This window comes from Clostridium manihotivorum, from assembly GCF_004015185.1.
Classification (GTDB): Bacteria; Bacillota; Clostridia; order Clostridiales; family Clostridiaceae; genus Clostridium_AR; species Clostridium_AR manihotivorum.
The window spans coordinates 1,095,349-1,153,019 of record NZ_CP025746.1 but is presented as its reverse complement, the minus strand read 5'-3'; the positions used below and the strand labels follow the sequence as shown (position 1 = coordinate 1,153,019).

Below are 57,671 nucleotides of genomic sequence, written 5' to 3'. Positions count from 1 at the left end.
TTGACAGTGCACACTTTCTTGCTAATTATGATGGAAAGTGTGGAAATATCCACGGTCACAGATGGAGAGTAGAAATTGAAGTTCAAGCAGATAAGCTAGTTAATGGTGGTCAACTAGAGGGAATGGTAATAGATTTTGGTGATTTGAAAAAAGATGTTAAAGCCATGGTTGATTATTATGATCATGCGTTGATTATAGAGAAGAACACTATGAGAGAGACAACCTTATCTGCACTTAAGGATGAAGGCTTTAAAATAATTGAAATGAACTTTAGGACTACTGCAGAAAACTTCTCAGCTTTTTTCTATAAAACTATGAAAGAAAAAGGATATAAGGTAAGAAGTGCTACGGTTTATGAGACTCCTACTAATAGTGCTAGATATGAGGAAAGTGAGGAAGCTTTAAATGAACTTTAAGGTAGTTGAAAAATTCATCAGCATAAACGGTGAAGGGAAACGTTCCGGTGAACTTGCTATTTTTATTAGATTTGCTGGCTGCAACTTAAACTGCAGCTACTGCGATACCACCTGGGCAAATGAAAAAAATGCTCCATATAAGCTTATGTCTTCTGAGGATATATATGATTATATAAAATCAACGGAGGTTAAGAATATAACCTTAACTGGTGGTGAACCCCTTCTTCAAGAAGGTATAGTTGAGCTTTTAGAACTTTTAGCAAGTGATGCTAGCTTAAGAGTTGAGATTGAGACTAACGGAAGTGTACTTCTAGAAAACTTTTCTAAGCTTAGCAATCCTCCTAGCTTTACTATGGATTACAAGCTTCCTTCAAGTAATATGGAAAGACACATGAAGCTAGAAAACTTCAAATATCTTTCGGCTAAGGATACTGTAAAGTTCGTTTCTGGCAGCATGGAAGACTTGGAAAAAGCTAAAGAAATAATAACTAGCTACAATCTTACAGAAAAAACTACTGTATATATAAGTCCTGTGTTTGGGCAAATATCCTTAGACAGTATTGTAGAGTTCTTGAAAGAAAATAAAATGAATGACGTTAAGCTTCAAATACAACTTCATAAAATTATATGGGATCCAGCTGAGAGAGGTGTATGATATGGCTATTGATACTAAAGCAATTGAAGAACATATACGAGGTATTTTGATAGCCTTAGGCGATGATCCTGAAAGAGAAGGCTTAATAAACACACCAAAACGTGTGGCAAAGATGTATGAAGAAGTCTTTAAAGGAATGTGCTACAGCAATGAAGACATAGCAAATATGTTCAATGTAACCTTTGAAGATGACTTGAATATAACCAGCAATCTAAATGACATGGTTTTTATTAAGGATATTGAGATCTTTAGCCATTGCGAACATCACCTAGCACTAATGTACAATATGAAGGTTGCGGTAGCTTATGTTCCTAATAAAAAAGTTGTAGGCTTAAGTAAGATAGCAAGAATAGCAGACATGGTGGGAAGAAGGCTCCAGCTTCAAGAAAGAATAGGCAGTGATATTGCTGAGATACTTCAAAAGATAACCGAATCTGAGGATGTGGCAGTTATAATCCAAGGTGAACATGGTTGTATGACCACTAGAGGCATAGAAAAGCCTGGTACCAAAACCATAACCACTACCCTAAGAGGTAGATTTAATACAGATCAGATGTTAAATAACAAGTTGATGATGCTTTATAGTAAGTAATATAGCTAAAGCTCTTCAAATTAGTTATAACTCTATAATGAAATAAATCGATGTACAAGTTAGTACACGATATATAATATTAAGGATGGTGTATTTATGAATAAAGAAAAAGCTGTTGTAGTATTTAGTGGTGGACAAGACAGCACCACATGTTTATTCTGGGCAAAGAAGAAATATAAAGAAGTTATAGCTGTATCCTTTGACTACAATCAAAAACACAAGCTTGAGCTAGAATGTGCTAAGGATATCTGCAAAAAGCACGGTGTAGAACATCATATCCTAGATCTAAACTTATTAAATCAACTAGCTCCAAACTCCTTAACAAGACAAGATATAACCGTTGATAAAAATGCTCCTACAGAAGGTCTTCCAAACTCCTTTGTAGACGGAAGAAATCTTTTGTTTTTAACCTTTGTTGCTGTATTTGCCAAGCAAAGAGATATAAATACAATAATAACCGGGGTATCTCAAAGCGATTTCAGCGGATATCCGGACTGCAGAGATGTATTTATAAAATCTCTAAATGTCACTTTAAATCTTGCTATGGATTATCAATTTGAGATACTTACACCTTTGATGTGGATCAATAAGGCTGAAACCTGGAAGCTAGCTCACGACTTAGGCGTTTTAGAAATAGTAAAAAATGAAACCTTAACTTGCTATAACGGAATCAAAGGAAATGGCTGCGGTGACTGCCCTGCTTGTAAGTTAAGAAAAAATGGATATTTAGAATTTAAGAAGGAATATCTATAGCCTTTCAAAAGCATTTATCCTCTCAATACTAAGACCAAGAATAAAATTTTAGTGGTAGCTATTAATATAATTAGCTACCACCATAATACCCTTTAAGCTTATCTATTTCATGTTTTTATGCTATTGGATTATCAAACTTCCATGTTACATCAAGAACAGATAAATCATCAATATATTTTAATAACTCTATTTGCAATTCTTCCAAGCTTGAAATATCTTTCTTTCTAATAGAGTTTATTAAATCTGTTTCATGAACATCCCAATTATTTTCAATATATTCTTTATTTACCTCATATTTTCTTATAAAATATAAAATATTTTCATTACTATTTAATATTTTACTAACAGCAATTGCTCCATGATTTTCTAATATTTTATAAGCACCTATAACTATAAAACATCTTAATTCATCAGCAGAAGCATGAATTTCCGTTCCTAGCGAATTTCCTACCTTTAAGTTATTTCTTTGTTTAATACTTAGTTCTTTCAATATTATTCCCACCTTTAAGCTAATTTTTAAAAAAGACACTTAAATTAGCTACACTATGCATAATAAATCTTTATTAGTACTAATATTCAGAACTCCTTTTAATGTTATAAAGATAATTAGCAAATGCATGAACATGTAAAACTATTGCAATTGTCATCAATGGGGTTCCAAATATTTCTGTAACCATAATTCCTATCCTACCAACATAGATCTGACCGTTATCTAGAAGTTTAGCAGTTAAAATTACTACTGCTGAAATAGCTACCACCAAGAATAAATCTTTCTTAACGTATTTTGAGTGTTTTCCTGACGATACACTTCTAATATAAGTCTTATCCTTTCTTATGATTCTAATATAAACCAGAATTATTTCTAATATCACGTAGTTTAATATAAGAATAATTTTTACATAAGTTAGACTTGCATTTAAAATTTCAATTAGATTTAAATAAACCGAAAAGGATAAAATATTACTAAGTATTGTTATCCAAACGTATTTAGCAGTTTTAACAAATTTTTTCTTTAGGCCAATCGATACATTTATTATTGCAATTATAAAAGAAGAAAAAAGAAGAGCCGCCGCTAAATAATAATATGATTTATCATTAATTATTATAAGAAAGTTTAATAATGATATTACTGCTAAATGAATTATAGTTAACTGTATTACACTCCTCTTCAAATCATGACTTTCACTTATTGAACCTTTTTCATTTTTATTCATTTATTTGCCCTCCTTATCAAGTTGATAATCTCTCTCTTTTACTCTAATCTATCTATTCCATACTTATCAAATACCTTCTTTGCTACAGTTGTATTTTGTACGTAAATTATATCTCCAGGAATGCCTATTTATCCGCTGTCATCACTCATATTCACGGGATTATTCTTACAATATGCAAACATATTATGGATAACAGTTCACCAGTTTGTCCAGCTACTCCATCCGAATTAATAAACCTGCCCCATTCAGGATTATAATATCTTGATTGTAGATAATATAGCCCAGTCTCGGTATCATACCTATACCAATATAAAACAAGATTATGTTTTTTAATCTCTCAGTTTTAATTTGAAAATTAAAAATTTAGTGATAGCAATAAAAAACTGCTACCACTAAATTTTATCAATTACTCACTTCATATATGCTTTTTATATTGTCGATTTAATTTCTCTTATTTTATCAATACTTAAGCCCGTACCTTGTGCAACAGTTTCTTCACTAATTCCTAATCTTAAAAAGTTTAGTGCAGCTTCCTCTTTTCCTTCAACTTTTCCTTCTTCTCTTGCTCCTTCGACCATACTTTTTTCATCTAGTATTTGCTTCATTCGAAGTTCAGCACGTCTTACTGTTTCTGGATCTCTGCTTAGCATATCTAGTACTGTTATTGCTTTTCTTATTGCTGGCTCTCCCATCTTACTTACCTCCTTTTCTGGTTTAGTTAAAAATGCAAGCCACATATTTAAACTGTTATTAAGCTCTGTTTTTTCGTCTAAAAACTTTGGTAGTTCTACAAAATGTATCTCTAATATATCTGTGAGTTTTGTTTTTTCTTCATCTTCCCATAAATGATATGTTGTATGATACTTTTTGCTATCTATATAATTAAAATTCAATATATTTATTGTTATAGTCTTGTTTAAATTCTTATAATTTTCTCCCTTTTTTATCTGATTTGAATACAATCTAGACCAGTAGAAAAGCGTTCTATTTATCATATTGTATCTATTTATAAGTTGTATCTCTATATTAATATGAATACCTTTTTCTGTTACTACCCTTACATCTAAAATTCCTATCTTATCATCTATTGCTTCAATGTCAGATAATTTAGTATCAACATATTCAACATGCTTTATTTTCTCTTTTTCAGTTCTCTCAAGTAAAGCATTTAAAAAACTTATTAGTATGTCTTCATTTTCTGGACTTCCAAATATTTTTTGAAATACTACATCGTTCTTAGGATCTAGAATCATTTTATCATCATAAGTAAATTCCATTCTATCACTTCCTTTGTTAATAATATTTTACCAAATTTGATAGTCTTATTCTATAATCTGATAATATTATCTGCATTATATTTTCTAGACTTATTATTAATAATATCTTTAATAGTTTCAAAGAGAATATTAAAATATCATAGTAAAGCAATAAATATCTGTTTCTTTGATTCCTTTAAAGCTGTATAATATTATCATTTCATTTTCTTCCATCTATAACAAGCTAACTACCCTCATATTTTCTTCTTTGCTGCTATTTATATAGAGTTTAGCTGTAGTTTCAACACTACTATGTCCTGCTAGTTTACTTAAAGTCGTTAGGGACCCTCCTTTACTTACAAGTCTTCTACAAAAAGTATGTCTGAAAGTATGTGGTTTCAATTTGATTCCAAGTTGCAATTTCTTCGTGTATTTCTCTATCAGTGTATTGATGGCATCTCTTTTCACTGCTCACCTTTGCCCCAAAATCAGATATTCTAAATCGCTAAATTGACTATCATTACGCTCAACTAAATATTCCTTAATTGCTTCAGCTACTTCATTCTTTAGTAGTACTTGTCTAATCTCTCCACCTTTACCATGTATCTTTAGATGACTAGTTAGAAAATCAATGTTGTTAATACTTATACTACAAAGTTCACTTAATCTTATTCCTGCGTACATTAGTAGTAGAATTATCATCTTATCCCTTCTGGTTACATTCTCTTGATTTTGAATGTAAAATAACATCCTCTCCACTTGCTTTTCATAACCAAAAGCAACCTTCATCCTGTCCTTCCTTAGATCTACTACAATTTCATTAGTATAATTATGCTTCATCAGAAAACTATTGAATGATTGTATGCTGTTAACTTTCTTGTTGATGGTAGCTGTCTCATACTGGCTTTCAATGAGATAGTTTCTGAAGCTTGTGACATAGAATCTTTTCAGTTCTCCTTGAAATTTCACTCCCATGTTTTGAATATAGGATACAAAGCCACCAATGTCTCCAACATAGCTTTCTATTGTCTTTGGACTCTTTCCATCCTCCTTCAGGTATCTTTTGAATTTCTCCACAAAATCTGTTGCCATCCCTCTACTCCTTTCACATGTTTTTAGGCAAAAGAAAAGAGCTAACGCTCCAAACGTTAGCCCTCAATGTTTCTATGATTATAATATATACTTAATTTTTGTTTTGTTTCGGTTGAAGATGTTCTTTTCTCGCTACAGAATTTAAATTATGCAGTTTCTTTACTATTATACTTTTCATGAAAGCAGCGAAAATGAATCTAACATTTCTCTTCTAAAGACTTTTGCAGTAACTTTATACTTTTATGCAGCAAGAGGATATGCTTATAATTATAATATTTACTCATAGTAACCTTGTTTAAAAACAATAACAGATTCGACTGGCTCCTCAGGTTCATCTATCGCATATGGTGCAAATATACCTATTCCATATTTATATGATGTAAACCCTGCATCATTAATATCTATTGAATTATCTAGTTTCCTAAAAAACTCTTCAACTAAGTTGTAAGATACTCCTAATATTTCAAATTCGTTAAATGATACCTCAGCAGGCTCAAATAGTTCTACTGCCTCACAAATATTATTTGTGTCATAATAAACATGGCAATACATAAAATCGTCTGTTGTATTTTCACTAAACTGGTTTTTTCTAAACTCCCTAAACTTGTTATCAAATATTTCTCTTACAGATTCTCTAGACATTCCTAAACTTATCATACCTATACTGTCATATGGTTTAATAATATAATTCATATTCTTTCCTCCATTCAATTAATCTTTGAACAACTGTATTGTGTAATCTTTCATTTGTCTTATTCCCTCATTGTATTTACTACCAAACTTTGATGTAACATCGTCTATATCCATTTGCTGTGCTTCCATAAACTTACCTTTGTCAATCAAAGACTTTTGCTGGGCCCTATATAGTTGAGCCTCTTTTGAATTCCCCCAACTTGCAGTCATTCTATGATCTGCCTTTTCCATATTTAATGCCGGTCCCTTATTCTTACTTAAATTGCTTACTGACTTCGCAGGCATGTGGTGATTTTCTCCACCATTTTTTGGCACACTTCCATATGAACCACCTTTTTTTACATTAGGATTTCTAATAGATTTAATTGCTCTTTCAGAAGCTGATTCTTGAGCATATCTCATCTCTTGAGCTTCTAATGCTAACTGTTCGTCCATTTCAGAACTTATTATATTTCTAAGAAGCAATCCTTCTTCCTCTTCTATAATACCAAGTTCTAGGTATGCACCACCACCGCCTCCACAGCCTGCTTCATCTCTATAACCATCAGAATCAATTCTAGACACTGGATTATTCCTACAGTATGCAAAAATATTATGAGATAGTAACGTTCCTAATTCTCCACCATATGAATCAGCATTAATAAACCTACCCCATTCAGGATTGTAGTAACGACTTTGTAAGTAATATAATCCAGTCTCGGTATCATACCTTTACCCAAACTCCAAAGTCTTGGTATCTATCCAATTTTCTCAAACCTGAAACTCATTGACATTACTGGCTTAGCTAGACTAGCTACAGTACACCATTGTTGAAACTAATGAACTTAGAACCGTCCGTTTCAAAAGCTGTTGCCAAATCAGCTTAGTTTCTACAATGATTTAGAAAGCTTGTAGAAACACATGGTTTCATTGGTTTTCATTTTCTTATCCTTTAGGACATATGTAGGGCATAGCTTGGGCTATTTCAGGACATATACTTTGTTGATTTCACTTGATTTGGGCAGATAGGACATATCTTTTCCCAAAATACAATCTATTCATTAGTGATAGTATACCATATTTTGAGAGATACTTGTGTGAAACTATGACCACTACGCCCAAACCCTTGTGAATACTAGTTTTTGTCACATCACACCTCGTCCAAAATGTGTCCACAGTCTATCCAAGCAAAAAGAGCATCCATCAACTTCATCAAGTGATAGATGCTCTCCTGTATTTGGTTTTATGCTGATTCTCACTACAGAATTCTAATTATGCAATCTCTTCAACTTTACATTATTGTCTAATAACTTAACTTACAATCCTTAATACAACATCTACATTTTTATGCAGTATGATTAATAATATTTTTGTAGTAAGCTTACTATTTTTTCTTTGAGTTACCAATATTATTACTTTTATACAATGCATTTGCAAATACAACTATTAATAAGGTTACAAATAATATTGCCATTAAGCTAACAAATATTGGTTTAACATGCACAGATAACTGCGGATAGTTATTTTGTATTATAACTGCCATTACGATTGTACATAAAAGCAAAATTACTAATATAGTCATTACAATAAGATAAACTCGTTCTTTATTACTTCCCTTATATCTTAAAACACTAAAAATTGATAGCAACATACATGATATTAAAATAACTATAACTACTGGAAATGGTATTTTTTCTATGGGAAAATACCTAATTGCAGCAATTATTACAAATAATATCATGACTATTGGAATACTTTTTTTATTCAAAATAATTTTTTCTCCTCATTTCATTAAATATTCTCTTTTATATCTATATTATTCTTTTTTCCAAATATAATTTTTTGCAATTTCTGCACCAAAACCTAACCCTAACCCAATTCCAACAGCCCATCCAACAGGAGTAAACAAACCAAACCCTATTACTGCCACCGACACTCCAACATCGATAAAACTTCTTCCAAAAGCTTCTGAGTATTTGTATCCACTGTGAAAATTATCCCATACACTCATGCTAGTAAATGCCACACCTACTACACCTACTTTTTCTATTTTTCCAATACCTCTAAGAATAGATGCACCTTTTAGCGGTACTTTAAATTCTGTCCCAGCACGCCTTAGTGCTCGATTTGTAACTACAGGTACACTATCAGGAATATGACTTAATTCTAAACTGATCCCACCTTCAGCACCTGTTGCTGCAACACTCTTACCTATACTAATAATTTGACTTCTATCAGGTATTAACCTTTTCACTGTTGATGAAATACTAAATATATTATTTACAGAAGAACTAATGCTATCACCTGAAACTCCTATCTCTCCACCATCATTACAAATATAATTAGGTCTATAACCACTATCATCACTCATATTGACAGGATTATTCTTACAATATGCAAACATATTATGGGATAACAGTTCACCAGTTTGTCCAGCTACTCCATCCGAATTAATAAACCTACCCCATTCAGGATTGTAGTAGCGCGAATTCAGATAGTACAGTCCAGTCTCGGTATCATACCTTTACCCAAACTCCAAAGTCTTGGTATCTATCCAATTTTCTCAAACCTGAAACTCATTGACATTACTGGCTTAGCTAGACTAGCTACAGTACACCATTGTTGAAACTAATGAACTTAGAACCGTCCGTTTCAAAAGCTGTTGCCAAATCAGCTTAGTTTCTACAATGATTTAGAAAGCTTGTAGAAACACATGGTTTCATTGGTTTTCATTTTCTTATCCTTTAGGACATATGTAGGGCATAGCTTGGGCTATTTCAGGACATATACTTTGTTGATTTCACTTGATTTGGGCAGATAGGACATATCTTTTCCCAAAATACAATCTATTCATTAGTGATAGTATACCATATTTTGAGAGATACTTGTGTGAAACTATGACCACTACGCCCAAACCCTTGTGAATACTAGTTTTTGTCACATCACACCTCGTCCAAAATGTGTCCACAGTCTATCCAAGCAAAAAGAGCATCCATCAACTTCATCAAGTGATAGATGCTCTCCTGTATTTGGTTTTATGCTGATTCTCACTACAGAATTCTAATTATGTAGCTAAAGAATTCTCCAAAGACTTAACAACCGTATTCTTTCCGTGACTTGGTATTTATCTTCAAATTTATGCATTGAATTTACCAGTATTTTGTAGCCAGCTCTTCCTATAATTTTGCTAATCAGTTACAGTACTTTCATTGTTAGCTATTGCCCATTCCGAAAAAATTCTTAATATTTCTTCTAATTTATCTGCACTACCTCCACCTTTAAATACTCCATCTACAACATTACAATGTATCCAGTTAGTATCATTAATATATTTTTGTATTAACTCAAATTTTGAAAACTCTAAATAAGTATCTGTCAAATCAATGTTTACTGACCATCCTGGATTATCTAAAGTATAAATTTTTATTCCATAACAATGTTCCCAGTCTCCATCACAATTACTTAGATACCAATTTTGTATCCAATCTAACATATTCATTTTATCAGACTCCTTCATCACTATAATCATTATCCATCATGGTTTTCTAGGTATTTCCCAAGGTATTGGTGACCTAACACCACCTGGCACTGTTTTATCATGAACATGCGGCATTAACTCTTCTCCTGTAACTGGGTTCTTATGGGGACTCCCCGTTCCATCATATCGTTTTGCACTGTCAAATCCAGTTGGATTTTTAGGATTCGGTCTCCATGTTTCATAGTTTGTTATTTCACCCGTATCTGGATTTCGTTTAAATGTAGTATGGTCCCCCTGAGCACTCGGGTCAGGTTTAAGTTTATTTTTACTTCTCCCCTTACTGGAAGTCTTTGTCTTATTTTGTGGTGAACTTGATGTTTTATTATTCTCAGTAGTTGAGCTATCTGCATATGATGTACTATGCCCTTTATAATATTGATACGCTGAATATATCAGCAGTCCTGTTGCGCCAATTAGTGCACCACCTACAACTACAGGTGCTGATAAAACTGTTGCTACTACTTCCACCGCTGCTACCACAGCTTCTACAAAAAAACTAAGTACAAAAGGAAAGTTACCACTAGAATCAGCCATGTTCACAGGGTTATTCAAACAATACGCAAACATATTCGCAGATAGAAGCTCACCAGGAGTGCCAACTATACCATCAGCATTAATAAACCTACCCCATTCGGGATTATAATACCTACTCTGTAGATAATACAACCCAGTCTCGGTATCATACCTATACCCTCTATATCTATAAGGATTTTTAACTCCTACAGTATCTTTTAGACTTCCTGTTATTGATATAAGTTTTCCCCAAGTATCGTAAGTATAACTTACCACTTGATTTCCTGAGGTGTCTATTAAGCCTATTATATCACTTTGGGCATTTCTTATATAGAAGTATTCTGTGCCGTTTAGTATCATGCTAACTAGTTTTCCATTAGCATCGTAATTATATCTTATGCTTGTACCTTCTTCATCTTGCTGAGATATTACTTTATCTCCATCTAGATAGTACTTTGTAGTTACTCCATTTACACGCTTTTCTGTTCTTATTCCTGCATCATTATATTTAAAGCCTACGTCACGACCATCGCTTAAAATCATATACGCTAGTTGTCTTCCAGACTTCCAACCAAAGGTATTGCCATTATAAGACAATGGATTTCCTATTTGGTCATAAGTTATGCTCTTTCCATTGTAAGAAGTTAGTTTATCCTTCCAATTACCATCTCCATAGCTGTAACTAACATTATTCGTTGCAGTTCCTAAATTCCCTGTTGTGTATGGATACTTTACTTTGCTTACAATATTTCCACCAGCATCATAGCTATACACCATAGAATAATTTAATGTTTGGTTGTCTTCTCTTGTAACTTCATTAAGCTCGTTATAAGTATAAGATATAGTTTGTCCATTTTGCGATATACTTTTTATATTTCCATTGGCATCATAGTTGTAACCTATGTTGTTTCCATTATTACTAATGGTACCTATTTTATTGGAATCCTTGGAATCTGATCCTGGCTTAACTATATATATTCTTAAAGCCTCAAGTCTTAGGCTCTGACCTGTAGTCCCTGCCATAGCTCCGTCCTGTACTGGTTCTGTCCATCCTTTATCTTGTAATTGAGCTTGATACCAAACATGATAACCTGCTGGGGCATTTACTAAATTTATTTTTATTGCCTCAATTTGATAGTTTGAAGCTATAGCACCTGCATTTGTTCCACCATAAACAGGATCCTGCCAGCCTATGTTAGATACATGGGTCTGATATTGAATTTTCATTTTATTCAGAGGATTATTTGTATCTGTAGGAACGTTAGTTAAATTCATATTGATTTCTTGATACTTCAAGGATTGTCCTACAGTTCCAGACAATTCACCATCTAATTTTGTTTTTTGCCAGCCCACAGTGTCTACATAACCATTATAGTTTACCCCAATACCTGAAGCCATAGCCCCTGGAGCATAACTATAATTAACATTGTACTGAGTAGATCCTGTCTTTATAACATTGTTTGTCAACCTTCCCAAAGAATCATAATTATTATCATACTCGTCGGCTCCATAGGTAGTACTCTTTAGTTTATTATCAGCATCATAACTATAGTTTACGGTGTATGATTTGCCAGATGAATTGTAGTTTATAGAGCTAATATTATTATTATTGTCGTAATTATAACTTATCATATTTCCAATTGAATCAGAAACTTTTACTAACCTATTAGAATTATCATATACATATCTATAACTAACGTGGTTTTCTAAATCGTTTTTATAAGCTAAATTACCAGAAGCATCATATTGATAAGTATAACTCGGCAACTCTACAAATATCTTTATAGCTTCTATCCTTCTATTCTGTCCTACTGTTCCAGCTATATCTCCATTTGATGCAGGCTCCATCCATCCAATACCATCAGCATATACTTGATATCTTACATTATAACCTTCTGGAGCTCCTTCAAGTTGAATTCTTAACGCCTCTATACTTAGTGATTGTCCAACAGTCCCTGCTATACCTCCATCATATACCCAGTTCTGCCACCCTACATTCTGAACATGAGCCATATACTTTATTTTCATACCAGATGGTGCATTGGTTAGCTGAACTTTTAAAGACTCCATTCTTAAGCCTTGACCTGTTGTCCCAGCTAAACTGTTGTCACTTGACCAAGGATTCTGCCATCCTATATTTTGAAGTTGTGCATCATACGTAACTCCAACAGTAGTATTACCACCTACATTCCTTGATAAAATTCTATCAGAATTGTCATAATAATTACTTGCCGATTGTCCATTTCCATAAGTGGATTTTGTTAATAAACTAGTTCTTGGTTCATAGGTATTAGTAATTAAATTTTGGTTTCCTACAGATACACCGGTATTGTTTCCCAAAGAATCATAAGCAAAATTATAGTTAAAGCCATTATGGGTAATCTGACTTATTCTATCATTCTGATAACCATAGCTATTAGTTATCTGCTGTCCGCTTACAGTCTTACTAGTACTTGTTAGATTATCAACACTATCATAAGTATTACTTGTCTTACTTCCTTTCGGGTCAGTTATACTATTTAATAACCCTTTGCTTTCATCAAAATCATAACTTACTGTATTACCCATACTGTCTGTTAAAGACTTTATATAGTTACCACTGGAAGTATAATCAGCTTTTGTTTGAATATAGTCAGCTCCATCGCCTACTCTTGCACTAACTGCATTTCCATTGCTATCATAATTAAAGCTATAATTTACGTTAGCAGCTGATGTTCCTCTTGTAAGATTATGCTTACTGTCATACTCGTACTTAAATGAGTTACCTTTTGGATCTACAGCTTTTAAAACGTCATTATTGCCATTATACTCAAACTTAGAGTTTTGTGTTGCCAGATCAGCAGTGGATACTAAATTACCCTTTGAATCATATTGGTAACTCTTCGAAAACTCTTCTTTGTATAATTGGACTCCATCAAAATATGCAGTATTTGCATTATCTCCATATATATAATATATATCTATTTTTGAATAATCTGAATTAGTTACGCATCTTCCAGATATATATTGCCAATCATTAGAGTCTTTGTTGAAATCAAAATTCACACTTTGACTTCCACTTGAACCGCTAAAGACAGCCTGCAACTGAAAAGTACCGCTTGGAACCGAATACGCTTTTGCCCATGCGCCAACTGTGTAAATATCTCCTGCTTTTCCTTTTATATTAATTGATTGACCTAATTTCTTTTGTACTCCATAAGAACCACTTACTTGATATACAGAATTATCTAGGTTTGCTGGGTGATCAGAATCACTAGTAGAAACCAATCCATCAGACCCTCCTGTGCTAATAGTATTCCATCTATTAGGCGTTCCTGAGGATCCTGTTAAATCACCATTATCTACTAAGTTATATCTGTTTGCTACACCACCTTCTTCTAATTGCATACTATCAAAATACGCTGTACCAGTTTCTTGTAGCATACTAACTCTAGTTAGTACATTATAATCCGCTGCATCCATAGGAAGATTAAAAGTCGTTTGTAACTTCTGCCAGTCATTACTTCCATTTAAATAGTTAGAATCTATACGCTGATAGTTACCAGATTTATCTTTATAATAAAAACTTATTACCGCACCTTCTCCGTTAGTATTAGATACATTTACAGTCTTTACATAAGCTGAAAAAGTATAAGTTTTTCCTGGCTTCAATATATTCCACTGATCAAAATACTGTCTACTTACATTATCTGTCTTATTTATCGCTAAGCTTTGATTGCCCATATAACTAACTGCTGATGTAAAACTGCTTGATCCACTACCACCATCTGTACCAACTCCCCATGAATCTGAGTTTTCAGCATCATGATTTGTAAGTAAGTTAATTACAGTCTTTTCAAGCTTTGATTCTGATGTTACCTTTGAAGCATTTGTGCTGTCAGTATATTTATAATACTGAGCACTGCCATCTGCATCCTTCATACACAGGGTCTTTCCTACATTATCAAATTGATATATACTTCTTCTTCCTTTAACATCAGTAAATGTAGTGCTATTATTCCCGTAGGACACGCTTAATTCATCACCTAAGGCTCCATTTGTATTTGATTCTAAAAGATGACTTACTCTATGCGGAGCAATCCCATAATATTGATAAGAGATTCTGTATCCATCATAATTTGTTGCACTTACTAAATTATGATTACCATCATAAGAGTAATTGGATGATTTATTATCTGGATAAGTAATTGTAGTTAAATTGCCATTTCCATCATAATTATAAGTTATAGTCCTACCTGCTGTATCTTGAATTGATGTTAGTATTCCAGAAGAATTATAATTTAAAGAAGTAACTCTCCCTGATCCGTCTGTGACTTTTGTAATATTCCTAACGCCACTACTTGAGGTTCCTCCGTAGGTAAATGTAATAATGTTACCATTAGCATCTTTTATATAATTTAAGTCATTAGTTGAGGAACTAAAGTTTATCTTATTATTTTTCTTATCGCTAATTGATAAAGATCCATCCCCCTCTTTTGTTAGTGAGAGTCCTAAATTTAATTCATCATTTATTGGCATTGAGCCTGAATTTTGAAAATAATGTTTAGTACCATCTTCATCTGTATACTTATAGTATTGAGTATTATTTATGGTCTGACTCTCTAATCTTTGATTTATATTAAGTCTCCATCCAGATCCAAAACCTATATTAGAAGTAGTAATATCATTACTATTAAAAACATGATTTATTGATACAGGCATTCTGCTTCCGCTCATATCAATGTCATTGTGAGTAAATACTAGATTACCATTATAATCGTTAATATAGGACGTACCGGCTCTCCCTACATTTTGAGAGTGATATGTCCAGTAGTTCTCGATTCCACTATTATTTATATAGTTGAAAGAAATCATTGGTCTTGCGGAGGTAAAAGCATCATTCATATCAGAAGACCAGAAGGCAGTGTGCTTTGAAGAATTATCTTGTTCCAACATAATTCCATAATTATTGCCAGTTGTGAACCACTGCTTTACAATACTAGTAACGTCCCAGTTTACCCATTGATTCTGATTACTTGTAATCATATTTAAGGCCTCAATATGAGAATCATAGCTTGGTTGAGTACCCCAAGTCAAGTTACTTGCATCAAAGTCTTGAGTTACATTGTGGACATTTACTTGATTTGAAGATACGCTGCTTACATCTGAGCATTGAAGTAAGTTCAATTGGGCATTTGTTATCATATCTCCAGTTGAGAGTGTAGGTAAATCAAACTTAATGTAAGTTCTACAAGTTCCTACATTACCTGGTGTTAGACCAACCCTCACATATTGATTTTTGCATTTGTTTTCAGTATCAAGTGATCCTACAAAAGTATCGTGAATCTTGCTACGTTCTAATGAAGTTTGCATTGATGGATCTATGGTTACTGGATATACTCTATCACTACTACTTAACCAGGTTTTATCAGGAGTTAAGGTTAATAAATATCCATTCTTAGATTGATTAATAGCTACCTCAATTTTATCACTGGAGTTGTTTACCTTATCATACATATAAGGTGCTTCTATTTGAAATACTTTTTTTGACTTGTCCTTAGAATCAAAGAATATTATTGATTTATCTTGTTGTAAAATTGGCGTAACATTTTTTGTATTTATGTTAAAGGAAAAGCTAGTATTGTCATTATATTTATTAATAATTAAGTTCTCTTTAATATCACTACCATTTAAAATATACTGCAAATCCGTATTGTCATACACATTTTGAAAATTTACCTGTGAAGTAATATTCTTTAAATCCTTAATTTTTTCATTAGTCTTCAAATCTTCCTTTATCTGTTGTTTTTCATCTGAGGTTACTTTTGTCAACTCTTTATCGTTATTAACCTCATTTTCTACACTTTTATCTATATCATCATTTATTTTATTTTCATCTGCAGTAACCACCGATGCTTTTGATGATTGAACATTTGATAAGCTCCAGTTTATTTCGTACTTATCTTTTTTTCATTTGTACAAGCTTCTTTGAAGATGAATTCTTTGAAATTTTAACCTTTATGTTATTTTGTTTATTTTCCAATACATTATTTCCATCATCATCTTTATCTTTCGATTCCTCTAAAGTATTGTCAATATCTTTCCACTGACCACCGTCTTGATAGTGAATTGCTGAGTTGTATTGATCTACTTCAAAGCTTCCATCTTCCTTTTGAAATTTTTTGCTGTTTTCTGTTCTTTCATTTGTCAATTCTTTTGTTATCTTCTTTGACTTCTGATTTTTTACAACAGATGCATTAGTATTCTTTTCAACATTACCACTATTACTCTTGTTATCTTTAGCATAAACAGGTATCTGCATTGAAGAAACTGAAAAACAAATAACCAATAGTAGTGAAATAAGTTTTTTTGTATTTGACATATAAGTCCTCCTTACAACATATTTTAACAAATTCATTTTATCATGTTGTATATATCCTTTTATGTAAAATCATAGTACAACTTTTTATTTTTTTCGTTATGTTTTTTATCATAAAATTTAAAAATATTATATATTATCCGTAAAAATGTAACAAATTAAAATATATCCATTCCAGATATTAAACATACTTTGTTAAAGTATTGACAAAATAGACAGACTGGTCTATTATTTAATTAAGCAATAACTCATCTTAGAAATAAGCATAGATTCTAAGAATATATTGAGTATGAAATTAATAAATAATAAAGGGAGATCCTACAGTGGCTAAAAATACAAAAGGTGAACAATCAAAAAATAATATAATAGAATGTGCTGCAAATCTATTCATACAAAATGGATATAATGCCACAGGAATAAATGATATCTTGGCTTGCACTGGTCTTCCTAAGGGCTCCTTCTATTTTCACTTCAAAAGCAAGAAGGACTTGGCTCTAAGTGTATGCTCTTACTTTGAAAGAAAAATTGGTTTAATGGTGCTTAACTCCGCTAAGGATCGAAAATGGGCTGAATTTATAAATGATCTAATAGATAAAATGATAGAATCAGCTGAAAATAATACGCACTATGGTTGCCCTTTTGCAGTGCTAGGGCTAGAAATTGCCTTTTCAGAGCCTGATCTTGCAGAATATTATTCAAAGTCCATGAAAAGATTAATTGATATCTTTAGCGATGTTTTAAAATTTTCTGAGGCTGCTGAATCAGAAATAGATCCAATAGCTAATAAAGCCTTTGCAATATATGAAGGTTATTTAGTATATTACCGAATTAGTAAAGAAGTAGATGTATTAAGAAGAATGAAAAAAGATCTTGTATCAGTATATAAGAACTAAGGTTTTACCCTTCAGTTCTATTATATTTCGAATTAGTAGACAGACCAGTCTATTACATATATTAAATTTAGGAGGTATTTTGATATGAAAGAAGTAGTAATAGTAAGTGCAGTAAGAACAGCTATAGGAGCATACGGGAAAACTCTTAAGGACGTTCCTGCTGTAGAATTAGGTGCAATAGTGATTAAGGAAGCTGTAAAAAGAGCTGGAATAAATGCTAACTCTATAGATGAAGTAGTATTCGGTAACGTACTACAAGCTGGACTAGGACAAAACCCAGCAAGACAAGCTGCTGTAAAAGCAGGTTTACCTGTAGAAATCCCAGCCCTTACTCTTAATAAGGTGTGTGGTTCTGGTTTAAGAAGCGTAAGTTTAGCGGCTCAAATAATAAAAGCAGGCGATGCTGATATAATAGTTGCTGGTGGTATGGAAAATATGTCTGCTGCTCCATTTTTATTAAACAATGCAAGATGGGGTTATAGAATGGGCAATAACGAGTTAGTTGATGAAATGATAAAAGACGGATTAACAGATGCTTTCAACAACTATCACATGGGAATAACCGCTGAAAATGTTGCTGAACAATGGAATGCATCTAGAGAAGATCAAGATAAGTTCTCTCTAGAATCTCAGCATAAAGCTGAACAAGCTATAAAGAGTGGCCAATTTAAAGAAGAAATTGTTCCTGTTACTATAAAAACTAAAAAAGGCGAAATAGTTTTTGATACTGATGAATTTCCTAGATTCGGCAACACCATAGAAGCCTTATCAAAACTAAAACCTATATTTAAAGAAAATGGAACCGTAACCGCAGGTAATGCTTCTGGTCTTAATGATGGTGCTGCAGCACTTATAGTAATGAGTGCTGATAAAGCGAAAGAACTTGGCATAAAGCCTCTTGCTAAAATTACTTCCTATGGCTCTGCTGGCCTTGATCCTTCTATAATGGGCTACGGTGCTTTTTATGCTACAAAAGCAGCCTTAGATAAAGCAAATTTAACTCCAGAAGATTTAGACTTAATTGAAGCAAATGAAGCTTATGCATCACAAAGTCTGGCTATAGCAAGAGACCTGAAGCTTGACATGAGCAAGGTAAATGTCAATGGTGGAGCCATAGCTCTAGGACACCCTATTGGAGCTTCTGGTGCAAGAATCCTAGTTACTCTTTTACATGCTATGAAAAACAGAGATGCAAAAAGAGGTCTTTCAACCTTGTGTATAGGTGGCGGTCAAGGAACTGCAATGATAGTTGAACGAGATTAACTAATAATATATTTATTAATAACTTTCAATAAACTCATTAATAAATAATATAACAAGCTTAATAAAGCAAAACACTTCAAGTAACTAATTGTAGTGTTTTGCTTTATTTTAAGTATTTTCATTTATTGTATAAATATAACTATATCACTTTGTAATAAGGCTTAAATTTGCAGAAATCCTTCTCTTAGAAAGCAAAGGATTTCTGCAAATCTAATTCAGAGAAAAGTAGAATTCCTTTAACTACTCTTACCGCCTCACCATAACTACTCCAAAATAGTAATCCCCCATCTTTTCAACTCAATAAATACCTTTTCTAATTCCTTTCCTTTCTCAGTGAGCTTATACTCAACTTTTGGCGGAATCTCTGGGTACACAATCCTATCTACTAATCCAACCTTTTCTAGCTCTCTTAATCTAACAGATAAGGTTTTGGGACTTATCCCTTCAAGAGATCTCAGTAAATCACCAAATCTTATTGTTCCATCTATCAATAAATCTCTTATAATTAAAAATGTCCACTTGCTGCCTATTACATCGATAGCAGCTTCTATAGGACATTTCGCTCCTGGCTCTCCTCTTTCAAGAACTACCTCTGACATTTTTTCACCCTCCTACATGTGCATTTATCGCATTACTTACCTTTTTGAAATTATATGATAAAAATATCACTACTTCCTTAATTATAGTATATGATATACACTTACATTAAACAATATATTTTAAATATAAGGAGAGAAAATTTATGAATACTTTCAGCAACTATACCTTAAAAAATACAGTTTTAAAAAACAGATTGGTTATGCCACCTATGTGCATGTATTCTTCAGATGAAACTGGCAAAGCCAATCAGTTTCACTACACTCATTACGTCACAAGAGCTATAGGAGGTGTAGGTTTCATAATCATGGAATCTACTGGTGTTACAAAAAACGGACGTACCACAGACAATGACCTGGGAATTTGGGATGATACTCATATTGATGGATTAAAGGCTATAGTAGATGGCGTTAAAGAAAACGGCACAAAAATCGCTCTTCAGCTCAATCATGCTGGTAGAAAATACACTGGGGTTTCTGGGGATATATTAGCTCCAAGCGAGATTGCCTTTGATGAAAAGAGCTCCTTACCTAAAGAACTAACCAAGGAACAAATCAAGGATATAATCTTTTCATTCAAATCCGCAGCCCTAAGAGCTGATAAAGCCGGCTTTGATGCAATTGAGATTCACGCTGCACATGGCTATCTAATTCACCAGTTTTTATCCCCACTATCCAATAAGAGAAAGGATGAATATGGTGGTACTGTTGAGAATAGAGCAAGATTTTTAAATGAAGTCTTAGAGGCTGTAAAAGAGGTATGGCCTAAAGAAAAGCCTATTCTACTAAGAGTTTCTGCTTATGATTATAAGGACGGAGGTATTACCCTAGAAGATATGATAGAAACTATAAACCTAGTAAAGGAGCAGATAGATATGGTACATGTAAGTACTGGAGGCCTAATCCCTGCATCTATTGATGTATATCCAGGGTATCAAATCAATTTTTCTGATGAAATAAGAAATACATGTAATATCCCTACAATTGCTGTAGGTTTGATAACAGACATTAATATGGCTGAAGAAATTATTTCAAATAAAAGAGCAGATTTAGTTGCAATTGGAAGGGAACTTTTAAGAAATCCTTACTTTCCGCTAAGTGAAGCTAAAAGAAAAAATATCTCTATCTCCTATCCAGAACAATATAAAGGCGCATTTAATTAATAGCATACACTAGTCTAGGAAAATATCTTTATAAACACCATATTCTTTATGACAAAATTCGCTGAAGCAGACTTCTTCAGTGAATTTTTTTGTACATCTAACCGTTCTAAACTTTTTTCACCATGGATTATGGACAGTAAATTGCAACTTACTATAGCCTATATGCAAGATAGATGTAAGTTAATTGTTATAGATAAACGGTTATGCTATTATTTTTACGAAGGGAGGATGTTTATGAGAATATCAGTAATTGAGGATCCTTTGATAGAAGATATTGAAATAAAGATATTTTGTAAGGAAAAGAATAGCTATGTTGATAAATTAGTAAATTGTCTTAGTGAAAATGAAGTAATCCTAGTAGGTACAATAGATAATGAGAAATTTAAACTTTCTTCAAAAGAAATTTATTATTTTGAATCAGTGGACAACAGAACTTATATTTATACTGAAAATAAAGTTTATAAAAGTGACCTGAAGTTATACGAGTTAGAAGACAAACTATTTAGTACAAAATTTACAAGAATAAATAAAGCCTGCATATTAAATCTAGACAAACTCCAAAAAGTCCAGGGGCAGTTAAACGGACGCCTTCTCGCCACTCTATATAATGGTGAAAAACTCATAATAAACCGAAGCTATGTACAGGAAATAAAACAAAAACTACGTGAATAGGTTATTAGTTGATTGGAGGTAACTATGAAAAGAATAAATCAATATATCTTAGGTGGCTGCATAGCCTTCACTGTATTAAATATAATAACTATTTTTATACATCTTTTACAACACAGACAAACTATTCAAACTAATTCAGAAGTGAGCACTTTATCCTTTATAATTTTAATTCAAATAATCCTTTTCCTTATGGAAAATCTCAATATAAAGTCTCAATTTGTACACATTTTAATTGAGGTAATCTTAAGCTTTGTGGTGACTTTAGGTATAGGTATTCCATTTAATATTATTTCTATCCATTCTATAAGCGACTTATTAGAGGCACTTTTCATTGTATCTATAACCTATGGTACAACTATTTTGACCTTATATAAAACCACTAAACTTGATGCAGATATGATAAACCTGCAGATAAGAAATAGAAATTAGGAGATGAATTATATATGTATCTTTTTGGACACTCTTATTTTGAAACCACTACTATGTGCTATGTCTTTCAGATTATCTTCACTTTATTCTTAGCATCAGAGATATTGTTTTTTCTTTTTACTTCCTATGAAAGCTTAAAAAATTCTGGTAAAAAGAAAAGCTCTGATAAAGGTTCCTTTTTCTTAATAACCTTAGGAATTACATCTATAGTATTTATAAACATGTTTTGTAGAAAGAATCTTTTCTTAATCCTAGCAAGTTCATTTTTCTGGTTAGGCACTCTGTTCACCATTGCTGGTATCTTATTAAGAGCCTACTCTATATGGACTCTACGAAAATTCTTCACTTTTAATGTACAGGTTAATTCAAACCAAAAAATAGTTCAAACTGGCCCCTATAAATTAATAAGACACCCTGCATATAGTGGAAGTATATTAACACTTATAGGAATCTCCTTCTGCTTTAGAAGTTTCATTGGTATTCTTATAAGTCTAATCATTGTTTCATTAATTTATGGATATAGAATCAGTATCGAGGAAAATGCATTAATTGAAAGCTTTAAAACTTCTTATATTGAATATATAAAAAACACAAAGAAAATAGTCCCTTTTATTTGGTAAGCAAATAAGCTTTTTTGATTTTCACCCTAACTAGCTGTTCTAAAGCCTCTATATTGATAGGTTTAAATAATAATTTTTTGATTTTTTTGTATAACTGGTCTTAACAATAAAAATAATAGCCATAACTATTTATAAATTATCCACAGCATTGTAAATTTAATCCACTAAGTTTTCAACACTCATTTTTATTTTTTATTTCTTGCTAAAACTATAATACCTATAAACATCTATATTAGACCTATCTTGAATAAAGGCTATGTTTAATAATATTTTTGAAATTAAGCGGTCATGAAGGAGATGCTCTATATGAGCGAGAAATTAGAATTAGAATTAAAGTATAAAAATAATAAGCACTTAATTTCAAAAATCCACTAAAGCGACTTACTTCAGTGGATTTTTTAGTATCTGTATTTCCCATATACATAGACGAGAATATTTCAATACACCTAATTATATCTTTACTAATTTTTCTGCATCAATTTAACCATAACTGCTTTTTGGGCATGTAGTCTGTTTTCTGCCTCTTCAAAAATTTCCTTTGCATGAAGCTCAAGTATATCTTCAGTTATTTCTTCACCTCTATGAGCTGGAAGGCAATGAAGTACCATAGCATCCTTTTTGGCAATAGCCATAAGGTCACTATTTACCTGATATCCCTTGAAGGCTTCTTTTCTCTTAATGGTTTCTTCTTCTTGTCCCATACTAGTCCATACATCAGTAATAACCACATCTGCATCTTTTACTACTTCTTCTGGATTCTTGGCAAAGGTTACTGTTCCTTTTGAAGCTTCTTCTACAGCCTTTACTGCCGTTATAACATGTTCAGGAGGTTCATAGCCATTTGGAGTTGCTATACCTATGCTCATTCCAACCTTTAAGCAGCCTACCATTAGAGAATTAGCCATATTATTTCCATCACCAATAAAAGCTACCTTTAAACCATCAAACTTTCTCTTGAACTCTTTTATGGTAAGTAAATCAGCCAACACCTGACATGGATGCTCTTCATCTGTAAGTCCATTTATTACAGGTACTTTTGAGTATTCAGCTAAATCTTGAACATCTTTTTGGGAGAAAGTTCTTATCATTATTCCATCTACATATCTAGATAAAACTCTAGCAGTATCCTTTATTGGCTCACCTCTTCCAAGCTGAAGATCATGAGAACTCAAAAATAAGGCTGAGCCTCCTAGCTGATACATTCCAACTTCAAAAGATACACGAGTTCTTGTAGATGATTTCTCAAATATCATTCCTAAAGTCTTTCCTCTTAATAGATGATCATGAGCTATTCCATGTTTATTTTCGTACTTTAGTTGTTCTCCAAGCTCTAGTATTTCCATTATTTCTTCTTTTGTATAATCATTTAACTTTAGTAAATGCCTATTTTCCATAATATTTTCCCCCAAAATAATCAGTATTTATATATAGATATTTTTATTAGAAGCATTCCTTTAGCACTTCTAAGCCAGCCTTAATCTCTTCTTCTGTTATAGTCAATGGTGGAAGAAGTCTTAAAACTTTTGCTCCTGCAGTAAGCGTAAGTACTCCCTTTGAAAGAGCCTTTTCTTGTACTTCCTTGCTTTCTACCTCAAGTTCAATACCAAGCATAAGCCCTTTTCCTCTAACTTCTTTCACATTAGGGTGATTAAAGCCTTCTATTATGTTCTTTATAAGTTCACCTTTCTTAGCTACTTCCTCTAGGAAGCCTTCACTAGTCACTTCCTCAAGCACTATGCTGGCACCCTTTAAGGCTACTGGATTCCCTCCAAAGGTTGAACCATGGTCACCTTTCTTAAATACAGCTGCTACTTTTTCACCTGCTAGTACAGCACCTATAGGCAAGCCTCCGCCTAAGCCTTTTGCTAAGGTAACTATGTCAGGTAATACATCAAAATATTCAAAGCCAAAGAACTTTCCTGTTCTTCCTACACCAGCTTGAACCTCATCAAATATAACTAACACATCTTTTTCTTTGCATAACTGAACTACTTCCTTTACATAACTTTCATCTAAAGGATATACTCCACCTTCTCCTTGAATTGCTTCCATCATCACAGCACATACTGTTCCATCAAGCTTTTCCTTTAAGGCTTCTATGTTATTTTTCTCCACATATTCAAAGCCTTCTGGAAATGGAAAGAAGTAATTATGGAACTTGTCTTGGCCTGTAGCTTTTAAAGCTGCAAGAGTTCTACCATGGAAGGATTGCTTTAGAGAAACTATTTTTCCTCTTCCTTCTCCATACTTATCAAAGCTATACTTTCTCGCTAATTTTATAGCTCCCTCATTTGCTTCTGCACCAGAGTTAGCAAAGAAAACCTTCTTCATTTTGCTCGCATCTATAAGCTTTTCTCCAGCTTCAATAGCTACAGGATTATAAAATATATTTGAAGTATGCAACAGTAGATCGATTTGCTCCTTAAGTCCATTCTTCAACTTCTCATTGCCATAGCCTAAAGAGGAAACCCCTATACCGCTAGTAAAATCTAGATATTTATTTCCTTCTGAATCTATAAGGTAATTACCTTCACCTTTAACTAAAGCTATAGGTAACTGTCCATAAGTATCCATGAAGAATTCACTCCACTTTTCTTTAAAGTCCATTGTAATTGCACCTCCTATTTAAATTTAAACTTCGTATTTATTAAATATTTAACTGCCACCTAATCAAAAGCAGCAACCTATAATGTCTGCTAAAGCCTTGAAAAATCAATAAATTCTTAAGAATTTAACAATTAAACAATTTAAAAATATTACAATATAAAAATTAAAATTGTTATATTTCTACCCTTCAATATCTTATGAAACTTTTAGCTGATACCTCTACATAAGATGCACAAAAAATCTGTAAGTATATAATCTTGCATTAAGTAATGCTAATAAATCATAGTTCCTATTCCTTCATCAGAGAATAGTTCTATAAGTACTGAGTGAGGAATTCTTCCATCTAATATATGCACTCTCTTAACACCGTTCCTTATAGACTCTACGCAGCTTTCAATCTTAGGTATCATTCCTCCGCTTATCACTTTCTCTTCCATAAGCTCTGGGATCTCTCCCACTCTTATTTCTGAAATAAGCGTCTCTTCAGAATTTGGATCTCTTAATAGGCCAGGAACATCTGTAAGCAATATAAGCTTTTCTGCCTTTAAGGCTGAAGCTATCTTAGCCGCTGCTATGTCACCATTTATGTTATAAATCTTTTCGTCTTCCCCTATACCAATAGTTGCTATGACCGATATATACCCTTGCTTTAAGCTATTATCAATAACTTCTGTATTTACCTTTTTCACTTGACCTACAAAACCTAAATCCTCTTCACCCTTAACTTTTTCAGTCAAAAGCATATTGCCATCTATACCACATAGTCCAATAGCTTTGCCACCTAGGGAATTGATAAGAAATACAAGCTCCTTATTAACCTTCCCAGCTAAAACCATTTGTACTACATCCATTGTTTCTTCATCGGTATATCTTAATCCATTTATAAACTTAGGCTTTTTCCCCATCTTTTCTAAGAATATATTTATCTCTGGCCCGCCACCATGTACCAAAACTACGTTTATACCAACACAACTCATAAGTATTAGATCATTTATTACCGCTTCTTTTAAAGTTCTGTTTTTCATGGCACTTCCGCCATACTTTATAACTATTGTCTTACCATAATAATCCTTTATATATGGAAGAGCTTCTATAAGGGTATTAGCCTTTTTAAAATCTATATTTGCCAAAGTTGTCACCTCTTTAAATAACTATTAAGTTCTATAGTCTCCGTTGATTCTCACATATTCATAACTTAGGTCACAACCCCAAGCAACAGCTTCTTCCTCACCCATTTTTAAATCAATTATTATGGATATTTCACTTTCACCTAGTACTAACTTTGCCTTTTCTTCACTGAACGGTACAGGCCTACCATTTTTACATACTTCTAAGTATCCTTTTATACTGTCAAAGGATACATCAACCTTATCTACCTCTAAAGGTTCATCTGAGTATCCTAGAGCACATAGAATTCTTCCCCAGTTTGCATCAGCTCCAAACACTGCTGTCTTAACCAGACTTGATTGAATAACTGTCTTTGCAAGAGAAGCTGCATGCTCCTCGTTTAAAGCACCTTTTACATAGCATTCAATCATCTTTGTAGCACCCTCACCGTCTTTAGCTATAAGTTTAGCAAGCTCAGTACATACGAAAGTTAGTGCATTTACAAACTTATAATAATCTTCATCTTTATCTGTTATCTTTGTGTTTCCAGCCATTCCATTTGCCAGAACTGATACCATATCATTTGTACTAGTATCTCCATCTACACTTATTCTGTTAAAGCTTTTATTGGTAGCGTAAGAAAGAGCTTCCTTTAACAATCTTCCGTCTATGCTTACATCTGTAGTTACAAAACCAAGCATAGTTGCCATATTAGGATGTATCATTCCTGATCCCTTAGCCATAGCCCCTATAGTTACTTTTTTATCTCCAACTTTTATAGAGACAGCTACTTCTTTTTTTATAGTATCTGTTGTCATAATAGCTTCTCTTGCATCTATATTTCCATTTTTGTTTATGCTGTTAACAAGTTCATCCATACCACTCTCAATGGCTTCTATATTCAGAGGAACACCTATAACACCTGTAGATGCAACAACAACATCTTCTTTACTTATTCCAAGTCTTTCCGATACTAACTCAGCCATTTTGTTGGCTTTAATAATTCCGTCCTCGCCTGTGCAGGTGTTAGCATTTCCACTATTCACTATGATAGCTTGAGCCTTATAATCTAAAAGATTTTTCTCAGTAACTAGTATAGGACAGCCTTTTACTTTATTCTGAGTATATACAGCTGCTGCATCGCATATCTTTTCTGAATATATCAGTGCTAAGTCCTTCTTTTCCTTTTTCTTTTTAAGTCCACAATGTATACCTGAAGCTACAAAGCCCTTTGGCGCTGTAACTCCACCTACTAAAATATCCATTATTAATCCTCCTTCTATAGATGCACATCTTCATTTAAAATTGTATTTTCAACTTCTCCAATCTTAATCCATCAGAGTTTTGAAGATAGACTTGAGATTCAAATGTACATCTTTATCTGAAATACAGTTTCCTTAAGAATAAAAAATTAGATGCTAAAAAGCTGGTGCCAAGAATTCTAGTCCCTTATTCTCAGGGTACCCCATCATTATGTTCATATTTTGTATAGCTTGCCCTGCGGCCCCTTTAATCATGTTATCTATCACTGAGCATAGTATTAGTTTATTTGCCCTTTCATCAAAGTGAACTGATATCTGACAGTTGTTTGACAGGGTTACTGACTTTATTGATGCTATCTGTCCTTTAGGCAATATATTCACAAATTGCTCATTGTTATAAGCTTCAACTAAGGTTTCATAAACTTTATCGTAATTAGTCGCCTCACTTAATTCACAATATATAGTTGAAAGAATTCCTCTATTTACCGGTATGAGATGTGGTGTAAATACAACTCTTATCTCTTCTCCAAAGGCTTTGCTTAAGCTTTGCTCTATTTCAGGAATATGTCTGTGAACTCCTCCGACCTTGTAGGGAGATATATTTTCATTACTTTCTGCATAATGAGAAGTCAAAGAAAGTCCTCTTCCAGCTCCTGTTACCCCTGATTTTGAATCTATTATTATCATATCCTTCTTAATCAGTTTGTTTTTTAACAGAGGAATTAAAGCCAAAGCAATTGATGTAGGAAAACATCCTGGATTAGCTATTATTGGAGATGCTTTAATAAGCTCTCTATTTACTTCACAAAGTCCATAAACAGACTTTTCATGAAGACTACCATTTAAGAATTTTTTCCCATACCATTTTTCATATTCACTTTCATCTTCAAGTCTAAAATCCGCTCCTAAGTCCACTACTTTTTTCCCTTGTGCTAAGGCAGTGTCAGCGATTTCTTCGCTTAGGCCATGAGGTAGAGCTAAAAAGAGCAGTTCACTTTTAGCTATGACCTCATCAACACTCTCACATATTAGGGATGTATACCCAAGTAAATTTGGATACACATCAGTAATTTTCATTTTTTCAAAGGAAGAAGAACTAATAGCTGCGACCTCAACTTCACTGTGAGTAAGCAGAAGTCTTAAAAGCTCTATTCCAACATATCCTGTAGCTCCTATTATTCCAACCTTTAACTTGTTCACCTAACATCCCCCTTATAGCTTTTGCTCTTTTTTAATGAAATATTTTAAATTGTCTAATTGTATGCTTACAGAGGATTTACTTGGTCCTCCTATAACGTTCCTTCTTTCAACACAGGATTTAAGATCTAAAACCTCATAGATATCCTTGTCAAACAATTCTGAGAACCCTTTAAATTCCTCTAAGCTTAGATCTTCCAATTTTGTTTTCTTTTCAATGCAATAAAAAACCAGCTGTCCAATCACCTTATGAGCATCTCTAAAAGCCATGCCTTTGTTTACTAAATAGTCTGCTCCATCGGTAGCATTGGTAAATCCTTCACCAGCTGCATCTCTCATTCTTTCTTTATTAACCTTCACCGTTGAAAGCATGTCACTGAATACATCTATACATAATTTAACTGTGTCTAAACTATCGAAAATAGCTTCTTTATCTTCTTGCATATCCTTGTTATACGCTAATGGAAGCCCCTTCATCATAGTTAAAAGAGTTATAAGCCCACCATAAACTCTTCCAGTCTTTCCTCTTACAAGTTCTGCCACATCAGGATTCTTCTTTTGAGGCATTATGCTTGAACCAGTTGAAAAGCCATCATCCAACTCTATGAATCCAAATTCTCCACTGCACCAAAGGATTATTTCCTCGGAAAACCTAGATAAATGCATCATTATTATTGCTAAAGCGCTATTAAGTTCTATTACGTAATCCCTATCAGATACCCCGTCTAAACTATTCATAGTAATGTCATCAAACCCCAATTGCTCCATTACCATATATCTATCCAAAGGATAAGTGGTTGCCGCTAATGCACCACTTCCCAAAGGAGAAAAGTTCATTCTCTTATAACAATCCTCCAGCCTTAGGTAGTCTCTCTTAAACATCTCACCATATGCCAAAAGATGATGTGCAAAGGTTATAGGCTGAGCTTTTTGAAGATGAGTATATCCTGGCATTATTGTTCCCATATTCTCTGAAGCTATGTTATATATGGAGGTTTCCAGCTTGATTAGTAAGCTTTCTACTTTTTTAATTTCCTTCTTAACATACATTCTCAAATCTAAGGCTACTTGATCATTTCTGCTTCTCCCTGTATGAAGCTTCTTTCCTACTTCACCTATGTTCTTTATCAGCATTGTCTCCACATTCATGTGTATGTCTTCAGCATCCACTGAAAATTCAACTTTACCTTCTTTTATATCAGCTAATATAGCACTAAGTCCTTCAACAATCTTTTCCATATCATCAAAAGAAATAACATTACAGCTAGCGAGCATTTTTGCATGAGCTATACTTCCAGTGATATCTTCTTCATATAATCTATAGTCAAACGATATGGAAGAATGAAATGCATTAACTAAACTATTTGTTTCCTTTTGAAATCTTCCACCCCAAAGTTTCATAAATTACCTCCTATTTTTTTGAAAGCATTGACTTAACTGTTATTGGTAATCCGAATAAGTTTATGAAGCCTTCTGCATCCTTTTGGTTATATACTTGATCAGCTCCAAAGGTTGCGATTTCTTCACTATACAATGAATAAGGTGATGTTATTCCTGCATTCATTATGTTACCCTTATAAAGCTTTAGCTTTACATCTCCTGTAACTGTTTCTTGTGTCTTATCTACAAAAGCACTTAAGGCTTCTCTTAATGGAGTAAACCAAAGACCAAAGTAAACTAACTCACCAAACTTTGTAGCTACTAATTCTTTGTAGTGAGAAGTCTCTCTATCTAAGCATAGAGTTTCTAACTCTTTATGTGCATAATATAAGATAGTTCCTCCTGGAGTTTCATATACACCTCTAGACTTCATTCCTACTAATCTATTTTCCACAAGGTCAACAATTCCAATACCATTTTTTCCACCGATTTCATTAAGCTTCTTTATTATCTCAACAGGGCCGTATTCAACTCCATCTATCTTCTTAGGTATTCCTTGTTCAAAGGATATAGTTACATAAGTAGGTACATCTGGAGCTTTTTCTGGAGATACAGAAAGTTCAAGAATCTTATCATAATCTGGTTCATTTTCTGGATTTTCTAAGTCTAACCCTTCATGACTTAAGTGCCATAGATTTTTATCCTTACTATAGTTTGTTTCTCTTGTTAGGGTTATAGGTATATTTTTCTCTATTGCATAATCTATCTCTTCATCCCTGGACTTTATGTTCCACTCTCTCCAAGGTGCAATTATCTTCATACTTGGTGCAAAAGCCTTAATTCCAAGTTCAAATCTAACTTGATCGTTTCCTTTTCCTGTGCATCCGTGAGCTATTGCATCAGCTCCAACATTTTTTGCTATCTCCACTAGTCTTTTAGCTATTATAGGTCTTGCAAATGATGTTCCTAAAAGATATTTCCCTTCGTATATGGCATTTGCCTTAAGACAAGGGAATATAAAATTATTGACTAACTCTTCTTTTAAATCTGCAACATAAAATTCGGAAGCACCTGTATTAATAGCTCTATCTCTTAAGCCTTCCAATTCATCGCCTTGACCAACATCTCCTACTACAGCAACTACTTCACAGCCATAGTTTTCCTTAAGCCAAGATATTATTATAGATGTATCAAGTCCACCTGAATATGCTAAAACTACCTTATTTAATTTCGCCATTAAAAACACCCTCCAACATTTTCATTTTCAACATGTTATAATTATACATACAAACCTTATAATTATGCAATACTTTTGAATAAAAATTCTATTTATTTTTTACGCTTATACATTTTATAAAGGCTAGGAATCACTGAGCCACATTATGTAAAGCAATTCATAGTCAAATAAAATCTTCAATGTTATATTCATTAAGTAATAGCTTAGATTAAAATGCATAAATATAAAATCTTTTTTACTCTTTAATTTATATTGTGCTTTTTATATGCATAATATATACTTAATAAAAAAGTTGCTAAAGCACATAATAAAAAGCTACCACAAGAATTAAATTCTTGTGGTAGCTTAAACTATCTCTGGATAAATATCTTTACCCGTTCTACTCTCTTTTCGCTCATCTCTTCTATTTTTAAGATTACATTATCATACTCAACTACTGAGTTTTCTATGTCTTTAGGAATTGTTCCTAAAAGTTCCAGTACAAAACCACCAATAGTATCTGTATCTTCTGAACTCATGTTAAGGTGCAGTATTTCATTCACTCTATAGATAGATAAAAGTCCGTCTACACTATAGGTATTATCATCTATCTTCCTTATTTCTTGCTCATCTTCGTCATATTCATCTGATATATTGCCCATAACCTCTTCCACCAAATCTTCTAAGGTTACTATTCCTGAAAAGCCACCATACTCATCTATTAAAATAGCCATATGGCTTTTTGTTTCCTTTATGTCTTTAAACAATTCATCAATATGCTTTGTTTCTGGTACAAAATAAGGCTCTCTTATTAAACTTTTGATTTCTATATCATCTATGTCCTTAGTTATAAACTGACTAAATATGTCCTTGGTATAAAGAATACCTATTATATTATCTATCTCATCTTCATATACTGGAATTCTTGAATACTTTTCGCTTACAATCTCCTCGATTGCATCTGCTATTTTTACGTTGGCATCTAGCATAAACACTTCTGTTCTCGGAATCATAACTTCCTTAGCTAACTTATCATCAAACTTAAAGATTCCGTTTATCATTTCTCGTTCAGTTTCATTTATAACTCCATGCTCTTTTCCAACTTCTATCAAGGACTTTATTTCTTCTTCAGAGACTCTTTCCTCCATGTTGTTCATATCTATACCAAAAAGTCTTATTAGCAAATTAGTGGAAAAGGATAAAAATCTTACAAAAGGTACCGTTACCTTAGATATCATAACTATAGGCTTTACAGTAAACATAGCAACTGACTCTGATTTCTTTAGCGCTAATCTTTTTGGGAATAACTCCCCAAGCACTAAGGTAAAATAAGATATCACTACTGTTATCAAAACTAATGCTATCTGATCACTATAAGGTATATTATATTTATGCAAAAACTTGCCAAAGCTATTTGATAAGCTTGTTGCTGCAGATGCACTGGCAAAAAATCCTGCAAGAGTTATACCGACTTGGATCGTAGCAAGAAACTTACTTGGTTCCTGAGTAAGATTTCTAAGTAATATAGCTTTTTTATTTCCCTTATCAGCTAAAAGTCCTATTTTATTCTTATTTAACGATACTATGGACATTTCTGCAGCTACAAGAAATGCATTTATAGCAATTAAAACTACTACTAATAAAATGCTTATAATTAAATTTTCCTCCATAGCATCCTCCCTTAAAGTATATATATAGATGTACTACCTCATATTAAAGTTTATATTTTCCATTGAAGTGGCATATCTTTATTAATTACTTTCATAATTATACTAGTATTTACTAAAACAAAGATTTATATAAATTATAGTTATACAATTAGTTAAAAATGTACATAACTATTATCTCATAATTTTTTACTATTATCCATTATATCCACAGTAATCATATTAATAAAAATTGATCAACATATTATGGATATTTATCCACAGCTTTATAAAAATATGATATTCTTATTAAAAAGACCATCGCTCTCATTCTACTTTGCGAATATTTTAAACTTAATGATTGTCATAAAGAATAAAAAAGTCACTGAAACGACCTTCTTCAGTGAGCTTTTTTTGCGCATCTGCCTTTCCGAATGTATATGAGGAAAATCTGGCAGGCGAATATGGTTTATTTTTTTACTGTTTACCCTAAATAGCTGTTATAATCCCTTGATATTACTAGGCTTAGCTATCCAAAAATTTTATACTTTCCTTAACAGTAAAAAAATTAGGGTATATAACCCTAATTAACTTTTCCATTCATTATATCATCAAAAGTTATGCCATTAAGCTGTTCGCTTACTATGTTTTGAATCTTATTTAATGCGTTATGTAATTGACACTTTCCGGCTCTATTAGCATTACAAACCTCAGGCTCTCCGATGCACTTTGCCACATAGGTAGGACCATCTATAGCTTCTATAACATCATTCAAGCGAATTTCTTCTGGAAGCCTCGCTAAAGAATACCCTCCATTAACCCCTCTATAAGAATTAACTATCTTGGCATGAGTTAATTTTCTTAGTATCTTAAGTAGAAATCTTATAGGAACCTTTTCATGTTCTGATATTGATCTAGCTTCTATTTTTGTACCATAATCTAGCTTACAAAAGTATAAAACTACTCTTAATGCGTAATCTACTTCTTGCGTTATCTTCATAATACTACCCCTTATAAGGTTTTAATTCATGACTAAATATAGCATTAATAGGTCTAAAAGTCAACGTTTCAGTTAATTATCAAAGCTTGTGAAATTTTTAATAAAAAAATAAAAATATATATTTACAATACATTTTTTTCATGCTATTATGTGTGTATGCAATTCGATTTGATACAATTTAATTTTACTAAATAGGAGATGTTATAAATGAGTATTTATGATTTTAAGGTTAACAATATCGACGGAAAAGAAATAGAACTATCTCAATATAAAGGTAAGGTTTTAATAGTTGTTAATACTGCAACTAAGTGCGGCTTCGCTCCTCAACTTGAAGATTTACAAAAATTATATATAAAATATAAAGATAAAGGCTTAGAAATATTAGGATTCCCTTCAAATCAATTTGAGAATCAAGAACCTGGTTCTAATGATGACATAAAAAATGTTTGTTCTATAAATTATGGGGTTACATTTAATATGTTTGAAAAATCAGAGGTAAGAGGAAAAGAGACTTCTCCACTATTTAAATATCTTACTTCAGAAAAACCTTTTAGAGGCTTCAATCTAAATGATCCAGAGCAAAAGTTCTTCAATGCATTTTTAGAAGAAAAATATCCTCACTACCTATTAGATGACTCTATAAAATGGAACTTCACTAAATTCTTAATCGATAGAGATGGAAAGATAATAGGAAGATTTGAATCTCCTGTTGACCCACTTAGCATGGAAAGTTATATAGAGGCTTTATTATAATTTATATAGATTACAAATCATCAATATTATAGATATATAGATACTCTAGTATTTATAGGGTTGCTTTACGAAAACTTAATTTATACTTGTTCGATAATCTCGGCTTCTGGGGATTATTGGGTATATATAAATTAATAGTTGAAGTTTGAACCCTATAGTTAATAAGCTGCATCAAAATATCTTTTTATATGAACAATTATAATAAGGCTTTAGCAGTATTATTAAATAATACTTAGAAATAATATATCTATAGAAAACTTCTTCGGTATAAAAAAATATCTAATTTTAACAATTTATCACAATTCGTTTATTTGTATTTACATATAAATATATCAGTGATATATTTATATTATCAATTAAATTTTACGCAATTCAATTAAGTTCAATATTATTGGAGGTATTAAAAATGAGTATATATGATTTTAAAGCTACAGATATAGATGGTAAAGAGGTTGACTTTTCTCAATATAAGGGTAAAGTATTACTTATAGTAAACACTGCAAGTAAGTGTGGACTAACTCCTCAATTCGAAGAGTTAGAAGCTTTGTATAAGAAGCTTGGCAATGAAAAATTCGAAATTCTTGGGTTCCCTTGCAACCAATTTGCTAGTCAAGATCCAGGAAACAGTGATGAAATTAAGAGCTTCTGCATGTTAAATTATGGAGTAACTTTCAAAATGTTTGAGAAGGTAGATGTAAATGGTGAAAACGCTCATCCAATATACAAATACTTAACTTCTCAAAAAGGCGGAGTTTTAAGCAAAGCAATAAAGTGGAACTTTACTAAATTCTTAGTAGATTCAAATGGAAATGTAGTAGACAGGTACGCACCAACTACAGTTCCTTCAAAGATTGAGGAGGATATTACTAAACTTTTAAAGGACGTGTAAACATGAATGAGAACGAATTAAAAGATGAAATGTTAAAATTAGATAACCAATTATGTTTTGCTATCTACGCTTGTTCTAAAGAGATAATAAAAGGTTATAGACCTTTTCTTGATAACTTGGGTCTTACTTATACCCAATATATAACATTACTTGCTCTTTGGGAAAAAGACGGTGTAACTGTTAAAGAATTAGGAAACAGACTTTATCTTGATTCTGGTACTTTAACTCCTCTACTTAAAAAGCTAGAAGCTTCTAATTTAATAGTAAGAATCAGAGATAAAGAAGACGAACGAAACGTAATTATAAAGCTGACCGAAGAAGGAAGAAATAAAAAACTATCTGCTGAATGCATTCCTTATAAATTGCTGGAAAACACTAAACTTTCTCCTGAGAAACTTGAAAGCATCAGGGAAAGCATGAAAGCTCTATTAGAATCGATGAAGTAATATAATAAAGAAGGTGTGCAAAACTATTCTTATAGTTTTGCACACCTTCTTTTTAGCTAAATAAGTATTATAAGTCACCAGGCTCAGGCCATTGAATATATGTGGTTATAGGACTTCCTATATTTTGAGTACTTACATTAGAGATTGTAGGAATAACTAAAGTGGCAATAATAGTAATTCCTAATATTACCTTTGATAAGTTTCTTTTCATATCGCACACACCTTCCAATATTTATATATAATTCTATTATATTACACCAATTTTAATATTACATTAAAATAATAAGCCTAAAAGTATATTTTTTTATATAAGAGGTTCAATCTCGTTTAGCAACCTTATTGATTCCTCATGATTGCCTTGCAACGCCTCTACATGAGCTAGTTTATATATAGCAAAGCGCTTACCATCAGTTAAGTTATTAGTCTCTAAGGTATCTAGCAGCCTATACATTTTGTCCTTTATCTTATCATAGTCCTTCTTTGTCTCTAATACACTAACTAAATCCCTATAGTTTTCTATAAGAGCCTCAAACCTCTTATATTGTTCAGCCATATCAATAGCTAGCTCGAATAACATTAAACTTTCCTCATATAAACCTTGTTTAAGAAGCACTTTTCCTTTAAGCCCTAAAACATGTGGTAGAGTAGGCTTGTCGCATTGAACTTTTAGGCTTTGGGCTAGGCTTATGTATTTTAAGCTTTTTTCAAAATCCTCTTTTTTATAATATATCTCTGATAGGTTAGTATATATTAGTGCAAGCTGTGGCAAATTTGTATTACCTATAATCTTTTCTAACATATGAAATTCATGTTCTGCATCATCTAATTGATTTGTAACAGCCATTATTGATGCTCTTGTCAACATAGCTTTGATAGATATATTCTTATCAACTTTATTCTCTGCACTTAATATAGTATTCTCTATTATATCAACAGCTTGTTCATATTTAGCGATTTGTGAATACACTAATGCTAAAGAATAACTAGCTTTATAGTAAGCCGCTAGGTTTTCTACCTCTCTAGCGTAATATATAGCTTGCTTATAAAAGAAAACTGCGTCCTCAAAGCAATTTTTTCTTATCTTACATAGACTGAGGCTCATATACACTTCTATTTGCTCTTTCTCCAATTTAAGCTCTTTATATTTTCCTAGAGAATTATTTAGAGCTATAAATGCCTGTGTATAATCATTATCGTTAAGATATTTTATGCCCCATATTTTATACGTATACGCCATTAAGTCATCAAGTTCAAATTTCTTTTCTATCTCTGCAAGCTCCTCGAGTTCTTCATAGCTTAGAGATTCAGCACTTTGCAGTTCACGCTCACAATAATATCGTGCGTCCTCCATAGGAGTTCTAGAAAAATACTCGTCATCTAAGTTTAAGTTGGCACTTATTCTTTTAGCTATCTCATTGAATCTCTCCACTAATAACTTAGAACTCTTTTTGCTTACCGTTCTTTTACCACTTTCCATCATGCTTATAAAAGCTCTAGTCATATTGATACATTCTAATTGTGACTGATTAACACGAAACTTTTTTCGCATTAGTCTTATTTTCTCGCTTGGACTATAAAATTCCAATTTAAATCCCCCCTTTATATATTCACTCATGACCGAGACATCGTGATACATATATTAGTAATTATACATTAAAATTACATATTTTGTATATAGAAGAGAAAACTTTGTTAATACATCAAAATTCTATATAGTTTTGTTTCATAAAAATTAAAAATTCTCAAAAGTACGGCTTTTTTTTATTAAATTCTTCATATTAAAACATAAGAAATGCAGTTTAAATGTTAAATTGATAATGTAGTCTATATACATATCTGTTCAAAAATATAACATCATAATGTTTTTATCTTCATACTAACTTCATATAAAATGGATATGATTATTAAGGATGCGGTACTTTTAAGCTAAATTTTATTTATAGAATCACGCATCTACTAATTCGCAATAAATTTTTAAGGGGTGATACCAATGGCTATTAAGGTTATTAACCTTAGTGTTAAAGACATGACTTGTACTTCTTGTGAAAATAGAATATCTAATTCATTAAAAGAACTAACTGGCGTAATAGAAGCTAGAGCTAGCTTTAAAAACTCATCGGTTTATGTAAGATTCGATAACGAAAAATGCTCCTATGGGAAAATATGCTCTACTATAGAAGCAGCAGGCTACAATGTAGTTGGTGATATCTCTTCAAACTCTAACTTAAAAAGTAATGCCAATAAAAAAGAAATATTACCAATCCTCGCAATTATATTAATAGCTTTTGTATTTATAAGGTTTGGCCAAAACTCTATCGGATTTGATATGAGCTCTAAGCTTGGTACAAATACTACATATATTATGCTATTTGTAATAGGTGCATTTACCTCTATTCACTGTGTTGGAATGTGTGGTGGAATAATGCTCTCCCAAAGCATTTCAATAAAAAATACAAACAAGTATTCAAACCTTAAACCCGCTTTACTGTACAATGCAGGTAGATTAATATCCTATACAATTCTCGGTGGTATTGTAGGGGCTATAGGTTCAGTGTTCTCAATAACCATTGGTACACAGGCTTTAATATCCATAATTGCTGGAGTATTTATGGTCATAATGGGCTTTAACTTAGCTGGCTTTAAATTCTTTAGAGGAATAAATATTAAGCTCCCATGGTCAAGCTGTAACACAAAAAAACTAACTTCTGGTAAACCATTAATCGTAGGTTTAATTAATGGATTAATGCCTTGCGGACCTCTTCAAACAATGCAGCTATATGCACTAGCTACAGGAAGTGCTTTTAGAGGAGCAACTTCAATGTTTATCTTTGCTTTAGGAACCATCCCATTAATGCTTGTATTTGGTGTAGCAGCAAGCTTTATCAATAGTTCTAACACTAAGAAGCTATTAAAGGTTAGTGGTGTAGTTGTAATATTGCTTGGCTTCATAATGGCAAATAGAGGCTTTACACTAATGGGCATTAATATATCCCCTATGTCTTTTATAAATTCTAGAACTCTAAGTTCTAATGTAAAAATGTCTGATGACAATAAAGCAAAAATGGCAGATGGCAAACAGTTAATTAACTTGACGGCTGATGGTAAAGGCTATACACCAAATGTGGTTTTCCTACAAAAAAATGTACCTGCAAAGCTCATAATAGATGGCAAGCAAATAACTTCTTGTAATAATGAGATAGTTTTTCCAAGCCTTAATATAAGTAAAAAGCTTAAAGCTGGAGAAAACATAGTTGAATTTACACCATCAGATAAAGACATAGACTATAGCTGCTGGATGGGTATGATATCAGGAAAAATAAAGGTAGTAGATAATATTGACAGTGTATCTAAAGAAGATGTATCTAAAGCTCAAGCGGACCAAGGTGCTTCTTCTGCTGCAGGAGGGAGTTGCTGTGGACCTTCTGGAGGTGCTGCACAGGAGCCAACTCTATATGGTGTTCCTATATCACAAGTTCCTACAGATAAGATAGTTGTAAAGGCAAAACTTAATGGAATTAACCAAAGCATCACTGTTAATACAAATTCAAACGACTTCGATCCTTTAGTATGGGTATTTAAAAATGGCCTTGAGGCTAAAGTAACTCTTGATTTAAAAAATATGAAAGATTCTGACGGGCAGTACGACATAATAGAATCCACTAAAAATACAAAAGTTAATAGCTTTACTATCACCAATGGAAAAGGAACTTTGGATATGAAATTTGATAAAGAAGAAACTTACTTTATTCAGAGAAACTATACAATTTATGGTGTAATAAAGGCTGTTAATGACTTTGATAACGTTGATTTAGAGAAGATAAGAAGTGAGGTAATTAATTAGTATACCTACAAAGTCTATATATTCTTTGTAGATTTTTCAACACCTGCCTCTTTTGAATATAAGTTAATAAGTTTTAGCAAAGAAAAAGTTTCAAAGCAGTATATCTACTAGCCTTGAAACTTTTTTCTTTTAATACTCCCCCAGCTTCCCTTAAGCTTATTAAACTTTAATATACCCTCTAACCTATACAAGGTAGTCATTTGCCTATAACCAAAGTTTTCTATAACTCCGTAAAAGGTTAGCTTTATAAGCTGCCATATGGACGGATACTTATTAAAGGTGTACTCCTCTAGTAATATAGCTCCTATAGAAAGTATTACTCCATACAATATGGAAGCGGCTAGAAATAAAATAAAGTACCTAACATTGAGCAGTCCAAAAATATATGATAAGGGAATAAAGATATACCCTATAACCTCTATAACTGGCCCAATCATCTCAAATATCCAAAAGTAAGGAGCAGCTAAAACTCCTATCTTTCCATATCTAGGATTGAATAATATTCTTTTATTTTTAAACAGACTATCCATTAAACCTATCTGCCATCTTCTTCTTTGAACTCTTAAGTCTTTGAACTTCTCAGGAGCCTGAGTCCAACATACTGGATCTGGAATAAACTTTATTCTATATTTTATTTTTCTCTCTCTCATAGCTCTATGAAGCTTTACTACCAGTTCCATATCTTCTCCTATGGTTTTAACTGTATACCCTCCAACCTCAATTACATTTTCTTTCTTAAACGCTCCGAAAGCTCCAGATATTATAAGCAAAGCATCTATAGCATCCCATCCCATTCTTCCAGTTAAGAAAGCCCTCAAATACTCTACAATCTGGAACATAGCAACTTTATTTTTAGGTAGCCTTATATCTTTTATCTTTCCATTATTTATTATGCTTCCATTAGCTATTCTTACTATTCCTCCTACAGCTACAGTAAGTTTATCCTCTACAAAAGGCATTATAACTCTAACTAAAGAATCACTCTCAAGGATTGAATCAGCATCGATAGAAGCAAATACAGGATATCTAGATACGTTTATTCCTGCATTCAAAGCATCTGCCTTACCTCCGTTTTCCTTATCTACAACCACCAGCTTAGGTATATCTATATTTTTATATATAGCCTTAATTTTATTTGTATTTACTCTATACCTTACAGGCTGATATACCTTTCTCAGGTTAAATCCTTCTATTACTCTTTGTAAGGTTTCATCTTTAGATCCATCATTTATTACAACAATCTCAAATGTAGGATAGTTCAGAGTTAAAAGCGATCTTATGTTATCAACTATAGTTTCCTGCTCATTATAAGCTGGTACTAATACCGAAATAGGAATCATGTTGTCAGATTCGGTATACTTCTTGTGGTTAGAATATCTCATTTTTCTTATATAATCATATAGATTGAAGCTTGACATTATCAATTGAATAAAATATATACCGTTTATTATAAGCACGTAGTATAAAATGAAGTGGTTAAACGCTAAAATAATTCTCCTCAAAATATCAATCATTTTCTGTTTCACCACCATTTTCAATATAGTCCCTTATGAGCTTAGACAATTTATTTTCATGTTCGCTACCAATATCACCTTCATAAACTATCTTTGAAATTAAATCTAGGTCCTCCATAGCTGATATTATTATATCTTTTGCAAACTTATCCTCACCTTCGAAAACTTTATCCACATATTTAAGCTCTTTATCTAACTTTAATATAGCTACAGCTGAATTAAACCTTACAAACCACTGTCTATCTGACAATTTCTCTAGTAAATTCGGTATAACGCTACTTTGCCCATATCTGCCTAAGGTTTTTGCAGCCAAAGCTCTAACCTCCCAGCTATCATCATTTAAGAGATTTGTTATTTTTTCTAAGTATCTTATATCTTTTAAATTTCCTAAAGCCTTTATAGCTGCTATTCTTCTTTCTTTAGATTCATTACCAAGATAGCTAGCTATTTGTTCCACTAGAGAATATTCTAGAGAGTTACCTGCAGACTTAATGAATAACGAACTAATAAACTCATCCTCCGCATGTATCATTTTTGAATATATCTTAGTTTTTTCACCTTCAAAGCTATCTATTATTTCTATAATGCTTCTCTCACTAAGCAGTATAGATCCATCTATTTGAGTAAAAGCTTTTATAAAACTTTCTTCCTCTCCTATCTTGGCTAACGCTAGCAGGGCATTATATTTTATATCCTGAATTGACGATGGCATCTGTTCTAGCAAGTAGGGGATTGCTTTTTTACTCCTTATTTCACCTAATTGTTTGCAGGTAAGTGCTATCTTATATATATTTCTGCTATTTAACTGTTTTATCTCCTGGTCTACTATTCCATAATCTTCGCAAAACTTAATAAGAACCTCCCTAAACTCACCTTTAAAGTTTTCCAAATAGTAGACTATTCTCTCTTCAACGATATCCCGTCTAAGCCTGCTTCTTAGTATTTTCTTTAGTCTTACTTGCGTTATATCCGGGTTTGTAACCTCTGACTTATCAATTAATTCATTTATCACAGAATCAATTTCTGGAATAAGCTGCTTCTCATACCTTGATTTTCTTTTCTTAGTTAACCTTTCTATAGCTTTTTCAATTATTATATATACATATAAAAATTCAACTATTATGCTGAAAAGGATTATAGAATAATATATATACTGCTCCATCTATACACCATCATTCTTTTATATACTTTTTTATTAACTCATCCATTGTCTTTGGTGAAAATGGCTTTTTTAGGATTTCATCAGCTCCTATATCCATAAGATTCACCTCATGTTCTTCCCCTTTTTGCCCAAGCAATACTATTATCTTTATATTATTATCTATCTTTTTAGCTTTTTTTATAAATTCATCTGCATACATAGTGTCCATATAATAGTCAATTATCATTAAATCAAATTTTGTGTACTTCATGAAAACTAATGCATCATTGCCATTTTGTGCAACTGAAACTGAATATTTCTTATTTTTATATCTACTAATCATTATAGAGGTCAATGAAATATCATCATCTACAATTAGTATGTTTCCTTTACTATCTTCAACTACCTTATGTTCTAATAAAAGTGATTTATTTTTCAAATTACTGTCCTCCTTGTATAATCTAGTTGTAACATTTGATAGAAAACTATTTATCTTTCTAACGAACATTACACTTCTTATTATTTTTAATATTCTTATTTATTACTTTGCCTACGCCCCGATAGGGATTATGCATTTCATATCTTAAATAGTTTTTTATTTAAATTCCAAAAGGAATCTAACCAAATTTAATATAGTTTAGTATAATACTCCTGAATAGAAGATAGATGTACCCCTCCTGGGAGGTCTTTTAGAACCTATACCCGTAAATTAGCGTATCGTTCCATCAGGTAGAATTCTATGTTTAGCTGGTTGGGTTTCCATTCTGGAATTACCCGTGTCACAAACAAGGTTATAAGCTATCTGATAGAGTGGAAGTTCTATTCTATCTCTAAAATTTAATTAAAAGGAGATATATACAATGTCTAAATTTTTTTATAGTCCTGTAGTAGGAATTGATGTTTCAGCTGATTTTTCATATGTTGCGATACTCGCTCCGAATGGTGATATCCATAAGAAACCCTTTAAGATAAAACATGACCTCAATGGTTTCGACCACTTAGTTAATGAAATAAAAAAAGTGGAAGAAGAGTTTAACATGAAAACGGCAATTTTCATGGAGTCCACTGGTGTGTACCACTTATCTCTTTTCCACTATCTTAATAATAATTTTGATAACACATTTGTTATCAATCCACTCGTTACTAAGTCTAACAAAAATGGAGACATAAGAAAAGTGAAAAATGATAAAAAAGACTCTTTATCTATTGCAACAATAGGAAAATTTCAAAATATTAAGCTATCTCAAAAGCTTGATCTTGATGTTTTCCTTCTGAAAAATCTTGTAAGAGAATATTATAAACTTACAGATACTTGCTCTACTTTTAAGAAAAAATTATCTGCTGATTTAAGAGTTATTTTTCCTGGATATAATACTATATTTTCAAATTCTAACTCTAAAAGTTCACTTGAGCTTTTAAGTCAATATCCAACGCCACAATCAATTTTAGATGCACCTAAGGAAGATATAATTACAATTTTCCTTACCAACTCTAAAAAAGGCATTGCATGGGCCGAAAATATATATTCTAAATTGACTAATGCTGCTAAAGAAGCTAAAATCATTGGCTTACCGTTAGACGGTTTAGCCGTCAAAATAGATAGTACTATAACTTTAATAAAGACTATTGAATCAGAAATAAATACTATATTAGAGCAAATTAATACGTTTATAAATTCTGAAACATTTCCTAATTCAATTAGAGATAATATTAACTTAATTGATTCAATTCCGGTGTATAGGACGCTTAACAGCTATTACCTTAATAGCTGAAATAGGTGATATTGATGGCTTTCTTAAACCAAAACACCTTGTTGCTTTCTTTGGTATTGATAGTTCAGTTAATGAGTCAGGTAACTTTAAGGGCGATAATAAAAAATTTCAAAAGAGGAACTCGTTTCGGTCGAAGAGCATTATATGCTGTTGCATTAGCATCTATTCGTAACAATCGTAATGGAATTCCTATAAACAAAGTTCTATTAGACTATTATCAAATAAATATGAAAGGTAAAAAGCCTAAAATCGCCTTAATAGCTATAATGCATAAGATTATAAATTATATTTTTGCTGTTCTCCGAAATCAAACTCCGTTTGAGCAAAGAGATCCTAAAATACATAAACAAATGTTTTTAGAAAATAATTCTTTAAACAAGGTCGCTTAACTATATTCCAATTTTTGTAACCGTTCGTGTTTTAAAACGGTTTGTTTGCTATACCCTTTTTTTCGAAAAATATTTTTTTATAAATTTACTTGACTATTATTAGCTGGTCTATGTATTTGAATGCATCCTTAAGTATGTAGTAAGAAGGCTTCAGCCTTTCGTGATAACTTGGAATATTCCAATTGTTCCAGCTAAAGTATCCCATTTCATTGCTACTTATATTTTTATTATTGGCTATATGTATACCACCTATATAAATACCATTTACCGCCTTAGGACTAATTCCATTTACATAAAGGTCATTCATTACTTTCTTAGTCGAAGGATCCATAAAGTTTATAAGCTGCCATGGAATCCTTATTTCTATATTATCTCCGTTAACATTAAAATCTGTTAAAGAATTGTACTTATCATGCTTTGGGTTGCCGTCTCCGAAGGTTAGTCTTCCAGTTTCGTATTTTGATAGCGGTAGTGTAATCTTATCCTGAGGCAAAAACAACTCTTTATTAAGACATAAATATATTGGGTTGAAGATATTATTTTGTTTCTTTTCATATTCTAAGTTTCTCTCAATCATATTTAACTGCTTAGCATATAGGTAGTAAAAAGCGTCATAGTAGCTATGGACTAAGACCCTTGAATTGCTTTTACCATCTATATATACTATAAAGTCTACAGGCCTTTGAAACTTTACCTGCGTATCTTTCATAGTGTAGCTTCCAGAATTGTCAGTTACATCTATAGGAATTAGAAACTTATCTTTATCTATATTGAAGTTATCTATCTTAGCATATAGATATAAATATTTTTCATCCTGCTTGGCGTATAAGCTAAAGTCATTCCCTTTCGCTAAAAGCTTACTGTCTTCCCACTCCTTTGGGTCCCCATCAACGTAACATACACTGTCTTTCTTCCCAGGATCGAAAGCTAAAACACCAAATTCTTGCTCATTTGTCTGTGGATTAGACCAATATGCTCTTCTTTCCGGTATGTCTAAATCCATGGTATTCCAAGTCCTCTTAAACCATTCATCCTGCCAAGTAAAAACTAAGCCACCCATATATCCTTCATCGTATATGTTCTGCAGCATGAACTTATTCATTTCTCCTTGACTCTTCTCATCCACATCTCCTTGATTAAACCCCATATGTATATTGACGTGTGCCGATCCTCTGGAAGCTGGTATGCCAAACTCTGCTACTAATACTGGAACCGTATGCTTTTTTATAAGATCCTTCAAATAAGCTCTATAAGTATTGGTTTTTCCGTCTGGATCTTTATAATTAGCATAATCATGCTGATAGTTCATAAGATCAGGATAATAAGGATATATATGATAGGAAGCAAATAACCCAGGCTTAAAGGCTTCCTTCCTTTTTATATGCTCCGTATTAACAGAAACCTTATCTTCTTTTGGAAGTGGTTCATTTGGGTGAGCTAACATATCTGTAGTAACCCAATTAGTAAAGCTTGTAGGCCTTTGCATCTTATAGTTTGCGGTTTCATAATCTATAGCATAATCCCCTATCTCACAAAGAAACTTTTCAAAAGGTGATGCTCCCTTTGTATATAAGTATTTACCTTCATAGCTGCTACCTTTAGTATTAATTTCATCAGTATTTATAACAAAATCAGGATCCCACTCTATACCAAGTATCCAACCTGCAACATATGAAGATACGTCTTTCTTATATACTCCACTGGCATATCCTCTTTTCTCAGGAAGCTCTGCCTTTCCATGGATTATATCTATTAAAGCCTTTATATCCTCCTTTGCCTGAAGCTTTATCTTACTATCTTCAGCATTCTTTATTTTAGATATATTCTCTTCATTTATCCAAAGGCCTTGAAATAGATAAATAGGCTTAATCGACTCCCTATTATATTCATAAAGTGCTTCGTAAAAACTTGGTTTTAAAGTAGTATATACTCTTACATAATCAGCATTCATTTCTCCTATATACTTGAACCATCTCTTATATTCTTCCTTAGTTATAGCAAGTTCCCCTGGAAAAGTTCCTGGTTTTGCCGCACCTATATTTACCCCTTTAACAAACTGCTTCTTCCACTTTCCAATATCATAAATATAAAAATTCTTAGAATCTACTTTAGAAACAAAACTGATATCTTCTTCCTTATATGTAGATAACTTATTCCTTACGATATAACCAAACTTCCATATGGACAAAATAATAATCATTAAGGCTATTATCACCGACAAAAACTTCTTCATATAAATACTGCTGACAAATTCTCATAGAACTATATAAATATTATTCTTAATTAAATTCATTTTTTATGAGACGCCAACAAGCTCCTTTCTACAGATTTATCAAGTTAATATATATATTATGTTCTAATACACTTTTAACCATGTAAAAAGTATATGAGGAAAATCTGGCAGCAAAAAAACAGCTAAGAGTAAATACTCCTAGCTGTTTTTTTATCTGGACATACACGCCCTTATTTTCTTTATTCTCTTATCTCCAACTTCTTCAACCTTAAACATAACATTCTTATACTCTACAATCTTTTCCTCTTCACTTCTAGGAATTTTACCTATCATACTTACAAGGAAACCACCTATAGTATCAAAGTTATCAGTTTCTATATCCAAATGGAGATGATCATTAACATCATTTATGGATAAAAGACCATCTATTAAATAAGTGTTATTATCTAACTTCTTAATTTCACTTTCATTATCATTGTCATCATACTCATCAAAGATATTACCCATTACCTCTTCAATCAGGTCTTCAATAGAAACTATTCCTGAGAATCCACCGTATTCGTCTATAAGGATAGCCATATGATTCTTAGAGTCTTGAAGTTCCTTAAAAAGAGTATCTATATTCTTTGTTTCAGGAACAAAATAAGGAGCTCTTAGTATGCTTCTTAAATTGATCTTATCAATACCAGTTTTATTGGCCTGAAAGAAGAAATCCTTCATATATAATATCCCTATTATATTGTCAATATCGTCTTCATAAACAGGGACTCTAGAGAAGTTTTCGTTTAACAGTTTTGATGATATCTCTCTTATTGGAGTATTTATGTTTAATAAAAATACCTCTGTTCTTGGAGTCATTACTTCTTTAGCTAACTTATCATCAAACTCAATTATACTTTCTATCATTTCTTTTTCAGTTTCATTTATAACACCATGCTCTTGTCCAACTTGAACCAGTGACTTTATTTCTTCCTTAGAAACCTTTTCTTCTAAATTCTTATCATCAATTCCAACTAGTCTCAAAAGCAAATTAGTAGATCCTGAAAGGAACTTTATAAAAGGACTAGTTACCTTTGAAACAAACAAAATAGGCATAACTGAGAACATCGCTATCCCCTCAGAATTCTGAAGAGCAATTCTCTTTGGAAACAATTCTCCAAATACCAGTGTAAAGTATGATAGTAATATAGTTATAACAACTAAAGAAATCTGGCTGCTATAAGGTATATTAAACTTATCTAAAAATGTGGAAAAGTGACTGCTTATTCCAGTAGCAGCTGAAGCACTGGCAAAAAAGCTCGCAAGAGTTATACCAACTTGTATAGTTGCTAAAAAGTTACTCGGTTCGTCTAAAAGTCTGATTAGAGATATGGCTTTCTTATTTCCTTTGTCAGCAAGGTTTTTAATCCTATTCTTATTCAAGGAAACTATTGCCATTTCTGCAGATGAGAAAAAAGCATTTACTAGTGTTAAAATAACTATTAATATTAATTGAAACAAAATACTACTACTATACGGGCTCGGGTCCATATATTAAATACCTCCTAAAACATTATAGCTATAATGATATCATAGCAAAAAAATTCTTTCAAATTCGAAAAATTCTTAGAATTGTCTAATAATTTACCTTTTAAGCCTACTACTGATTTTAGCATAGCTAGTCTTTCTAAACCTCGCTCATAATTCAAATAAGTAGTTATAGCTCGTATAAATATCAAACATAAAATTTTTCTTATATATTATATGAATCGTTAATATAAGTTTGTTACTTTATAATAGGATAAAAATAAATATGCTTTTAAAGTACCAGGTTGTATTTAAATGGTCAGTCTCCCGATACTTTAATAAGCTTGCGCTAATTGCTCTCTCATATAGTATCTCCTTCCTAACCACTTAATTTCAATAGTACTTTCAAACACAGCGAAAATAAAAATGTACCTACTACTATATCAAAGAAGCTAATACTTCTAAAATACAGCAATAGGTACTGTTTTATAGATAGCTTAATATATTAAGCTATCTATAAAGTGGAACTTATTATATATTAACTATAAGGGTTTGCTTTTTATAAATCATCACCGTTGGTAGCTATAATATCTTTATACCAATAGTAACTCTTCTTCTTAATTCTTCTTAAATCCTTGTCACCAGTTTCATCTTTATTTACATAAACGAAACCGTAACGCTTCTGATATCCATTTAACCAGCTCAAAAGATCTGTGAAGGACCATGTACAATAACCTATAAGATTTACACCATCAGTTATTGCTTCCTTGCAAGCCTTAACATGAGCTTCTAAATAATCTATTCTATAATCATCATTCACAACATCATTTTCTTCTAGCTTATCAAATTCACCTAGTCCATTTTCAGTTATTAACACAGGAAGCCCGTATCTATTTGAAATTCTTCTAAGTGCAACTCTTAAGCCTTCAGGATCAATCTCCCAGTCCCAGTTAGTAGCTTCAAGATGCTCATTTCTTTTAGTCTTAAACACCCCTGGGATACCACTGTCTTGAGTACTTCCCTTCTTACCAGAAGTATTCATTTTACCTTCGCCTACCCCATCAAGCGGATTGGCTTCTACTGTAGTGGTTCTGTAGTAATTAACTCCCATAAAATCAGGAGTACCTGCTTTTAAAAGTTCTATATCTCCATCCTTTATGGTTGGAGCTAACCCTTTGCTTTGTAAATACTTAAAGGCTATTGCAGGATATTCACCTCTTACATAAACATCCATCCACCAATAATTATTTAATTCCTCATAGTTCTCAAAAGCCAATATATCTTCTGGTTTACAACTAGCTGGATATGCTGGCGAATAAGCAAAGCTTGGCCCTATTTTTCCATTAGGAACATACTTTCTAAAAGATTGTATAGCTTTTGCATTTGCTAAGAATGCTATATGATTTGCTTCATAAAGTCTTTTTTGATCCTTTACTCCTGGTGGGTGAAGTGCTGAACCATAGCCAAGACCTATAAATACATTCTGCTCATTCAATGTAACCCAATGCTTAACTCTATCTCCAAAAGCCTTAAATAAAGTTATACAATATTCATTAAAATCATTTATAATTTCTCTAGACTCCCAAGCACCGTAAGCATCCATTAAAGCCTGAGGTACATCCCAATGATATATTGTAACTACTGGCTCTATATTATTTGCAATTAATTCATTTATAAGATTATCGTAAAATTTTAAACCTTCTTGGTTTACTTCGCCTTTTCCATTTGGATATATTCTACTCCATGCAATAGAAAATCTATATGCTTTTAGTCCCATTTCTTTCATTAAAGCAACGTCTTCTTTATATCTGTGATAATGATCTACTGCCACATCACCATTAGTGCCCATGTATGTTGTACCTGGTATCTTAGTATATATGTCCCATACTGATGGACCTTTTCCGTCTTCATCCCACGCACCTTCTACCTGATATGCTGCTGAAGCTGATCCCCAAAGAAAGTTTTCGGGAAATTTACTTAATTTATCGTATATCACAATCACCACTCCCTTTGATATAATTCTATAATTAAAATTATATTGGGTAAACAATTACAGCACTTATAGTAACATGTTAACAACTATTGTGAATTTGTTTTTTCAAAAAACATGTTGTTACATAAAGGTTCCCTACAATATTGTACAATCATAATTATTAATTTATAATATTTATTAGACTTTATTTATGACAGGAGAATTATATGAACACTATATTATTTGATTTAGATGGTACTTTACTACCTATGGATACAGATGAATTCACAAAAATATATTTTACAGAAATGGCCATTTACCTTTCCGATCTTATTGATGGAAAAACCTTAGCGAAAAACATATGGGCTTCCACTGAAGCTATGGTAAAAAGTCTTGATTTCAAAACCAATGAAGAAGTATTCTTAGAAGACTTTGCTACTAGAATAGATACAGATATAAATATTTATAAAGAAAGATTTTATAGCTTTTACGATTCTGGATTCTTAAATGCAAAAAAGGCAGTTTATGAAAATGAACATATAAAAAAGAGTGTAGCCCTATTAAAGGAAAAAGGCTACCAACTTGTTATAGCAACTAACCCACTGTTTCCTCTAAAAGCTATACTACATAGAATAAGCTGGGCTGGACTTAATGTTGATGACTTTGTATACATATCTTCATATGAAAAGAACCACTACTGTAAACCACAAGTTAAGTTCTATGAAGAAATATTGAAAGATCTAGGAAAAAGTCCTGGAGATTGCATTATGGTAGGTAATGATGTTGAAGAAGATATGGTTGCTGGGAATATCGGCATAGAGACCTACTTAATAACTGATAACTTATTGCAAAGATCTGCCGATGAAGCTAAGGCTGATCACAAAGGAAGTTATGAAGACTTTTACAAATTTGCAGAAAAACTTCCAAAACTAGCTTAAAATAATACATATGCATTTGTTGCCCTTCGCATAGTTCTAATTTAGATGAACTGTGTGAGGGCATTTTTAGCTTTTAGAAAATTTTACATCTTTTACTCACAGATATTGTCCTCCTTATCTACCATAATAATCATAGTTGTTACCTTTCATTATTTATCTTATAATTAAAGATGTATCATCTGTATCCTAAGTTATTCTCAAAACTTCGCTGGGTTCTGAGAGAAGTTTCGAAATATATATTTTATTTCAAAGTGATACATCTATATCTATAAAGAGACTTCTTTAATCTCTTTATAGAAAGTAATATTATATTTTCGGAGGCGCATTGTGGCTTATATATTTTATAAAGATGGACATTCTGTAGGTAACACATCCATAGATAATCTTAAGGATATGAATTCAGATATAATCTTATATATATCACAAGATAAAAATGAGAGTTTTTTTAAGACTCCTCATAAAAATACTTCAATCACAGTAACTAGAGATATTGTTCACAAAGATAAAAACACAATACTTCTAAGTATCCCCTACTTAAATACCCATAGTAAATATATAATAGAAGCTATTTTATATAAAGATACCTTAATAGTAAACCTAAAGGATAAATCTTGCATCGAGTTTTTAAAAGAAAAATTAACCACAGATACTACTGTGAACTCAAAGTCCTTATTGCTTCACTTATTTGAATATTTATCTTTCACTTATATGGACAAGCTTATGAGACTTAATGAAACCATAGAGGATTTATTCGAAAATGCTATTTCTGATAAGGTTATAGAAATGGAACAAATTCTTAAAAAGAAAAAAATAGTTTCTCTTATAAAAAGGTATACCACTTACTATAAATCAATGGTCAACTATCTAGAGGACGAGCTGTCTGATCAGATTATGTATAATAAAGTTTTCTTCTCCTTTGACCATGCATTACAAATAGTAGAAAATGTTGAAAGCTCCATATACTCCTGTATCGACATATATAATTCTATTTCCGGAAATAAGATGAATAAAACCATGGAACTTTTAACCTTTATAACTATATTCACTTTACCATTGACAATCATTACCGGAGTATTTGGAATGAATTTTGAGAATATGCCTTTGCTATCAAATAAATTCGGTCTTGCTTTAGCTTTTTTAATAGCTATTGCCATAGCATTAATAGAGTACCTATTTTTTAAAAAGAAGAAATATTTATAGAAATTGAAGGGGTGAGCTGTTTATGAATACAAAAAAACTTTCTCTTATGATTTGCGCTATAATAACTCTAAGCGTAGCATTGTCTGGTTGTACTAAAGTAGAAGCGGTGGTAACCAGTACTCCTGTTAGCAGTGAGCCTAATGTAATAAAATATGAACCTCCTACTGGAACTTCATCTTCTACTACTTCGTCAAAAAGCAGTAACACTAGTTCTAATGGAAAAAATTCAAATTCTCAAGCTTCTGGTGAAAAAAATAGTGGAGCTTCTGCAGTCAAGTCAGTAACATCAAGTAAATCTACAAGTATAAAGACAAGTAATGCCACTAAAGCCAATGTGTCATCTGAATCTTCTTTATATGAAGCAATAAAGAAAAGCATTGAAACTGGAACTGATATATCTGTAGATTTATCAAAGCTTTCAATCAATGAGGATATATCAGATTACGCATTAAGAGTAGCTAGTGAAACCGGATATGCTGGCTATTTATCAAATGTTCAGTATAATACCACTGGAAACATTGTAGTTCTGCACTTTAACTATAAAGCTGGCAAGGATGGCTTTATGTCTCAGATAGCAGCGGTTAATTCAAAGGTCCAATCTGTTGTCAGTTCCGTGATAAAACAAGGAATGAATGATTTTCAAAAAGAAGTAGCCTTGCATGACTATGTTGTAAACAATACAGTATATGATTCTAAAAACCTTGAAGCCAACACATTACCTGATGATTCCTTTACCGCTTACGGCGTTTTCTTTAAGAAGGTTGCTGTATGCCAAGGGTACTCTGAGGCTATGTATAGACTATTAAATGCAGCTGGTGTGTCAACTAAGATAGTTACCGGTACTGCTAATGGAGTGCCTCACGCTTGGAATCTTGTTAATATAAACGGTGCTTATTATCAATTAGATTCAACCTTTGATGATCCTATATCATCCTCAGGTAACCTTTTAAGCTATAATTACTTTAATATAACTGATAGTCAGATATCAAGAGATCATAGCTGGAATAGAAACAACTATCCTGCAGCTACAAGCACTGCTGCAAACTATTTTAAAGTTAATAATCTATTAGCTAACAACAAGAATGATTTTTACAGTATCATATATGATGGACTTGCAAAAAGTAAAACCACTATAATATGTAAGACAAGCAATTATGACACTAATACATTTTCTCCTAGTGCTTTAGTGGATGTTATCTCTAAACACCCAGAATTGAAGAACATAAATAGCTCCAAGGGCTTCTCTTATAGTTACGATCAAAATTCAAACGTAATGGAATTCTTCGTAAGTTATAAATAATAAGGTTTTATAGAATTGAAATAATATAAAAAATCGCTAACTGTATTTATGTTAGCGATTTTTTATATGTGATTTTTTATCCGTATGTGATAAAGTTCTATTCATCTAAGTATTTATTAAGATTACATTTTTACTGCTAATATTCCATAGGTTGACTGGCTAAAATTATAAATCTTCTCTATGTTAAAACCAGCTTTAGCTAGTAGATCCTTAGCGCTATCTATAGAAATCAAATCTCTCGTCTTTACTTGATGCTCTTCGCATTCCATTGAATGATTGAAGAAAGCTAGCTTTCCATTAGCCTTTAATATCCTACCTACCTCAGCTAAGAAAACTTTTTTATCTTGTACTTCTTGAATAACATCACATAATAATGCAAAGTTAATTGAAGCCGACTCCAATTTAAGATTATCATCATCAGTTTTTATAGTTATAATATTATTTAGTTCGCTAAACATAGCCCTTTTATCTACTTCATCTAGCATCTTTTCAGATACATCTAGAGCATAGATTTTGTTTTTACTGATTAACTTTCCTAAGGGTATAGTAAAATTACCCTTTCCACATCCAATATCTGCCACAACATCATCTTCACTTACACCGAAACTAGATAAAACTTCAAATGGTGAAGCCTCTATCTTAATTGAGTCACTATGAAATAAAGCTCCGTTTTGTATATTTAAATTGTGTTCCATATATAATAATCCCCTTCCCAAGAAACTTATCCTTGTAAAATCCATATCTCCTATAATAATTATCGCCATTATTTAATATTTATAGACTCTACAAACTTATTTACTCCAAAAAGACATTTGTTCTATAGTCCCTTCTTTCAAAGATGAAACTGATAATCCTATCAATCTTATCTTTTCTTCTAATTCCATACCTTCTAATATATCTAGTGCTTCTTTATACAAGTCTTTTTCTTCATTTATATATATATTCAATGTTCTACTCTTAGTATGATTCATAAATGAGGCTGTCTTAATTTTTAACGTAATAGTCCTTGCACTAAAGTTTCTATTTTTGAGAATAGAACTTATCTCGCTAGAAAACTCTTTAATATACTCTTTAAGTTCAATAAAGTCATTAGTATCAGTTCTCAAAGTAGTTTCCTTCCCAATAGACTTTCTTTCTCTGGATGTTATAACCTTTCTGTTGTCTATACCTCTTATTCTATCATAAATTTCATGACCAAACTTACCAAAATACTCGACAAATATATCCTCTGGAAGCCTATACAGTTCCTCAACGGTAAATATTCCTATATTATTAAGCTTCTTAACTGACTTTGATCCAAGTCCGTATATCTTATTTATCGGTAATGGAAACAAAATCTTTGGAACCATATCTTTATTTATTATTTTTAATCCATTAGGTTTATTCCAATCCGAAGCAAGTTTAGCCAAAAACTTATTATAGGATATACCAACAGATAGTGTTAATCCTATCTCATTTCTAACCCTATTTTTTATATTATTAGCTATATCCACAGGATCTTGTTTTATATGACTTACATCCAAGTAGGCTTCATCAATACTTAATGGCTCTATGTAAGGAGTTATGCTGCGAAAAATGTTGAATATATTATTTGATATATCCTTATATCTGCCAAATCTAGGTTTAAGAAAAACAGCATTTGGACATAGTTCCTTGGCCATAAAGATAGGCATTGCACTTTTTACTCCAAAACGTCTGGCTTCATAAGAGCATGTTGCTACCACACCCCTATTAGAAGTTCCTCCCACTATAACCGGCTTACCCTTTAATCTTGGATTATCCAATATCTCTACTGATGCAAAAAAGGCATCCATATCAACATGAATTATTCTGCTATCCAAAAATAATCCCTCCATCTGAAAAGGCTCTATATAAATTAGACAATATAACTATTATATCAAAAAGAACACATGTTTGCACTGTATTTTATATTATTATCGCTTCCTAGACGGTAAAAAAATTGCTAAATCGATTTTCTTTAGTTACTTTTTTGCACATCTGCCCTTCCTGAACGTATATAGGCAAATTCTGGCAGGTGGCATGCTCCTACTTTTTTACTGTCTACCCTTAATATTCGTAGGCTTAGATAACAAAAAAAATATGATTCCATTAACAGTAAAAAATTGCTAATGATCATGTTCATTAGCAATTATCTTAACCTATAGTAAAAGCAATACTCGGTTTATTTTTAATTTATAGCATTATACCTTTTTAACAGGTCTGCTATTTGGTTTTCTGGTAAAGGCTTTGATATAAAATAACCTTGGACAATATCACAGTGTTGCTTAGACAAATATAGATACTGCTCTTCTGTTTCCACGCCTTCAGCAACAACCTTTAGTCCCATATGATGAGCTAGTTGTATTATTATCCCTACTATGCTTTCATTTGAGCTACTTATACTCTCTGCATTTAGCTCATCTATAAACACCTTGTCTATCTTCAAAACATCAAAAGGCATATCTTTTAAATAAGTAAGTGAAGAGTATCCCTTTCCAAAGTCATCTAGAGATATACTTATAGATTTTTCTTTAAGCTTATTTAATTTAGAAATATTTTTATCTATTGACTCCATAAGTATAGACTCAGTAATTTCCAAGTTTATAAATTTAGATTGGATATCATACTTAGAAATAACATCCTCCACCATAGATATAAAGTCATCCTGTAGCAATTGTACTACTGATACATTTACCGAAACACTTATATCCTTGTAGCCTAAGCTATGTATTTTCTCAATAAATTCACAGGATTTCTCTAAAACCCATTGTCCTATTTCTATGATTAAACCTGTCTTTTCTGCCAAAGAGATGAACTTTAATGGAGAAACAAAACCTAATAACTCACTATTCCACCTTATCAAAGCTTCAAAGCCTTCAATCCTTGAATCCTTAAGTGAAATCTTTGGTTGATAATGTAATATAAATTCATCTTTTTCTAAAGCAGTTCTTAATTGATTTTCCATTATAACCATTTCTAATATATTATCATTCATCCATTTTTCAAAAAAAGTAAAGGTCCTTTTACCAACTTCCTTAGACTTGTACATGGCAGTGTCAGAATTCTTCAGAAGATCCTCAAAATTCTCTCCATCTCTTGGATAAACTGCAGCTCCAAAACTTGCTGAAGCTATAACTTTTATTCCATTTATTATTATCTTAGCCTCTAGTCTATTAGATAAATTACTAATATACTCATTAACCCCCTTATCGTCTATATTAGGTAATAATATTAAAAACTCATCTCCTCCTAGTCTGGCTACTATTCCTCTATCTCTAGTAAAGTTTTTAATTCTTTTCGATACTTCGATAAGCAGATCGTCTCCAACTGTATGACCAAAGGAATCATTAATATTTTTAAAATTATCTATATCCATAAATATCACAGCTATGTTTTTATTATTATTCTTCACTAAATTATCAAAGTTATTAGCGATTTCTACCCTATTAGGCAACCCTGTAAGTGAATCAAAGAATGCCATTTGTCTGATTTGCTCTTCCTGAAGCTTTCTCTCGTGTATATCCGAATGAGATCCCACTAACTTAAATGATCTTCCATGATTATCTCTTATTACTTTTCCAATAGCATGAATCCACTTATAGTCTCCATCCTTACTTGTTATCCTATAATCACAGGAAAAGCTTTCTAAAGCTCCAGAAATAATATC

At 32.2% G+C, this 57,671-nt stretch carries 49 protein-coding genes and 4 pseudogenes (2 of these 53 only partly in view); 18 read left to right on the top strand and 35 right to left on the bottom strand.

Translation table 11 applies throughout. The features are described 5' to 3' along the window. From queD to queC, 4 genes are all read left to right on the top strand, one after another. Positions 1–416 carry the 3' portion of a 6-carboxytetrahydropterin synthase QueD gene (gene queD, locus C1I91_RS05090; RefSeq protein ID WP_128211727.1) on the top strand. The gene continues 28 nt to the left of window position 1, outside the view, so 416 of the gene's 444 nt are visible here — the last part of the coding sequence; the start codon falls outside the window, past its left edge; the stop codon is at positions 414–416. Continuing rightward, positions 406–1,071 (top strand): putative 7-carboxy-7-deazaguanine synthase QueE, encoded by a 666-nt coding sequence (queE, locus tag C1I91_RS05085; protein WP_128211725.1) that lies wholly within the window; start codon positions 406–408, stop codon positions 1,069–1,071. Before queD ends, queE begins: the two co-directional genes overlap by 11 nt. A gap of 1 nt (position 1,072) precedes the next feature. Further along, complete coding sequence (gene folE / locus C1I91_RS05080) at positions 1,073–1,663, top strand: GTP cyclohydrolase I FolE (protein WP_128211723.1); 591 nt, start codon at positions 1,073–1,075, stop codon at positions 1,661–1,663. Positions 1,664–1,759: 96 nt separating this feature from the next. Continuing rightward, entirely contained in the window at positions 1,760–2,416 is a 657-nt protein-coding gene (gene queC / locus C1I91_RS05075) for a 7-cyano-7-deazaguanine synthase QueC (RefSeq protein ID WP_128211721.1), read from the top strand. A gap of 115 nt (positions 2,417–2,531) precedes the next feature. On the opposite strand, the gene C1I91_RS05070 is transcribed toward queC, so the two are convergent. From C1I91_RS05070 to C1I91_RS05015, 14 genes and pseudogenes are all read right to left on the bottom strand, one after another. Then, complete coding sequence (locus C1I91_RS05070; RefSeq protein WP_128211719.1) at positions 2,532–2,906, bottom strand: hypothetical protein; 375 nt, start codon at positions 2,904–2,906, stop codon at positions 2,532–2,534. A 79-nt stretch (positions 2,907–2,985) separates the two neighbouring features. Then, positions 2,986–3,630: a hypothetical protein gene (locus C1I91_RS05065; RefSeq protein ID WP_128211716.1), complete on the bottom strand. Its 645-nt coding sequence runs from the start codon at positions 3,628–3,630 to the stop codon at positions 2,986–2,988. 151 nt (positions 3,631–3,781) lie between these two features. Then, positions 3,782–3,964: an RHS repeat-associated core domain-containing protein gene (locus C1I91_RS05060; protein WP_338032614.1), complete on the bottom strand. Its 183-nt coding sequence runs from the start codon at positions 3,962–3,964 to the stop codon at positions 3,782–3,784. 94 nt (positions 3,965–4,058) lie between these two features. Further along, a complete protein-coding gene (locus C1I91_RS05055; protein WP_128211714.1) occupies positions 4,059–4,907 on the bottom strand; it encodes an Rpn family recombination-promoting nuclease/putative transposase in 849 nt (282 codons plus the stop codon). A 213-nt stretch (positions 4,908–5,120) separates the two neighbouring features. Beyond that, positions 5,121–5,978: pseudogene (locus tag C1I91_RS05050) on the bottom strand (tyrosine-type recombinase/integrase). A gap of 276 nt (positions 5,979–6,254) precedes the next feature. Further along, the gene (locus C1I91_RS05045) at positions 6,255–6,671 is read right to left on the bottom strand and encodes a hypothetical protein (RefSeq protein ID WP_128211712.1); all 417 of its coding nucleotides are present in this window, start codon (positions 6,669–6,671) and stop codon (positions 6,255–6,257) included. An 18-nt stretch (positions 6,672–6,689) separates the two neighbouring features. After that, entirely contained in the window at positions 6,690–7,235 is a 546-nt protein-coding gene (locus C1I91_RS28505) for a hypothetical protein (protein ID WP_238476074.1), read from the bottom strand. Continuing rightward, positions 7,212–7,382, bottom strand: a pseudogene (locus C1I91_RS28700) (RHS repeat-associated core domain-containing protein); the annotation flags it as partial. The pseudogene C1I91_RS28700 and the gene C1I91_RS28505, both read right to left, overlap by 24 nt. 652 nt (positions 7,383–8,034) lie before the next feature. Next, a complete protein-coding gene (locus C1I91_RS05035) occupies positions 8,035–8,418 on the bottom strand; it encodes a hypothetical protein (RefSeq protein ID WP_128211710.1) in 384 nt (127 codons plus the stop codon). A 48-nt stretch (positions 8,419–8,466) separates the two neighbouring features. After that, positions 8,467–9,054: a hypothetical protein gene (locus C1I91_RS05030; protein ID WP_238475924.1), complete on the bottom strand. Its 588-nt coding sequence runs from the start codon at positions 9,052–9,054 to the stop codon at positions 8,467–8,469. 9 nt (positions 9,055–9,063) lie between these two features. Then, positions 9,064–9,144, bottom strand: a pseudogene (locus tag C1I91_RS28695) (RHS repeat-associated core domain-containing protein); the annotation flags it as partial. 693 nt (positions 9,145–9,837) lie between these two features. Further along, positions 9,838–10,149, bottom strand: a complete 312-nt coding sequence (locus C1I91_RS05025) for an immunity 53 family protein (protein WP_128211706.1) — start codon at positions 10,147–10,149, stop codon at positions 9,838–9,840. Positions 10,150–10,185: 36 nt separating this feature from the next. Then, entirely contained in the window at positions 10,186–16,590 is a 6,405-nt protein-coding gene (locus C1I91_RS05020; protein ID WP_128211704.1) for a DNRLRE domain-containing protein, read from the bottom strand. A 49-nt stretch (positions 16,591–16,639) separates the two neighbouring features. Then, positions 16,640–17,062: a hypothetical protein gene (locus C1I91_RS05015; protein WP_128211702.1), complete on the bottom strand. Its 423-nt coding sequence runs from the start codon at positions 17,060–17,062 to the stop codon at positions 16,640–16,642. Positions 17,063–17,382: 320 nt separating this feature from the next. On the opposite strand from C1I91_RS05015, the gene C1I91_RS05010 reads away from it, so the two are divergent. Both C1I91_RS05010 and C1I91_RS05005 read left to right on the top strand, forming a co-directional pair. Then, a complete protein-coding gene (locus tag C1I91_RS05010; RefSeq protein WP_128211700.1) occupies positions 17,383–17,952 on the top strand; it encodes a TetR/AcrR family transcriptional regulator in 570 nt (189 codons plus the stop codon). Positions 17,953–18,036: 84 nt separating this feature from the next. Continuing rightward, entirely contained in the window at positions 18,037–19,215 is a 1,179-nt protein-coding gene (locus C1I91_RS05005; RefSeq protein WP_128211698.1) for an acetyl-CoA C-acetyltransferase, read from the top strand. Between the two features lie 263 nt (positions 19,216–19,478). Here the strand turns inward: C1I91_RS05005 and C1I91_RS05000 are convergent, their stop codons facing one another. After that, complete coding sequence (locus C1I91_RS05000) at positions 19,479–19,814, bottom strand: winged helix-turn-helix transcriptional regulator (RefSeq protein ID WP_128211696.1); 336 nt, start codon at positions 19,812–19,814, stop codon at positions 19,479–19,481. A 143-nt stretch (positions 19,815–19,957) separates the two neighbouring features. On the opposite strand from C1I91_RS05000, the gene namA reads away from it, so the two are divergent. The 4 genes from namA to C1I91_RS04980 all read left to right on the top strand — a co-directional run bounded on the left by namA (position 19,958) and on the right by C1I91_RS04980 (position 22,695). Next, entirely contained in the window at positions 19,958–20,974 is a 1,017-nt protein-coding gene (gene namA / locus C1I91_RS04995; protein ID WP_128211694.1) for an NADPH dehydrogenase NamA, read from the top strand. Positions 20,975–21,208: 234 nt separating this feature from the next. Further along, the gene (locus tag C1I91_RS04990; RefSeq protein ID WP_164880445.1) at positions 21,209–21,646 is read left to right on the top strand and encodes a LytTR family DNA-binding domain-containing protein; all 438 of its coding nucleotides are present in this window, start codon (positions 21,209–21,211) and stop codon (positions 21,644–21,646) included. Between the two features lie 24 nt (positions 21,647–21,670). Then, positions 21,671–22,075, top strand: coding sequence for a hypothetical protein (locus tag C1I91_RS04985; protein WP_128211691.1), 405 nt, complete (start codon positions 21,671–21,673; stop codon positions 22,073–22,075). Between the two features lie 14 nt (positions 22,076–22,089). Then, positions 22,090–22,695 carry a methyltransferase family protein gene (locus C1I91_RS04980; RefSeq protein WP_128211689.1) on the top strand — a complete coding sequence of 202 codons (606 nt, stop codon included), beginning with the start codon at positions 22,090–22,092 and terminating at the stop codon, positions 22,693–22,695. 461 nt (positions 22,696–23,156) lie between these two features. On the opposite strand, the gene argF is transcribed toward C1I91_RS04980, so the two are convergent. The 9 genes from argF to C1I91_RS04935 form a co-directional block, all read right to left on the bottom strand. After that, positions 23,157–24,089, bottom strand: coding sequence for an ornithine carbamoyltransferase (gene argF / locus C1I91_RS04975; protein WP_128211687.1), 933 nt, complete (start codon positions 24,087–24,089; stop codon positions 23,157–23,159). Positions 24,090–24,135: 46 nt separating this feature from the next. Then, positions 24,136–25,308: an aspartate aminotransferase family protein gene (locus C1I91_RS04970; protein WP_420808466.1), complete on the bottom strand. Its 1,173-nt coding sequence runs from the start codon at positions 25,306–25,308 to the stop codon at positions 24,136–24,138. 266 nt (positions 25,309–25,574) lie between these two features. After that, entirely contained in the window at positions 25,575–26,432 is an 858-nt protein-coding gene (gene argB, locus C1I91_RS04965; RefSeq protein WP_128211682.1) for an acetylglutamate kinase, read from the bottom strand. A gap of 24 nt (positions 26,433–26,456) precedes the next feature. Then, the gene (gene argJ / locus C1I91_RS04960) at positions 26,457–27,674 is read right to left on the bottom strand and encodes a bifunctional glutamate N-acetyltransferase/amino-acid acetyltransferase ArgJ (protein ID WP_128211680.1); all 1,218 of its coding nucleotides are present in this window, start codon (positions 27,672–27,674) and stop codon (positions 26,457–26,459) included. Positions 27,675–27,827: 153 nt separating this feature from the next. Continuing rightward, positions 27,828–28,871: an N-acetyl-gamma-glutamyl-phosphate reductase gene (gene argC / locus C1I91_RS04955; RefSeq protein ID WP_128211678.1), complete on the bottom strand. Its 1,044-nt coding sequence runs from the start codon at positions 28,869–28,871 to the stop codon at positions 27,828–27,830. A gap of 12 nt (positions 28,872–28,883) precedes the next feature. Further along, entirely contained in the window at positions 28,884–30,269 is a 1,386-nt protein-coding gene (argH, locus tag C1I91_RS04950) for an argininosuccinate lyase (protein WP_128211676.1), read from the bottom strand. 10 nt (positions 30,270–30,279) lie between these two features. Beyond that, positions 30,280–31,485: an argininosuccinate synthase gene (locus tag C1I91_RS04945; RefSeq protein WP_128211674.1), complete on the bottom strand. Its 1,206-nt coding sequence runs from the start codon at positions 31,483–31,485 to the stop codon at positions 30,280–30,282. A gap of 350 nt (positions 31,486–31,835) precedes the next feature. After that, entirely contained in the window at positions 31,836–33,134 is a 1,299-nt protein-coding gene (locus C1I91_RS04940) for a hemolysin family protein (protein WP_128211672.1), read from the bottom strand. A 559-nt stretch (positions 33,135–33,693) separates the two neighbouring features. Beyond that, a complete protein-coding gene (locus tag C1I91_RS04935; RefSeq protein ID WP_128211670.1) occupies positions 33,694–34,110 on the bottom strand; it encodes an RrF2 family transcriptional regulator in 417 nt (138 codons plus the stop codon). Positions 34,111–34,317: 207 nt separating this feature from the next. Here C1I91_RS04935 and C1I91_RS04930 point away from each other — a divergent pair, with 207 nt between their 5' ends. From C1I91_RS04930 to C1I91_RS04920, 3 genes are all read left to right on the top strand, one after another. After that, positions 34,318–34,863: a glutathione peroxidase gene (locus C1I91_RS04930; RefSeq protein ID WP_128211668.1), complete on the top strand. Its 546-nt coding sequence runs from the start codon at positions 34,318–34,320 to the stop codon at positions 34,861–34,863. Between the two features lie 406 nt (positions 34,864–35,269). Beyond that, complete coding sequence (locus tag C1I91_RS04925) at positions 35,270–35,752, top strand: glutathione peroxidase (protein WP_128211666.1); 483 nt, start codon at positions 35,270–35,272, stop codon at positions 35,750–35,752. A 2-nt stretch (positions 35,753–35,754) separates the two neighbouring features. Continuing rightward, positions 35,755–36,198, top strand: coding sequence for a MarR family winged helix-turn-helix transcriptional regulator (locus C1I91_RS04920; protein ID WP_128211664.1), 444 nt, complete (start codon positions 35,755–35,757; stop codon positions 36,196–36,198). A gap of 67 nt (positions 36,199–36,265) precedes the next feature. Here C1I91_RS04920 and C1I91_RS28015 read toward each other — a convergent pair whose 3' ends face one another. Beyond that, complete coding sequence (locus C1I91_RS28015) at positions 36,266–36,409, bottom strand: hypothetical protein (RefSeq protein WP_164880444.1); 144 nt, start codon at positions 36,407–36,409, stop codon at positions 36,266–36,268. Positions 36,410–36,502: 93 nt separating this feature from the next. After that, positions 36,503–37,783 carry a helix-turn-helix transcriptional regulator gene (locus C1I91_RS04915; protein ID WP_164880443.1) on the bottom strand — a complete coding sequence of 427 codons (1,281 nt, stop codon included), beginning with the start codon at positions 37,781–37,783 and terminating at the stop codon, positions 36,503–36,505. Between the two features lie 405 nt (positions 37,784–38,188). Here C1I91_RS04915 and C1I91_RS04910 point away from each other — a divergent pair, with 405 nt between their 5' ends. Then, the gene (locus C1I91_RS04910) at positions 38,189–40,039 is read left to right on the top strand and encodes an urease accessory protein UreH domain-containing protein (protein WP_128211661.1); all 1,851 of its coding nucleotides are present in this window, start codon (positions 38,189–38,191) and stop codon (positions 40,037–40,039) included. 107 nt (positions 40,040–40,146) lie between these two features. Here C1I91_RS04910 and C1I91_RS04905 read toward each other — a convergent pair whose 3' ends face one another. Genes C1I91_RS04905 through C1I91_RS04895 form a run of 3 tightly spaced genes read right to left on the bottom strand, consistent with a single transcriptional unit; the run spans position 40,147 to position 43,133 of the window. Continuing rightward, on the bottom strand, positions 40,147–41,553 hold the full coding sequence (locus tag C1I91_RS04905; RefSeq protein WP_128211659.1) for a glycosyltransferase family 2 protein: 1,407 nt from the start codon (positions 41,551–41,553) through the stop codon (positions 40,147–40,149). Continuing rightward, positions 41,546–42,715 carry a HEAT repeat domain-containing protein gene (locus tag C1I91_RS04900; protein WP_128211657.1) on the bottom strand — a complete coding sequence of 390 codons (1,170 nt, stop codon included), beginning with the start codon at positions 42,713–42,715 and terminating at the stop codon, positions 41,546–41,548. The genes C1I91_RS04905 and C1I91_RS04900 overlap by 8 nt, the downstream gene beginning before the upstream one ends. Before the next feature lie 10 nt (positions 42,716–42,725). Continuing rightward, a complete protein-coding gene (locus tag C1I91_RS04895) occupies positions 42,726–43,133 on the bottom strand; it encodes a response regulator (protein ID WP_164880442.1) in 408 nt (135 codons plus the stop codon). A 421-nt stretch (positions 43,134–43,554) separates the two neighbouring features. Between C1I91_RS04895 and C1I91_RS04890 the strand changes: the two are divergent. Continuing rightward, a pseudogene (locus C1I91_RS04890) lies at positions 43,555–44,855 on the top strand (IS110 family RNA-guided transposase). Between the two features lie 85 nt (positions 44,856–44,940). Here C1I91_RS04890 and C1I91_RS04885 read toward each other — a convergent pair. From C1I91_RS04885 to C1I91_RS04875, 3 genes are all read right to left on the bottom strand, one after another. After that, a complete protein-coding gene (locus C1I91_RS04885) occupies positions 44,941–47,088 on the bottom strand; it encodes a family 2 glycosyl transferase (protein ID WP_128211653.1) in 2,148 nt (715 codons plus the stop codon). A 210-nt stretch (positions 47,089–47,298) separates the two neighbouring features. Then, complete coding sequence (locus C1I91_RS04880; RefSeq protein ID WP_128211651.1) at positions 47,299–48,618, bottom strand: hemolysin family protein; 1,320 nt, start codon at positions 48,616–48,618, stop codon at positions 47,299–47,301. A gap of 535 nt (positions 48,619–49,153) precedes the next feature. After that, the gene (locus C1I91_RS04875; protein ID WP_128211649.1) at positions 49,154–50,590 is read right to left on the bottom strand and encodes a glycoside hydrolase family 1 protein; all 1,437 of its coding nucleotides are present in this window, start codon (positions 50,588–50,590) and stop codon (positions 49,154–49,156) included. Positions 50,591–50,793: 203 nt separating this feature from the next. On the opposite strand from C1I91_RS04875, the gene C1I91_RS04870 reads away from it, so the two are divergent. The 3 genes from C1I91_RS04870 (at position 50,794) to C1I91_RS04860 (ending at position 54,004) form a co-directional block, all read left to right on the top strand. After that, the gene (locus C1I91_RS04870; RefSeq protein ID WP_128211647.1) at positions 50,794–51,504 is read left to right on the top strand and encodes an HAD family hydrolase; all 711 of its coding nucleotides are present in this window, start codon (positions 50,794–50,796) and stop codon (positions 51,502–51,504) included. A gap of 327 nt (positions 51,505–51,831) precedes the next feature. Next, complete coding sequence (locus tag C1I91_RS04865; protein WP_128211645.1) at positions 51,832–52,704, top strand: magnesium transporter CorA family protein; 873 nt, start codon at positions 51,832–51,834, stop codon at positions 52,702–52,704. A gap of 22 nt (positions 52,705–52,726) precedes the next feature. Beyond that, positions 52,727–54,004 carry a transglutaminase domain-containing protein gene (locus C1I91_RS04860; RefSeq protein ID WP_128211643.1) on the top strand — a complete coding sequence of 426 codons (1,278 nt, stop codon included), beginning with the start codon at positions 52,727–52,729 and terminating at the stop codon, positions 54,002–54,004. A gap of 122 nt (positions 54,005–54,126) precedes the next feature. Here C1I91_RS04860 and C1I91_RS04855 read toward each other — a convergent pair whose 3' ends face one another. The 3 genes from C1I91_RS04855 to C1I91_RS04845 all read right to left on the bottom strand — a co-directional run. After that, complete coding sequence (locus tag C1I91_RS04855) at positions 54,127–54,699, bottom strand: class I SAM-dependent methyltransferase (RefSeq protein ID WP_164880441.1); 573 nt, start codon at positions 54,697–54,699, stop codon at positions 54,127–54,129. Positions 54,700–54,795: 96 nt separating this feature from the next. Continuing rightward, on the bottom strand, positions 54,796–55,845 hold the full coding sequence (locus C1I91_RS04850; RefSeq protein WP_128211639.1) for a DNA polymerase IV: 1,050 nt from the start codon (positions 55,843–55,845) through the stop codon (positions 54,796–54,798). A gap of 347 nt (positions 55,846–56,192) precedes the next feature. Then, a protein-coding gene (locus C1I91_RS04845) for an EAL domain-containing protein (RefSeq protein WP_128211637.1) crosses the window boundary here: on the bottom strand, positions 56,193–57,671 show its 3' portion. The gene runs 1,476 nt beyond the window's last position; the window shows 1,479 of its 2,955 coding nt (coding positions 1,477–2,955); the start codon falls outside the window, past its right edge; it ends in the stop codon at positions 56,193–56,195.

What these genes read in the sequence shown, in the direction of transcription:
- C1I91_RS04905 (WP_128211659.1), bottom strand. Translation starts at nt 41,553, where the DNA reads ATGATTGATATTTTGAGGAGAATTATTTTAGCGTTTAACCACTTCATT.
- C1I91_RS05025 (WP_128211706.1), bottom strand. Translation starts at nt 10,149, where the DNA reads ATGAATATGTTAGATTGGATACAAAATTGGTATCTAAGTAATTGTGAT.
- C1I91_RS04985 (WP_128211691.1), top strand. Translation starts at nt 21,671, where the DNA reads ATGAAAAGAATAAATCAATATATCTTAGGTGGCTGCATAGCCTTCACT.
- argF (WP_128211687.1), bottom strand. Translation starts at nt 24,089, where the DNA reads ATGGAAAATAGGCATTTACTAAAGTTAAATGATTATACAAAAGAAGAA.
- C1I91_RS05005 (WP_128211698.1), top strand. Translation starts at nt 18,037, where the DNA reads ATGAAAGAAGTAGTAATAGTAAGTGCAGTAAGAACAGCTATAGGAGCA.
- C1I91_RS05045 (WP_128211712.1), bottom strand. Translation starts at nt 6,671, where the DNA reads ATGAATTATATTATTAAACCATATGACAGTATAGGTATGATAAGTTTA.
- queC (WP_128211721.1), top strand. Translation starts at nt 1,760, where the DNA reads ATGAATAAAGAAAAAGCTGTTGTAGTATTTAGTGGTGGACAAGACAGC.
- argH (WP_128211676.1), bottom strand. Translation starts at nt 30,269, where the DNA reads ATGAAACTTTGGGGTGGAAGATTTCAAAAGGAAACAAATAGTTTAGTT.
- C1I91_RS04920 (WP_128211664.1), top strand. Translation starts at nt 35,755, where the DNA reads ATGAATGAGAACGAATTAAAAGATGAAATGTTAAAATTAGATAACCAA.
- C1I91_RS04900 (WP_128211657.1), bottom strand. Translation starts at nt 42,715, where the DNA reads ATGGAGCAGTATATATATTATTCTATAATCCTTTTCAGCATAATAGTT.
- C1I91_RS04855 (WP_164880441.1), bottom strand. Translation starts at nt 54,699, where the DNA reads ATGGAACACAATTTAAATATACAAAACGGAGCTTTATTTCATAGTGAC.
- C1I91_RS04880 (WP_128211651.1), bottom strand. Translation starts at nt 48,618, where the DNA reads ATGGACCCGAGCCCGTATAGTAGTAGTATTTTGTTTCAATTAATATTA.
- C1I91_RS04870 (WP_128211647.1), top strand. Translation starts at nt 50,794, where the DNA reads ATGAACACTATATTATTTGATTTAGATGGTACTTTACTACCTATGGAT.
- C1I91_RS28015 (WP_164880444.1), bottom strand. Translation starts at nt 36,409, where the DNA reads ATGAAAAGAAACTTATCAAAGGTAATATTAGGAATTACTATTATTGCC.
- C1I91_RS04860 (WP_128211643.1), top strand. Translation starts at nt 52,727, where the DNA reads ATGAATACAAAAAAACTTTCTCTTATGATTTGCGCTATAATAACTCTA.
- C1I91_RS05065 (WP_128211716.1), bottom strand. Translation starts at nt 3,630, where the DNA reads ATGAATAAAAATGAAAAAGGTTCAATAAGTGAAAGTCATGATTTGAAG.
- C1I91_RS04930 (WP_128211668.1), top strand. Translation starts at nt 34,318, where the DNA reads ATGAGTATTTATGATTTTAAGGTTAACAATATCGACGGAAAAGAAATA.
- C1I91_RS04885 (WP_128211653.1), bottom strand. Translation starts at nt 47,088, where the DNA reads ATGAAGAAGTTTTTGTCGGTGATAATAGCCTTAATGATTATTATTTTG.
- namA (WP_128211694.1), top strand. Translation starts at nt 19,958, where the DNA reads ATGAATACTTTCAGCAACTATACCTTAAAAAATACAGTTTTAAAAAAC.
- C1I91_RS04925 (WP_128211666.1), top strand. Translation starts at nt 35,270, where the DNA reads ATGAGTATATATGATTTTAAAGCTACAGATATAGATGGTAAAGAGGTT.
- C1I91_RS04980 (WP_128211689.1), top strand. Translation starts at nt 22,090, where the DNA reads ATGTATCTTTTTGGACACTCTTATTTTGAAACCACTACTATGTGCTAT.
- C1I91_RS04910 (WP_128211661.1), top strand. Translation starts at nt 38,189, where the DNA reads ATGGCTATTAAGGTTATTAACCTTAGTGTTAAAGACATGACTTGTACT.
- C1I91_RS05000 (WP_128211696.1), bottom strand. Translation starts at nt 19,814, where the DNA reads ATGTCAGAGGTAGTTCTTGAAAGAGGAGAGCCAGGAGCGAAATGTCCT.
- queE (WP_128211725.1), top strand. Translation starts at nt 406, where the DNA reads ATGAACTTTAAGGTAGTTGAAAAATTCATCAGCATAAACGGTGAAGGG.
- folE (WP_128211723.1), top strand. Translation starts at nt 1,073, where the DNA reads ATGGCTATTGATACTAAAGCAATTGAAGAACATATACGAGGTATTTTG.
- argJ (WP_128211680.1), bottom strand. Translation starts at nt 27,674, where the DNA reads ATGGATATTTTAGTAGGTGGAGTTACAGCGCCAAAGGGCTTTGTAGCT.
- C1I91_RS04935 (WP_128211670.1), bottom strand. Translation starts at nt 34,110, where the DNA reads ATGAAGATAACGCAAGAAGTAGATTACGCATTAAGAGTAGTTTTATAC.
- C1I91_RS04990 (WP_164880445.1), top strand. Translation starts at nt 21,209, where the DNA reads ATGAGAATATCAGTAATTGAGGATCCTTTGATAGAAGATATTGAAATA.
- C1I91_RS04940 (WP_128211672.1), bottom strand. Translation starts at nt 33,134, where the DNA reads ATGGAGGAAAATTTAATTATAAGCATTTTATTAGTAGTAGTTTTAATT.
- C1I91_RS05030 (WP_238475924.1), bottom strand. Translation starts at nt 9,054, where the DNA reads ATGTTTGCATATTGTAAGAATAATCCTGTCAATATGAGTGATGATAGT.
- C1I91_RS05055 (WP_128211714.1), bottom strand. Translation starts at nt 4,907, where the DNA reads ATGGAATTTACTTATGATGATAAAATGATTCTAGATCCTAAGAACGAT.
- C1I91_RS05015 (WP_128211702.1), bottom strand. Translation starts at nt 17,062, where the DNA reads ATGTCAAATACAAAAAAACTTATTTCACTACTATTGGTTATTTGTTTT.
- C1I91_RS04945 (WP_128211674.1), bottom strand. Translation starts at nt 31,485, where the DNA reads ATGGCGAAATTAAATAAGGTAGTTTTAGCATATTCAGGTGGACTTGAT.